This window comes from Streptomyces sp. NPDC048383, assembly GCF_040651775.1.
GTDB lineage: Bacteria > Actinomycetota > Actinomycetes > Streptomycetales > Streptomycetaceae > Streptomyces.
This window is the reverse complement of record NZ_JBEZKS010000046.1, coordinates 1-57,671: the sequence shown is the minus strand read 5'-3', so window position 1 is coordinate 57,671 and position 57,671 is coordinate 1. Positions and strand designations below refer to the sequence as shown.

Here is a 57,671-nt window from a genome sequence, read left to right as displayed (position 1 = left end):
GCCGGCTATCCGGTCGTGGACGGTGATGACCCCCGGGTGTTTCAGCCGGGCGGCCGCGCGCGCCTCGCGGTCCAGGCGGTCGATCCAGGCCTTGCGCTGGGAGGCGTCGAGGTCGTCGGGGAGCCGGAGCTCCTTGAGGGCGACCTCCCGGTCGAGTTGCTCGTCATGGGCCCGCCATACGGTCCCCATGCCACCCTGGCCGAGCAGTTCGGCCAACCGGTACCGGCCGGCCAGCAGTCGTCCGCGATCGTCAGTCACGCCCGGAAACCTAGCCCAACGCGCCTGATCGCGAGGACGCGCCCCCGGCCCGACTGCCGTGCCACCGCGCCGGTTTCAGCCTGCCCGCGACCCCGTTCCGTACGCCCGGGACGGTGGGGGACGACTGCGCCGCGGCCCTGTCACCGGTCTGTGGAACGACCCCGCCTCCGTACGGGACGACCGTACGGAGGCGGGGAGCGGGCGGTGGTGCGGGGTGATCAGGTGCCGAGCGGGGCGCCGCGCCACTGCTGGTTGGTGTGGGCCGGGGCACAGTCCCAGATGCCGAGGCGGGTGCCGTTGCCGGTGGCCCAGCCCAGCGCGTCCAGGCACTTGCCGGAGTGGACGCTGCGCAGCAGGCCGTCCGGCAGGAGTTCCCACTTCTGGTTCAGGCCCTGGTGGCAGGTGTTGAGCCCGATGTGGGAACCGTTCTCCGTTTTGGCGTACTGGACGTCCATGCAGCGGCCGAGGGCGCGCACGGTGCCGTCGCTCTCCAGCCGCCAGGCCTGGGCATCGGTGCCGTTGCACTGGTACAGCTGGATGGGGGCGCCGTCCTTGAGGTTGCCGCCCTTGACGTCGACGCACTTGCCGGAGTGCACGCCGGTGATCTGACCGGAGCCCGGGGGCGGCGGCACGCTGCAGTAGATCTCGACGAGCACCTGGTAGTAGCCGTTGCCGCCGATCGGGTTGGCGGCCGGACCGGCCGAGCGGGCGCAACGGGCGCTCTGGTAGCCCTCGTTCACGGCGGCGCCGTAAGCGCTGTTCCATGCGGCGTCGACGGCGATGTTGTACGGGCCGTAGCCGGTGCCGAGGAAGTACTTGGGGGCGGTGGGCGCCAGTGCGGCCGCGGTGGCGGCGGTGCGCGCCGCGGCGACGGCGGTCCCGCTCGCGGTGCTGCTCGCCGCGGCGGGCGCGGCGAGCAGGGTGGTCGCGGCGAGGAGGGCGGTGGCCGTGGTCGACAGCCATCGAACCAGCTTCACTCCGGGCTCCTTTTCGGTTACGTGGTGACGGTGCGGGAACATGCGCCGCCGGGGCCCCGCGCGGTCGTTTCGAACCCTAGCCGCGAGCCGCTCCCGCGCAGTCTCACGCAGGTATCAACTCCGGCCACAGTTCGGCTGGTTGACCGCTGACCCGGGAGAACACCGGATGGGTATCGTCCGGGAACCGTGAAGATCCCCCCGGGCCTCGACGCCCTGTCCGCCTCCCTCGCCGCGCATCCCGTGGTCAACCTCTGCGGCCCCCTCGGCAGCGGGAAGAGCGCACTGGCCCGCCGGCTGTCCGTGGCCGCCGCCGTCGATCTGTGCGGGCTGCCGGCCCCGGTCGCCGCGGAGCGGGTACGGGCACTGCTCGCCGGGGCCGCGCCGGAGGGCGGGGTGCTGCTGATCGACAGCGTGGACGGCCCGGGCCAGGCCGAGGCCGTGGCAGCGGTGCTGGGGAAGTCCCACCCGCCGGGGTCTCCGGGAGACTCGGGCGAGGGGCCGGGGCGGCCGTGCCGCCCGTCGGAACCGCCGACGGTCCTGGTGGTCAGCCGGCGGCCGTTGCGCGGGCTGCCCGGCTGGGCGGACCGGCGCGCGCCCTCCCTCGTACCGCTGCGGCCCTGGCCGGACGCGGACGTCGAGGACCTCGTCCGGGAGGCCGGCCTGGAGGACGAGGAGGCCGTGGCGCTCGCGGTGCGGCTCGCGGGCGGTCACCCCCTGCCGGCCGCCCTGGTCAGCGGGGAGCTCCTCGCCGGAACCCCCACCGACGCGCCCGGCGCCCTCGCCGACGCGGTGGTCGAGGAGGTGCTCGGACGCCTCGACCGCGAGCGACCCCGCGCCGGCGGCCGAGGCCGGCACGCGCTGCGTTTGCTGGCCACCGTGGGCGCCGGTGACGAACGGTTGCTCACGGCGGGGCCGGAGGTGTTCTCCGCGCTGGCGGCGCTGAGCCTGGTCCGGCGGGGGCCGCTCGGGCTGGCGGTGCGCGAACCGTACCGGTCGCTGTTCGAGCTGGCCTACGCCTGGCGCCGGCCGCAGGCCCACCGGGACGTCCGGACCCGGGCGGCCGGCTACCGACAGGCACTGCTCACCGAACGCCGGGACCCGCGCGAGCAGGCACAGATCGTCGAACAGGGCCTCTTCCTCTCCGGCGAACCCACCCTGCGGCAGTCGCTGTTCCCGCCGGTCGAGGACGGTGCGCGGATCCGGCCCGCCCGCTCCGGCGACGCCGATGACATCGGACGGCTGATGCACCGCTGGGCGGTCCGCAACGGCTTCGACCCGAGGCGTTCGGAGCGGGTCACGGAGGGCTGGCTGGCATCCGCCCCGACCGCGTTCCACCTGGCCCGGGACCGGGACGGGGAGCCCGTGGCGCTGGCCGCCCTGGTACCCGTCGGCCCGGACACCGTCGACCGCATCGAACCGCTGCTCCAGCAACACGCGCCGGACCTCCTCGTACCCCGGCCGGCGGCCGACGCGGAGCGCGACGGCCCTGGCCCCGGCGGCGGTTCGGGCGGCGCGGGCGGGCTGTTCCTGGGGGCGGCGTACGGGGCGGACGCGGGCGCGCACGCGCAGATGCTGCGCCACATCCTGGTGCGGGCGACCCTCGCCGGCCACCTCCTGGTCTCCACGGCGAGCCCGGAGTACCAGAGCCTGCTGCACGCGCTGAGTTTCCGCCGGCACGGCGGCATCCGGGACGACGTCTACCGGTGCGGGCGCCGCCCGGAGGTCTACAGCCAGGAGTTCACCGCCGCCGGCCTCGCCGGGTGGATCCGCCGCCTCGGCCCCGGTCCCGCCGCCGCCGCAGGGACCGTACCGCCACCCGGGGCGGGGCTCGCGGTCCTGCCGGGCCAGGACCTGCCGACCCTGATCGGACGGGCCCTGGCCCGGCTCCGGGTCCCGGGCGGCCTCGCCGGGAACCCCCTGCTGGCCCTGCCCGAGCTCTCCTCGCCGCCCCGGCTGCGGGCCTGGCTGACCGACCGCGTGGCCGCCCTCGCCGCGTCCTCGATCGACGCGGACGGGGAGGCGGGCGCCATCCTCGCCGCGTACTACCTGGGCCGGTCCCGCACCCACCACCAGATCGCCCGGGGGCTGCACCTCAGCCGCGCCACCTACTTCCGCCGGCTCCGCCGCGGCCTGACCCTGCTCGCCGCCCAACTCCCACCCGGTCCGAGCCCTCACGCGGCCGGGGCCGGCGGCTGAACCTCCTTGCATCCGTGCCGAGTTCGCCGGGACCCGAGCTCACAGCAACCGCCTGACCAGGCGCAGCCCGCGGCGGGTGAACGGTGGCTGTGCCAGGCGGAGGGTGTCCACCACGAGGGACTTGTGCACGACGGGTTTGAGGTGGGAGAAGGCCCGCCAGGAGTGCACGCCGTGTCCCCCGCCGAATCGAGCGGGACGATCACGCGCGCCGCCGGATGCTGACCCTGGCTCTCGACGGCCTCGCCGCGGCCCGGACCGCAGTCGCCACCGTGGTCCTCACCCCCGGTTGCCGTCGGCCCCCGGACCGGCCGACCCGCACGGCGGGAGCCGGCCCCGTATCCGCGCCCGTGCTCCGGCCGAACCGCGTACCCTCCGTCAGTGGAACCCGGCGGAGTCGCCCGTACGAAACGGGCGTTCGTACGCTCACCATGACGGTGGTCGTTGTGCGACCCCGCGGCTCCGAGCCCATAGTCTGGGGCGATCATGAGGGTGGAGACGGGCCCGGTTCTGGGAGGACAGCGGTGGACACGGCGCGAGAAGTGGAGACCGCGAGCGTCGCCGACCTGGTCAGGGCGCTGTCGGAGGGTCAGAGCGGCGCGCTGTGGCGACTGCGGGATCCGGCCCGGCAGATGGACGCGAACCTGGTCCGCCACCTCCCCGGCGCCGGGGGAGAGGCATCCACCGAGGACGAGGTCGACGTCATGCTCGTCGTCGTCGCGGGCGACGGCGTCCTCACCCTGAACGACGAGACGATCCAGTTGCTCCCGGGACGTCTCGCCCTCCTGCCCCGCGGCACGCCCCGCGCCCTGCTGGCCGGCCCCAAGGGGCTGGTCGTCCTCACCACCCACCGCAGACGCAGCGGGATGACCATCGGACAGCCCGTTCCCGCCGCGCCACCGCACCAGTGCGCGCTACACCTGGTCTGCGAGCGGTGCCACCGCCACGCCATAGAGGTGGACGCCCGTTACTGCAGCGGATGCGGCACACGACTGCCGCAGCGTCGGCCGGGGAACTGACCCGCGTCCCAGCGGGGAACCGGCCCGCGTCCCAGGCGTGGCCGACTCCCGAACCGGTCGGGGTGCCCGAGGGCGGGGCCCCTTTCGTGACTCGGCCCGTCGACGGGTGTCGAGAACGACCCACCGGCTCCGTCCTCGGTATACCGGTGGCTCGGTGTACCGGTGGCCTCGCAGGGCACTCGCAGCGCAGAGGGAGAACCGTCATGACGCTTCAGCGGATGGACAACATCGGCATCGTCGTCGAAGACCTGGACGCCGCCGTCGCCTTCTTCACCGAACTGGGCATGGAGGTTGAGGGCCGGGCGCGGATCGAGGGCCTCTTCGCGGATCAGGCCGTCGGGCTCGACGGAGTCCGCAGCGACATCGCGATGATGCGCACCCCCGACGGCCACGGCAAGCTGGAACTCGCGCAGTACCACACCCCTGCGGCGATCGACGACGGATCGCGCACCCGCCCGCCGAACACCCTGGGCGCGCACCGGGTCATGTTCGCCGTCGACGACCTCGACGACACCCTCGCCCGCCTGCGGGCGCACGGCGCCGAGCTGATCGGCGAGGTGGCACGGTACGAGGACGTCTACCGCCTCTGCTACCTCCGCGGCCCCTCGGGGATCGTCATCGCCCTGGCCGAACGGATCGGCTGACGGTTCGCCGGGGCCGATCCGGAAGCAGTCCGACCCTCTCGTTCGAGCGCCCCGCCACGCCGCCGGGAGACTCCCCGGATTCTTCTTTTCGTCCTCTTGACGATATGGCGGCGCCTCGTTATCGTCTCATTGACGAAATCGAGGGGGTCCACCATGGCCGACATCACCAGGCGCTTCGGCTGGCGCCATCTGCGCTCCGCGCCCACCGCGCACATCCGCCACCACAAGCGCGGCCGACTCGTCCACGACGGACGCGGGCTCAGCTTCTGGTACCGGTCGCTGTCGGCGGCGCTCTCCGAAGTGCCGGTCGACGACCGGGAGCTGGCCATGGCGTTCCATGCCCGTACGTCCGACTTCCAGGACGTCGCCGTGCAGGCCACCGTCACCTACCGGATCAGCGACCCGGCCGAGGCCGCGGAACGCATCGACTTCTCCGTCGATCCGGACACCGGAAGCTGGCGCGGGGCGCCGTTGGAACAGATCGCCACGCTCCTCACGGAGACCGCGCAACAGCACACCCTGGACGTACTGGCCCGGACCGCGCTGGCCGTCGCCCTCGTGGACGGCGTCGCCTCCGTGCGGGAGCGGGTGGCCGCCGGTCTCGCCGCCGAGCCCCGGCTCCCCGACACCGGCATCGACGTGGTGGCCGTACGCGTCGTGGCGATCCGCCCCGAGGCGGAGGTGGAGCGCGCCCTGCGCACCCCCGCCCGCGAGCAGATCCAGCAGGAGGCGGACCGGGCCACCTACGAACGGCGGGCCGTCGCCGTCGAACGCGAGCGCGCCATCGCCGAGAACGAGCTGGCCAGCCAGATCGAACTGGCCCGACGCGAGGAACAGCTGGTCGAGCAACGCGGCATCAACACCCGCCGCGCGGCCGAGGAGAACGCGGCCGCGGACGGCGTGAGGACGGAGGCCGAAGCGGCCCGCAAGGTACGCCTCGCCCGCGCGGAGGCCGAAGCGGCCCGCGAGACGGGCGCGGCGCGGGCCGAAGCCCAGACGGCCTGGCTCCGCGTGCACGACGAAGCCGCCCCGGCCACACTGCACGCCCTGGCGGCGACCCGACTGGCGGAGAACCTGCCGCGCATCGAGAGCCTCACGCTGTCCCCGGACGTCCTCACCGGGCTCCTCACCAGGCTCGGACGCCCGGAAGGCGGCACGGGAGCGTGAGCCTGGCCCCGCGGGCGGTGCTCGTGCACCGCAGGACCGAGTACGAGGAGCTGCTCGCCCGACACGGGACGCACGGGCAGGCCGCGTTCTTCCTCTCCAGCCGGGGCCGGACCATCGACGAGGTGGTCCGCCGCCACGACCGCACGCGGCAGGCGCTGCGGGAGGTGGCGGCGGCGGTGCCGCTCACCTGGCGCAACTCGCGGGTGGAGCGGGCCGACCTGGACCGCTTCCTGTTCGCCCCGGAGGACGTGGTGGTCGTGGTCGGCCAGGACGGCCTGGTCGCCAACACCGCGAAGTACCTGCGCGGGCAGCCGGTGGTGGGCATCGACAGCGATCCCGGGCGCAACCCAGGAGTCCTGGTCCGTCACCGCTGGACCGACGCGGGAGCCCTGCTGCGGGCGGCGACCACGGCCGGGAGCCGGACCGAGGAGCTGACCATGGTCGAAGCCGTCGCGGACGACACCCAGCGCCTCCTCGCGCTGAACGAGATCTACCTGGGCTCCTCCGGCCACCAGACGACGCGCTACCGTCTCGGCGCCGACGCCGAGGAGGGCCCGGGCGAGGCCCAGGCCTCCTCCGGGGTGCTGGTGGGGACCGGCACGGGCGCCACCGGCTGGTTGCGCTCCCTGTGGCTGGAGCGCGGCGCGCACGCGGGCCTCCCCGCACCCTGCGACCGGCGGCTCCTGTGGTTCGTACGCGAGGCCTGGCCCTCACCCACGACCGGAACGACGAAGGTCGCCGGCGAGTTGGAGCCGGGTCAGGGGCTGCGGTTGACCGTGGAGTCGGACCGGATCGTGGTCTTCGGCGACGGGATGGAGAGCGACGCCCTGCAGTTGACCTGGGGCCAGAGCATCCGCCTGGGCATCGCGGACACGTCACTGCACCTGGTGACGTGAGCTCCTTCGCCCGACGGCCTGTCGCGACTCGGGGGCCGAGGTGCTCCCGGCCGGCGCCGCCCCCGGATCGAGGCCGTGCCGCCTCGGCCTTCGGGCGAGGGACGGTGACGGCTCCGGGAGCGTCGGGACCCGCTGAAAGTGCCGTCCGTCGACAGCGCCGCTGCCGCGGAGATCACCCGATCAGCTCGTGCGGGTCAACGGTTGCCCGGCGAAGCTCACCCCGGCCAGCCCATGGGCGATGAGGTTGCGAATGTTGCTGTGATCGGTGCCGTTCGGCGTGGCCAGCACACCGCGGTAGTGCTCACCGAAGGCCAGCAGCGCCTCCTCGTCGGTCAGCCCTTCCAGCAGGGCCAGGCCCAGCGTCTTGCAGGATCCCTCGTTCTCACCCGCGGCGTTGTCCAGCCCACCGTTGCGGAACGCCTGCGGCTGATACGCGTAGTGCGCGGCGACGAAGGCCAAGGTGTCGGCGAACTCGTGCTCACCCGACGCAAGGCTCGCACGCAGCGAGTTCAGATCAGTCATGTCGGCTCCCCTGGCTTGAACGGACGATCCGATCGCCGTCCGTAACCGGACGACACTATCCCCCGTGGAAACTCCGCACGAAACCGACCTCCGAGGCACCGTCGTGCTCCGAGACCGCGCGCCCCTCCTCACCGGTGATCCCCGCGAACGTCCCGCCGAAGGCCCGGATCAGCTCGATCCGGTGGGGTTTCCGGAAGCGCCCGAGAACGGTGACCGCCACGGGCTCAGGCCCATCCGGCCCGTGGTCCCGAGGTCCACCGCGTGCTCCAGTTCCAGCGTCAACCGGGGTGCGCCCGGCTTCGGAACGACCTCCAGGAGCCAGCCCTCGGCGGCCGGCCCGCCGCCGGACGTCACCAGGTTGCGCCAGAGCAGCCCCGTGGAGGCCGCCTGTCCGGGCCGCAGCACCACCTTCGGCGGCGCCGGCTCGGGGTCGTCACCGCCCGTCGCCATGACCCCGTTGCTCCCCGGCGCCACCGACACCTCGACCGGTCGCCGCTCCCGGTCCAGTAGCCGCACCTCCGGATAGCCCTCCAGCTCGTAGACGCCCGAACCGCAGTTCAGGAGCTGTACGTCGGCCACGCGCACCCCCATGGCGGCGTTCCCCTCGCCTTCCATGAGGCGCACCCCGCCCTCGGGGCAGGGGACCGGTTCCGCGGACGGGTACGCCTCCCCGAGCGCCTCGAAGGTCGCACCGCACCCCGACACCAGCCCCGCCAGAGCCAACGCCCCCACCATCAAGCCGACTTGCCTCGCCCACCCCTGTTGCCCCATCCGGCGACCCTACGTCGCTCGGCGTTGATTCGCGCGCCCTGCCCCGACCACGGGCTGGGGATACCGCCAAGGCCGACCGCCTGCCCAACCCCGCGCCGCCGGCACGGTGCGAGGCCGCTCCGGGAGGCAGGGCGACGAGCCCGTAGTCGGCCCTGAGGAGAGCTGTCACTTGCGCCAGAACAGGTGGTGCGTCACCCCGCTGGAGCTGGGAACGACATCGAGGTGGAACCGGTCGAGCAGCTCATCGGGGGACTCCCAGAGCCGCACTCCGGACCCGAACTCCACCGGTGAGACCGCCACGTGCAAGGTGTCGACGAGGTCCGCGTCGAGAAACTGCCGGATGGTGGTGGCCCCGCCGCCGAGTCGGACGTCCTTGCCCCGCGCCGCCTGCCGCGCCATCTCGAGGACCGTGACCGGGTCGTCGTCGACGAAGTGGAACGTGGTGTCGGAGAGCGTGAACGAGGGGCGCTCGTGATGGGTCATGACGAACACCGGGGTGCGGAAAGGGGGCTCGTCACCCCACCAGCCCTGCCATTCATGGTCCTGCCAGGGCCCGCGCTGGGGCCCGAACTTGTTCCGGCCCATGATCTCGGCGCCGATGTTGCGCGCGTAGTCCCGCGTGAGGTAGTCGTCCAGGCCACGGCTCCCGCCGGGGGCGGTGCGCATGGGCCAGCTCGCCGTGGCACCGGCCCAGGCGAACAGCCTTCCCGGATCGACATGACCGAACGGCCTCTCGAAGGTCTGGTCGTCCCCGGCACCGATGCCGTCACGCGAGACGTTGAAGTTCTGGACTCTCACCAGCTGAGCCATGCGTTCCTCCTGTGAGGGGGCGACGACGCTCGGTGGAGCTGCCGGCCGGACGGCGGACGGTGCGGTGACGTCATCCCGTGGGAACATTCTGGCCCCCGTACCACCGCTCCGCGATGATCCCCGGTGCGCGCGCCACCGGCTCCCGCCCCCGTGCGACCGACGGAACCGCCCGCTACCCCCACCGCCCGCAGGGGCCGCGAACGCGCCGAGGAGACGACGGTTCGGCCCGGACCCGGCCGCTGTGCCTATGGTTCCCGCATGCGGGGCGCCCTTGTCTTCACCGCCCGGCGGTGCCGGTTCGCCGCCGCAGCCTGCCTCATCGGCGTCGGAGCCGGGGCGTGCGGCGCCCTGCTGCTCCTGATCCTGCGCACCGTGCAACACCTGGCGTTCGGGTACGCGCAGGGGCCGTTCCTGGAAGGCGTCGAGGCGGCGTCGGCATGGCGGCGCGTGGTCGTCACGGCGTCGGCCGGCGTGGTGGCGGGCGCGGGGTGGTGGCTGCTCCAGCGGTACGGACGTCCCCGCGTGGAGATCCGGCAGGCCCTGCGGATGGAGCGGCCGCGGATGCCCGCTCTGACCACGGCCGTCCACGCGCTGCTCCAAGTGGTCACGGTCGGTCTGGGCTCACCCCTCGGGAGGGAGGTCGCGCCCCGGGAGGCGGCCGCGCTCCTGGCGACCGGTGTCACCCGCCGAGCCGGGCTCAGCCCGTCGCAGAGCCGGGTCCTCGTGGCGTGCGCGGCGGGGGCGGGCCTCGCGGCGGTGTACGACGTCCCGCTGGGAGGCGCCCTCTTCACGCTGGAGGTGCTCCTGGGCAGCTGGGCGATCGGCGCCGTGGCGCCGGCCGTGCTCACAGCCGCGCTGGCGAGCCTGATCGTGCGCGTCGCGGTACCGGACGGGCAGGCCTACCAGCTGCCGGAACTGCCCTTCAGCGGCTCGCTGCTGCTGTGGGCGGTGCTGGCAGGACCGCTGGTGGGGGCGTGCGCGTACGGATTCTCCCGGCTGACGGCGGCGTCGAGCGCCCGGGCCCCGCGCGGCAGCGCCCTGCTGGTCACCGCCCCCGCCGCCTTCCTGTGCCTGGGGCTCCTCGCGGTGCCGTTCCCGCAACTGCTCGGGAACGGGAAGGGCCCCGCCGAGGTCGCCTTCACCGCCGAACCCTCCCTCGCCCTGGCGGCCGTACTCCTGGTCCTGCGTACGGTGGTCGTCGCGCTGTGCCTGCGCGGAGGTGCGTACGGTGGCCTGCTGACACCGTCGTTCGCCAACGGCGCGCTGCTCGGGATCGTGGCGGGCAGGCTGTGGGAGCTGCTCTGGCCGGGTACCGTCCTGGGTGCCTACGCCGTCGTCGCGGCGGGGGCCTTCCTGGCGGTGTCCCAGCGGATGCCCATCACGGCGATCGTGCTCGCGCTCGAATTCACCGGAGCACCCCGGGAAGCGGTCCTGCCCCTGCTGCTCGCGGTCGCGGGCGCCTCGGGGACGGCGGCGCTGCTGCGCCGCCACTGGGCCCGCCCTCGCCGCGCACGGGGTACGGGGCGGGGGTAGCCGGCGGGGTGGGCGGGTGCCCGCGCGGCCTACGCTTCGTCGCCCTTGTCGTTCCAGCGGGGGTCTTCCCGCCATTCCTTGTTGCGGTCGTCCACGGTCCGCAGGGCCGAGGAGGCCTGCTCGGGGGTGGCGTAGGGGCCGAGTCGATCCGGCCCGGGCCCGTTCACGACGCTGCGGGAGATCGTGTCGAAGTACCACTCGCCGGATTCGGGCTCACTGTTGCTGTTCATGCTGATCATGCTGCTCCGGATCGGCACGTCCAAACACAGGTCCGAACGCGGTCCGGACGCTGCGGCTCTCCGTCGTCCCGCTCAACGCCGTTCCGCCGGGTGGGACGGGCGGCGCATCTCACTGCGGCCCTGGTCGATGAGCCGTCGTCCCGCCGTGCGGAGTCGGGGGTCCATCAGTGCCTTGCCGTCGGCTTCCTGCTTCATGCCGCGCAGTACCTTGACTCCGCTGCTGAGCTTGCCCATCGAGTCCTCCTTCGGAACGGACGCGTGCACCGGCCCTTCCCGGCACGCGGTGTGCCGTGCGCAAACCAGCACGTAGGCGTTATTTCCTGCACAAACCAGACAAAACTCATATTGGATGAACGATGTGTGTTCGCGGTCGGCGGGTCGGCCACATCGTCGGCCACATCACCGACCCAGGGCGTGCGGGGCCCGCATTGCTGGGTAGGCCGTGTGCAGCACGTGGCGCGGCACCGGGCACCCGGACATCGCCCGGAAGATCATGAAGTCATGCGGAACCGTCGGGAGTCCGCCCAAGATCACAGGAGCTGACGGATGTCGAACGACCGAGCGGGACAGCCGGCGAGCGCGGCGGACCTCATCGACGTGTCCCGTGTGGTGACCGCCTACTACGCCCTGCACCCGGACCCCGCCGATCCGGCCCAGCGCGTCAGTTTCGGGACGTCCGGACACCGGGGTTCGTCCCTCGACACGGCGTTCAACGAGGACCACATCGCCGCGACGAGCCAGGCCATCTGCGAGTACCGGGACCGGCACGGCGTGGACGGACCGCTGTTCCTCGGCGCCGATACGCACGCGCTGTCCGAACCAGCCCGGGTCACCGCCATCGAGGTGTTCGCCGCCAACGACGTGAACGTCGTCATCGACACCTCCGACGGCTACACCCCCACCCCCGCCGTCTCCCACGCCATCCTCACCTACAACCGCGGTCGTACCGGCGCCCTGGCCGACGGCGTCGTCGTCACGCCTTCGCACAATCCGCCCGGCGACGGCGGGTTCAAGTACAACCCGCCCCACGGGGGGCCCGCCGGGTCCGAGGCGACCGGCTGGATCCAGGACCGGGCCAACGAGATCATCACCGGCGGCCTGAAGGACGTACGGAGAATCCCGTACGCACGAGCCCTCGCGGCCCCCACCACCGGGAGGTACGACTTCCTCGGCGCCTACGTCGCCGACCTGCCCTCCGTGCTCGACCTGGACGCCGTCCGGGCGGCGGGCGTGCGCATCGGCGCCGACCCGCTGGGAGGCGCCTCCGTTGCCTACTGGGGGCGCATCGCCGAGGAGCACCGCCTCGACCTGACCGTCATCAACCCGGAGACCGACCCCACCTGGCGGTTCATGACGCTGGACTGGGACGGGAAGATCCGGATGGACTGCTCCTCCCCGTACGCGATGGCCTCACTGATCGAGGCGAAGGACCGCTTCGACCTCACGACCGGCAACGACGCGGACGCCGACCGGCACGGCATCGTCACACCGGACGGCGGCCTGATGAACCCCAACCACTACCTCGCCACCGCGATCGACTACCTCTACCGCCACCGCGAGGGATGGCCGCGGGCCGCGGCCATCGGCAAGACGCTCGTGTCGTCACGGATGATCGACCGGGTGGCCGCCGACCTCGGCCGCGAACTGGTCGAAGTTCCGGTCGGGTTCAAATGGTTCGTGGACGGTCTGGCCGACGGCGCCCTCGGCTTCGGCGGCGAGGAGTCCGCGGGCGCGTCGTTCCTGCGCCGGGACGGCTCGGTGTGGACGACCGACAAGGACGGCATCCTCCTCGCCCTGCTCGCCTCGGAAATCCTCGCGGTGACGCAGCAGAGCCCCTCGGAGCGGTACGCGGCGCTCACCGCGAGGTTCGGCGCGCCCGCGTACGCGCGGATCGACGCACCGGCCACGCGGGAGGAGAAGGCGGTGCTCGCCCGGCTCTCCCCGGACCAGGTCACCGCGGACACCCTGGCCGGTGACCCGGTCACCGGAGTCCTGACGAACGCCCCGGGCAACGGAGCGCCCTTCGGCGGCCTCAAGGTGAGCACGGAACGGGCCTGGTTCGCCGCCCGGCCCTCGGGTACCGAGGACGTGTACAAGATCTACGCGGAATCCTTCGACGGTCCCGAGCACCTCGCCGAGGTCCAGCAGGCGGCCCGGTCCGTCGTGTCGGCGGCCCTCTCGTCCTGACCGTCGGCAACCGCCCGGGCGGCCGGGAGCACCGTGCCGGGCCGCCCGGTGGCGTTGTCAGTGCCGGGCCGCATGATGACCTTCATGACCGAAAACAGTGCCCTGCTCTCTCCTGCCGCCTACGTGGAGGCCGTGACCACCGCCCTGGCGGCCTCGGCCGCGTACTACGGCGACGGCACCACCCCGCTCGGCGACGACGAGTACGACGGGCTGCTGCGCGCCATCACGGCGTACGAGGAGGCCCACCCGGACCAGGCCCTGGCCGAGTCACCGACCGGGAAGGTCGCGGGCGGGGCGGTGCAAGGTGACGTACCGCATTCGGTGCCGATGCTCTCCCTCGACAACGTCTTCGACGCCGACGAGCTCGCCGAGTGGGCCGCAGGTCTGGAACGGCGCCTCGGGCACCCCGTGGCCGGATGGTGCGTGGAGCCGAAGCTCGACGGCCTCGCGGTGGCCGCCCGGTACCGGGGTGGTCGGCTCGTCCAGGTCCTCACCCGCGGTGACGGGCTGGCCGGCGAGGACATCACCCACGCCGCCGACGCCGTCCTGGGTCTGCCGCGGGTGCTGACCCAGCCGATCGACGTCGAGCTGCGCGGCGAGGTGCTGCTGACGACCGCGCAGTTCGAGGAGGCCAACCGGATCCGGCTCGCCCACGAGGCCACACCCTTCGCGCACCCGCGCAGCGGAGCGGCCGGCACCCTGCGGGCCAAGGACCGCGCCTACCGGATCGAATTGACCTTCTTCGCGTACGGCGCGATCGGTCTCGACGACCTCGGCCACGTCGCTCTTTTGGACACCCTGGCCGCGCTCGGCGCGAACACGGCCGCGGCCACGGCCGCCGCGCCGATCCGGTGCGAGACCGTGGAACAGGTGCAGGAACGCATCGACGTGATCGCCGGCCTGCGCGGGGACCTGCCGTTCGGGATCGACGGTGTCGTCGTCAAGGCCGACACGGCCGAGGACCAGCGGCAGGCCGGCAACGGCTCGCGCGCCCCCAGATGGGCCGTGGCCCGGAAACTGGCGGCCGAACACAAGGTGACGCGCCTGCTGGCGGTGGAGTGGAACGTGGGCCGGACCGGGATCATCGCCCCGCGCGCCGTCCTGGAACCCGTGGTCATCGACGGGGTGACGGTCACCTACGCCACGCTGCACAACCCGTCCGACATCACCCGTCGCGGCCTCATGATCGGCGACCAGGTGTTCGTGTACCGGGCCGGCGAGGTGATCCCCCGGGTCGAGGCACCGCTGGTCGACCAGCGCACCGGGGCCGAGAGCCCCATCGCCTTCCCCGAGTCGTGCCCACGCTGCGGCGACGCGATCGACAGCTCCGAGCAGCGGTGGCGCTGCGTGCGTGGGCGAAGCTGCCAGGCCGTGGCCTCGGTGATCTACGCGGCCGGCCGGGACCAGCTCGACATCGAAGGTCTCGGCGGCACGCGCGCGATCCAGCTGGTGGAGGCCGGCCTGGTCAAGGACATCGCCGACCTGTTCACGCTGACACGCGAGCAGCTCCTCGGTCTGGAGCGGATGGGGGAGACCAGCGCCACCAACCTCCTGGCGGCGATCGAGACCGCCCGCGGGGCCTCGCTGAACCGCGTGTTCTGCGCCCTCGGGGTCCGTGGCACCGGGCGTACGATGTCCCGCCGCATCGCCGCGCACTTCGGCTCGATGGTGGCGATCCGAGCCGCCGACGCGGACACCCTGGCCGGGGTCGCCGGCATCGGTACCGAGAAGGCCCGCGTCGTCGCGGCCGAACTCCTCGAACTCGCCCCGCTCCTCGACAGGCTCCAGGCCCAGCGGGTCGGCACGCAGGTCACCGAGCCGCAGATGGCCGCGCCCGACGCGGGCGACGGCGACGAGGACGCGGCCGGCGGCCCGCTGGCAGGGCAGGCCGTCGTGGTGACCGGCTCCATGACCGGGCCCCTCGCGCTGTTGTCCCGGAACGAAATGAACGAGCTGATCGAGCGGGCCGGCGGAAAGGCGTCGTCGTCGGTGTCCAAGCGCACCACCCTCCTGGTGGCGGGCGAGAAGGCCGGCTCCAAGCGCGCCAAGGCCGAAGAGCTGGGCATCCGCATCCTCGGCCCCGAGGAATTCGCCGACCTCGTCGCCGACCTCCTTCCCGCCGGCTAGTGCGCACTGGTCGGCGGCTCCCGGCAGTCCCGGGCGTCGGCGCGTCGCAAGGGTGAAGCGCGCGCGGTCGGGACCGGGGACGCCCGGGCTCGAAGACCCGACGAAACCGGTTGCCGTCGCGGCGATGAGTCCGCCGTCGCCCGCAGGTCTACCTTCCGTACGGGACGACCAACGCACCGGGAGCACGCCATGGGCCTCATCCACATCGAAATGTTCGCCACGCTCGACCTCGTCGGCCAAGCACCCGGCGGCCCCGACGAGGACCCGGACGGTTTCCCGTTCGGCGGTTGGCAGGCGCCCCTGCTCGACGAGGTCGCCGGAGCGCAGGTCGGGGCCGCGTACGAGGGCACGGACGCGCTCCTGCTCGGCCGTCGGACGTACGACATCTTCGCGGGCTTCTGGCCGCATCAGAAGGGCGGCGAGGACAGCGAGATCGCCACCCTCTTCAACAGCGTTCCGAAGTACGTGGCCTCCCGCGGCCGGCCCGACCTCTCCTGGGCGGGATCCTCGCAGCTCGGTCCGGACCTGTCCGCAGCGGTGCGCGAGATCCGGGACCGGCACGAGCACATCAAGGTCGTCGGCAGCCTCGACCTGGTCCAGACCCTCCTGCGCGAGCAGCTCTTCGACCGTCTCGACCTGTGGATCCACCCGATCGTGCTCGGCGTCGGGAAGAAGGTCTTCGACCAGGGCGCTGTGCCCACGAACCTCACCCTCCTGGAGCCGCCCGCGACCGGCCCCAAGGGCGTCGTGTACCTGCGCTACGGACTGACCGACGGCACGCCCGCCACGGGGGACATGAGCGCACCCGATCGAGGTCTCGGTCGCGACGCCTGAGCCCCCGGACGCTCCAGTGACCGGTAGACGGAGCCGGCGTCGGAGGAGGCCATGGCGCCGACGAACGCGACGGCGTAGGTCACGACGAGGAACCCGACGAGCCACCACCCACTGCCGGCCCGGCGTCGCGAGACGTCACCACGGGGTCCCGCCACTTCCGACCTCACCTTCTGCCGATCCGACCCGCTGCGGACGCCCGGTTCGCGCCCGAACGACGTTGTACTCCGAACCGGGGCGGCGGCCGGTCCCGACACGGCGCACGGCCCCCTCCTGGTTTCCCGGCGGGAGGTCGCCTCCTGATCGTCAGGAAGGGCGGGCGCGAAAGGAGTTGCCCGCCGACGCCCACCGCCTCGTTCCAAAGTCGATTGTCAGTGCCGGCTGAGAGGATTGGAGTACCAAGTCGGGAAGAGCGGGGGAGCACCTTCATGTCCGGAACCCAGAATTACATCAATCACGTCGCCCTTGTGTTGGACGCCAGTTCATCGATGTCGCACCTGAGCGGCAAGGTCGTGGAAGTCGCCGACCGACAGATTTCCTATCTGGCCCGACGCTCGCAGGAATTGGACCAGGAAACCCGTGTCACGGTGTACGTCTTCGCCAACGAGGTGAAGTGCGTCATCTACGACAAGGACGTGCTGCGCATGCCGTCCCTGAAGCAGCTCTACCGGGTCGGAGGGATGACGGCGCTGCTGGCGGCCACCCTCACCTCGCAACGGGAACTGGCACAGACCGCCCAGCTCTACGGCGACCACAGCTTCCTGACGTTCGTCCTGACGGATGGCCAGGAGAACGCGAGCCACCGCTGCCCGGGATCGTCCGGCAGGGACCCGCGTGCGCTGGTCCGGGCCGTGTCCACGATGGTGGAGACGCAGGCGGACAACTGGACGCTCGCCGTCCTGGTGCCGGATCAGATGGGCAAGCGCGAGGCCATGCAGTGCGGATTCCCGAAGGACAACATCGCCGTCTGGGACGCCACGAGCACGCAAGGGCTGGAAGAGGCGGGGCACGTGATCCAGGAGGCCACCGAAAAATTCATGGTGGGCCGTACGAAGGGGATACGAGGATCGCGTGCGGTCTTCTCCGCCGGGGGTGACGCCGTCAACAAGAAGGCCATAGAAGCCGCCGGACTGACCCCGGTGGACCCGTCGGAGTATCAGCTGATACCCGTCGCCCGGGAAACGGCGATCCGGGAATGGGTGACGGAAAGCGGACACTCCTACCGGACCGGTTGCGCGTTCTACCAGCTGAACAAGTCGGAGAAGATCCAGGCGCGCAAGCAGATCGCCGTGCTGGAAAAGAAGACGGACCGGGTGTACACGGGCCCGCAGGCCCGATCCATGCTCGGACTGCCGGACTCGGAGGTCCGCGTCAAGCCGGACCACAACGACGACTTCACCATCTTCGTGCAGAGCACCAGCGTGAACCGGAAGCTCGTGCCGCAGACGCGGCTGCTGGTCATGGTCTGACGTCACCTACACCGCGGCGCCACCGCCGACTCGCTCGACCGGGACCCACAGCTGGGACGCGGTCCGCGCCCCGGTCTCCACGGGCCGCGTCCGCATGAGCTCCGGGCGGGGTCGGCTCACGTACGGGTTCGAGGGGAACCCTTGGGTGAACACGTCCCGCCCGGCGGCGGCACCCTGGTCCGGTTCTCACTCGACCGCACGGAGCAACCTCCGGCCCACGGAGGGCGATCCGTGCGCGGTCGGGGCTCCGCTTCATGAATTCCTCACGGTCGCTCGCGCAGGATGCGAACACCTCATCGCATCCCGCACTGGAGAACGTGTGCCGAAGCACTCCGCAACCCCCTTCCTGCGCCGCAAGTCGACGATGGCCGCCGGCGCGGCCGGCGTCGTCCTGACCGTGGGAGCCGGCCTGACCCTTTCGCAGGCCTCCGCGGGACAGGCCGTCCCCCGGCTGCCGGCCGCCAACGCGGCCTTCGATTACCAGATCGGGGGCGCGTACACGCCCCCCAGGGGAGTGAAGGTCATTTCCCGCGACCGGTCCGCCCAGCCCGCGGCCGGCCTCTACAACATCTGCTACGTCAACGCCTTCCAGGCCCAGCCCGACGCCCTCGGCTGGTGGCAGAAGAACCACCCCGACCTGGTGCTGCGGGACTCCGCCAAGCGTCCGGTCCTCGACGAGGACTGGGGCGAGGCGCTCCTCGACACCTCCACGGCCGACAAGCGCACCCGACTCGCCAAGGTCGTCGGTGAGTGGATCAAGGGCTGTGCGCGCAGCGGCTTCCAGGCGGTGGAGCCCGACAACCTGGACTCCTTCTCCCGCTCCGGGAACCGCCTGACCCCGTCGCACAACGTCGCCTTCGCCGAGCTCCTCGCCGACCGCGCGCACGCCGAGGGCCTGGCCATCGGCCAGAAGAACACCGCCGAGGTGCTCTCCGACCGGACGAAGATCGGCTTCGACTTCGCGGTCGCCGAGCAATGCGGCCAGTACAACGAGTGCGGGGACTTCGCGAAGGCCTACGCCAACCGCGTCTTCGTCATCGAGTACGAGAACGCAGGCTACGACCGGGCCTGCTCCGCCTGGGGATCGAAGCTCGCGATCGTCCAGCGGGATCTCGACGTCTCCGCCGCCGGCTCGCGGGGCTACCGCTACCGCGCCTGCTGAACCGCGGGGCCCCCACCCCTCTCGGGGCCCCGCCCTCCGTCACCGGAACCCGGGAACCGACCGCCGGACGTACGGTCCGGCATCCCGGTTCCGGTGACGGTCCCGGCGCGGCCCACCGGCTGCGGACGACTACGAGGGGGAATGCGCGCCTCCGCTGAAGCAACCGCGTGGGCTCTCCCGGCATCCTCGGCCACGAGTCCACTCAGGAGGTTTCGAGCAGATGAGTGATCAGGTGGGTACAGAGGCCGACGTCGTCAGGCCGCTCCCGCAACCGCTGCGGGAGCCCGCCCGTGGGGTGTGCGGCGTCATGTCCGGCATGCGGCTTTCACCGCTGGACTTCCGCTCGATACGTGGCATCTCTTTGCTTGTCGGATCTTGCTCAACTTCACCTGGTCGGGATGAAATTGAGACAGGACCTACCAGGTGCAAACGTCCTAAGAAAGCGGCCCGACATGATCCACCGCACATACCCGGACGGTCAGCGGCCACGAACCGCGCGACGCGACCAGGCCGTCAGTACGGCGCCCGCACACAACGCTCCGGGCGACGCCCTGCTGTCCCTGCAGCGGGCGTTGCTGAACGTGCCCGCCGGCCACCACTTCTCGGACGCGCGGGTCCGCCGGCACGAGCGGCGCAACGCGCTGCACACGTTACGCGGGCTCATCCAGCTCGCCCGGCACGCGTCGGATCGGCCCGAGCTGGCATCCGAGTGGCCGGGCATCCCGCTCATCGGCATCTCCGAGCTCGTCGACCGGGTCGAAGACCCGCTGGTCCGGGCCCACTTGGTGGGCAAGATGCTCGCCACCACCGAGTGCGGGGTGCGGCTCGGGATCAGCGACCGCTCCCACCTGCCCACCCGACCGGACCTGGCCGGAGCGTTGGTCACCGTACTCGGCAACCTCGTCGACAACGCCACGGACGCCGTGTTGGACGGCCCCGGCACCGATCCGTGGATCGAGGTCTCCCTCCGTCAGGAACCGGCATCCGAAAACCGGTCCGGCACCGCGGGCGCCGTCGAACTGTGCGTGGCCGACAACGGGCCGGGCGTCGCCGGCGAGCTGCGGAACCGGATATTCACCCGCGGGTTCTCCACCAAGCCCGCTTCGCCGGAGCAGCGCCGGGGCCTGGGACTCGCACTCGTGAAGACCATCGCCGAGGAGCACGGAGGCTCGGTCGCGGTCGCCGACCGCCCGGGCGGGGGCTGCCTGTTCACCGTACGCATGCCGATGCCGATGCCGACCTCCGGACGTCCGTCCGTGTCCGGTCGGCGGGGCGGGGAGGCCCGGTGATCGACGTACTCGTCGTCGACGACGACTTCTACGTTGCCAAGATCAACGCGCATTACGTGGCCGAGGTCCCCGGCTTCCGGGTCGCGGGAATCGCGCACAGCGCGGCGCCGGCGCTCGCCGCCGTCGAGCGGGGAGGCGTCGATCTGATCCTGCTCGATCAGCACCTGCCGAACCAGACCGGGCTGGACCTCACCCGCAAACTCCGGGCGCTGGGACTCGACGTCGACGTCATCATGGTCACGGCCGACCGACGGTCCGCCTCCGTGCGCGCCGCGCTGCGAGCGGGAGTCCTGCACTACCTCGTCAAACCGTTCACGATCGAAAGCCTGCGCGGCAAGCTGGAGGCCTACGCCCAGCTGCGCGCGGCGATCGACGACGCCGACGAGCTGGACCAGGCGCGCATCGACCGGGCGCTCGGCGCCCTGCGCGCGCCCCCCGCGTCCCGCGCCCTGCCCAAGGGGTATTCGGAGCGCACCGCCGAGCTGATCACCCACATCGTGTCGGCCGAGGACCGGCAGGTGTCCGCGCAGGAGGTCTCCGAGCGGGCCCGGATCAGCCGCTCGACGGCTCAGCGCTACCTGAAGTTCCTGTCGGAGACCGGCTCGGTGCGGCTGACCCTCCGGTACGGCGACAGCGGGCGGCCCGAGCACATGTACTCCGGGGCCTGAACCGCATTCCGGCGCCCGAATCGGCCGAGCTCATCCGCGGCGGTCGTTGGATCAATGGGAATTATCCGCTTTCCGCAGTCAAAGTGGTTTGTCGTCACAATCGGAGTGCGCCCGCGGTCATGTCCTAGCCTCCAGGAACCATCAGATTCGGAACCCGGGCCGGAATTCCCGTTCGGACTTCGGCGCCATGACGCGACAGGAAGCCGATCGGTGCTGAACCGCCTCCTCCCCCCGCCCGGGCCGGCTCGGATGCTCGCCGTCATCACCATGGTGATGAGCCTGGGTCAAGGCCTGTGGATAGCCATCAGCGTGCTCTACGCCGTGACGATCGTCCGCCTCACTCCGGGTGAGCTCGGGATCAGTCTCGGCGTGGCGGCCGCGCTCGTGCTCCTGTCCAGCATTCCCCTCGGACACCTGGCCGACCGGGCCGGGCCGCGTACGGTCCAGATGTGGTCGTTCCTCGCGCTCGCCCCGCTGACCGCGGTGCTCCTGCTGGTCGAGGGCTTCTGGGCCTACCTCGTCGTCACGTCCGTGCAGGGACTCGCCTACCGGGCGGGGAACAACGCCCGCAAGGCGATGATCGCGGCCAACGTGCCGCGGATCGACCGGGTGCGCGTCACGGCGCAGATCCGTGCCGCCATCAACGCGTCGGTCGCGGTCGGCGCCTGCCTGGCCGGTCTCGTGATCGCCTGGGGCGCTCCCGTCGGATACGGGGGCGCGCTCCTCTTCACCGCGCTCTGCTTCCTGGTCACGGGCCTGCTCACCGCCAAGGAACCGCCGGTGCCGCCGGTTCCGGCCTCCGCCGGTGCCGCCTTCGCGGTGCTCCGTGACGTACCGTTCCTGCTCTTCACCGCGCTGGACGGACTGCTCCTCACCCATGCGCTGTTGATCGACATCGTGCTTCCGCTGTGGGTCATCCAGCACACCGACGCGCCGCGGTGGATGGGCGCGGTGATCCTCGTCATCAACACCGCCGTCGTCGTCGCGTTCCAGACGAAGGCGGTCCGGGGGACCGAGGATCCCAGGTCCGCCTCCTGGGCCGGTCTGCAGGGCGCGGGGTGCGTTGCCGCCGCCTGCGGGCTCTTCGCGCTGACCGGGGGAGCGGGGGCGGTGACCGCCTGCGTGCTGCTCGTCCTGGGCGCGCTGGTCCACGCCCTGGGCGAGATCCGGCAGGCGGCGGCGAGCTGGACCATCGTGTTCGGTCTGGCCCCCGATCACGCGCAGGGCCAGTACCAGGGGACCTACAAGATGGGCGGCGACCTGGGCAGGATCATGGCGCCGGCCGCCTTCACCTGGTTGATCATCGAACAAGGGGTCATCGGCTGGATCGTCCTGGCCGTGTCGTACGTCCTGCTGGGCGCGGCCATGCCGGTAGTCGTCGCCAGGGGGGTCCGCGAGCGCGGCGGCGACCGCCTGAATGCGTAATTCCGGAAAGATAAATGAGAAAAACGCTTCTTTCGTGCGTCAAGAGGGTCTAGAGGTTCATCGGCGCAAAGGCGCCGGCGCGGAATCGCGTTGCTAGCGTGGCCGAGTCCCGTCACCGACGCATTCGGATTTCCATGACCACAGCATTGAACACGCGTTTGGGCTCCGGTCTGCTTCGCCATGCGAGTGGGCATCCCGACCGCGTAGCCCTGACCATCGGCCGCCGCGACTACACCTACGAGGAGACCGCCCTCACCGCACGACGGTGGGCCGCCCTGCTCGTCGAAGCCGTCGGTGGCCGCCCCCGCAGGGTGGGCGTGTTCGCCCACCGCAGCGAAGCCTCCTACCTGGGCGTGGCCGCCGCACTGTTCGCGGGCGCCGCTTTCGTCCCGCTCAACCGCAAGTTCCCGGCCGACCGCACGCGTTCCATGCTCGAACGCGCCGACGTCGACGCCCTGATCGTTGACTCCGCGTCGTTGGAAGGCCTCGGCGGACTGCTGCGCGGCCTGCCGCGCAAGCCGGTCGTGCTGCTGCCCGACACCCTGCGCGGCAGGGCGGGGGACCTCGGCGACGACGTTCGGGTGCTGGACGCGGTCGACCTCGCCACGGCCGCTCCGCTGGAACCGGGCGGCCTGCCGCCGGTGTCGTCCGACGACATCGCCTACCTGCTCTTCACCTCCGGCAGCACCGGCGTGCCCAAGGGGGTTCCGGTCACCCACGGCAACGCGGGCGCCTTCCTGGAAGCCAACCAGGCGCGCTACCGACTGACGCCGGACGACCGGCTGACCCAGACCTTCGACCAGACCTTCGACCTGTCCGTCTTCGACCTCTTCATGGCCTGGGAGAACGGGGCACGGCTCTGCGCGATGGACCCCCTCGAAATCCTGGCGCCGTTCAAGTACCTGGAGCGCAACGGGATCACCGTCTGGTTCTCGGTGCCCTCCGTGGCCGCCGTGCTCCGCAAGCGCGGCGTGCTGGGACCGGGGACCATGCCCACCCTGCGGTGGAGCCTGTTCTGCGGGGAGGCGCTGCCGCGGGCCTCCGCCGAGGCCTGGCAGGCCGCGGCCCCGGGGTCGGTCGTGGAGAACCTGTACGGGCCGACGGAACTCACCATCGCCTGCACCGTGCACCGTTGGGATCCGACGACCGGTCCGGACGCCTGCGTCCACGACAACGTGCCCATCGGCCGTCCCTACCCCGGCCTGAGCACGCTGGTGGTGGACGAGCGGCTCATTCCGGTGCCGGACGGTACGAGCGGGGAACTCTGCGTGGCCGGCCCGCAGACCACTCCCGGCTACTGGCGGGACCCCGAACTCACCGCGCAACGGTACTTCGCCCACCAGGGCCGTACCTACTACCGCACCGGGGACCTCGTACGGCTCCAGGCCGGCGAGTACGTCTGCCTCGGCCGCAACGACCAGCAGATCAAGGTCGGCGGCCACCGCGTCGAACTGGGCGAGATCGAGGCCGTGCTGCGCCGAGCGGGCGCCGTGGAGGCCGCCGCGATGCTGTGGCCGGACCACGACACCCTCACCGCCGTGGTGACCGGTGAGGTCGACCCGGGCGCGCTGACCGAGGCGTGCGACGCCGCGCTGCCCGCCTACATGGTGCCGCGCTCGGTGCGCGTCGCCGAGGAACTGCCGGTCAACGGCAACGGGAAGGTCGACCGCGCCGCGTTGCGCCGGTGGCTCGACGAGACGGCGCCCGCACGTACCTGACATGACCGATGACCGCGCAGGAAGGGAAAGGCGAGCGACGTGAGCACCAGCGACGTGAGCAGCAACGACGTGAGCAGCAATGATGTGAGCGACGACGATGTGAGCAACGACGTGGGCCACGTCGAGCGACTCATCGCCCGGACCCTCGGCATCTCCGAGGACCGCGTCACGGAAGGACTCGAATACCAGTCGATCAGGGAGTGGGACTCCCTCGGACACGTGTCGCTGATGGTCGCCGTCGAGGGGGAGTACGGCGTCGAGGTCGACGACGAACTCATCCTGACGCTCCGCTCGGTGGCGGCCATCCGCGAGTTCGTCGCCGGTCACGCCCTCGCGGGCGACGACGCCGTCACACCGGCTCCCGAACGCCCGGGGCCGGTCACCGCACCTCTCCGGGACACCCCGCACCGAGGCCTGGAGGGGGTGGTGTTCGACGACACCGCCATCACCCACATCGACGGCGCCGAAGGAGTGCTGGAGTACCGCGGCTACAGCATCCACGACCTCGCCGGGCACGCCTCGTTCGAGGAGGTGGCTCACCTCCTCGTGTACGGCGAGCTGCCGGACGTCGCGTCCCTGGAGGTCTTCCGCAAACAGTTGGCCGCCGCCCGGGCCCTGCCGGCGCCCGTCCTCGACCTGATCCGCGCACTGGCGCACGCGCACCCCATGGAAGTGCTGCGCACCTGTGTCTCGGCCCTCGGGGCCTTCGGACCCCGTCGGACGCCCGGAACCGACGAGAGCTACGTCGAGGCGCGGGCCGCCGGAATCGAGCTGATCGCGCGGATCCCGATGATCGTCGCCGCCCACCACGCCCTCCGCAGCGGGCGGGAACCGTTGCAGCCGGCCGAGGACGCCTCGCACGCCGAGGCCTTCCTCACCGTACTGCTCGGGGAACGCCCCTCCCCGGCCGCGGTCCGCTTCATCGACAAGGGCTTCATCGTCCACGCCGACCACAGCTCCAACGCGTCGGCCTTCACCGCCCGCGTCGCCATCGGCTGCCGGGCCGGCATGACGGCCGCGCTCACCGCCGCCGTCGCCGCCTTCGCGGGATCCGTGCACGGCGGCGCCGCCGAGCGCGTCGTCGGCCTCATCGACGACGTGGGTTCCGCCGAGAACGCCGAGGCGCACGTGGCCGCGCTCCAGGGCCGCGGCGAACCGGTGATGGGGTTCGGTCACCGGGTCTACCGCACGGAGGACCCGCGCGTACGGCACCTGCGGGACACGGTCGTGGAGCTGAGCGAGGAGCGCGGCGACCGCCGCGGCCTCGACATCCTCGACGCGGTGGCCCGGGCCATGCGGCCCTACGGCCGGCACGGAGTCGCCGCCAACGTGGACCTCTACGCCGGGCTCGCCTACCGGCTGCTCGGCCTGCCCGACGACCTGGCGGTGCCGCTCTTCGTCGTGGGACGTACGCCGGGATGGGTGGCCCAAGCCCTGGAGCAGCAGGCGAACAACGTGCTGATCCGTCCGCTGCTGTCCTACACGGGGCCGCACGGTCGGACGTACCGGAACGTGGAGGAACGATGACGGACAGGGCCCCCGGAACGACCGGGCCCCGGGGACCGGCCGGCGGGAACGTACCGGTGGACCTGCCGGCCTTCGCGGCGGACCACGGCTTCGACCTCGGCGCCGTCCCCTACAGCGGACGCGTACTCCTCGAATCCCTGCTGCGTTCCGGCGATCCCGAACGGGCCGCGCTGCTGGGCAAGCGGCTGGCCCGCGGCGAGGAACCCGGCCTGGAGATGTCCTTCAGGCCCGCGCGGATCCTCGTACAGGACTACACCGGCATTCCGCTCCTCGTGGACCTGGCCGTCCTGCGGGACCGGGTGGCCGAGCCCGACCGGGTCAATCCCGCCCTGCCCATCGACGTCGTCGTCGACCACTCCGTCCAGACCGACTGGGCGGGCCGCCCGGACGCGCTCGCCCTGAACGAGGCACTGGAGATGGAGCGGAACCAGGAGCGCTACGCGTTCCTGAAATGGGCGGAACGTTCCTTCGAAGGGTTGCGCGTCACGCCTCCGGGGCGCGGCATCGTCCACCAGGTCAACCTGGAGCAGCTCGCCACCATCGTCGCGCAAGGCCCGGACGGCGTCCTCCTCCCGGACACCGTCATCGGTACCGACAGCCACACGACGATGGTCAACGGCCTCGGCGTGCTGGGCTGGGGCGTCGGCGGTCTGGAGGCCGAGGCGCAGATGTTGGGCCTGGCCCAGCCGCTGCGCGTACCGGAGATCGTGGGCGTCCGGCTCACGGGAGCGGTCAGTCCCGGCACCTCCTCCACCGACGTGGTGCTGACCCTGACGCGCAGGCTCCGCGAGGAGAACGTACGCGCCCTGATGCTGGAGTTCACCGGCCCGGGCGTCGCCGAGCTCACCGCGGCAGACCGCTGCACGATCGCCAACATGGCACCCGAGTACGGGGCGATGACCGCCTTCTTCCCGGTCGACGACGAAACCCTGGACTACTTGCGCCGCACCGGCCGATCCGAGACCGCGGTGGCCCGCGTACGGGACTACTGTCGCCGCCAGCGCCTCCTGCGCGACGGCGCGGAGCCGGTGTTCGGCCGGACCATCGACTTCGACCTCGCCGCGGTCGGCCCTAGCCTCGCCGGCCCCAGCAGGCCCGACCAGCGGATCTCCCTCGGGGAACTGCCCGCGTCCTTCGCCGCGGTGCACCCCGGCGAGGTCCGCACCGAGGACGGGGTGCGCGACGGCGACCTGGTGATCGCCTCCATCACCTCGTGCACCAGCACGTCCAACCCCAAGTCGATGCTGGCAGCCGGGCTGCTGGCCCGTCGCGCGGTGGAGCGCGGCCTCACCGTCCCCGCGCACGTCAAGACGAGCCTGTCGCCCGGCTCCCGCGCCGTCACCCGCTACCTCCGGGACTCCGGACTCCTCGCGGACCTGGAGACACTGGGCTTCCACGTCGCCGGATACGGCTGCATGACGTGCAACGGCGGCAGCGGCCCCCTCAACCCCGGTGTCGGGGAAGCCGTCGACCGGGCCGGGCTGACGGTGGCAGCCGTCCTCAGCGGCAACCGGAACTTCGAGGCCCGCGTACACCCCCAAGTACGCGCGGGCTACCTGGCCTCCCCGGCGCTCGTCGTCGCCCTGGCGCTCGCCGGCAGCGTGCACGCCGACTTGGAGAACGAACCGCTCGGCACCGACCCGGAGGGCAACCCCTTCCACCTGCGCGACCTGTGGCCCCACAGCAGCGAACTCCAGCAGTTGGAGGACGCGTTCGTCACCCCGGAGGTGTTCGCGCGGGACGAGGAACCCGGCTCCTCCTGGGACGCGGTCCCGGTACCGCGGGGCACGGTGTTCCCCTGGGACGAGAACTCCACCTACATCAAGCCCCCCACCTACGTGGACCCGGCCCCGGCGCTCGGCTCGCTCACCGGCGCCCGCGCCCTGCTCGCCCTCGGCGACGACGTCAGCACCGACCACATCTCCCCGGTCGGCGCCATTCCGGCCGATTCGCCCGCCGGCCGGCACCTCACGGAGCACGGGGTCCGCGACTTCAACTCCTACGGGTCCCGCCGCGGCAACCACGAGGTCATGGCCCGGGGCGCGTTCAGCAATCCGAGGCTGCGCAACCGACTCGTCGGCGAGGGCGAGGGCGGCGGCACGACGCTGCACCTGCCCGACGGGGAACGCCTGCCCGTGTTCGAGGCCGCCGAACGCTACGCCGCCACCCGAACCCCGCTGATCGTCCTCGCCGGCCGCAGCTACGGCATGGGATCCTCGCGCGACTGGGCCGCCAAGGGACCCTGGCTGCTGGGCGTACGAGCCGTGCTCGCCGAAAGCTTCGAACGCATCCACCGGGCCAACCTGTGCGCGATGGGCATCCTCCCGCTGCTGCTGCCCGACGGTCAGGGCTGGGCGGACCTCGGCCTCACCGGGCGCGAGGAGTATTCCCTGGACCTCGACCGGGTACGGGAGACCGGCGGGGTACGGGTCGGCGCCGACGCGACGTCCTTCACCGTACGCGCCGACGTGCAGTCGGCGGGGGAGTGGGAGGTCCTCCTCGCCGGCGGGACGCTCCCGTACCTGCTCGGGCGGATGCGCGCCGAGGAGGGCGCGCGGTGAGCGTGCACCTCCTCGACCGGCTCGGACTGCGCGGCGCGCTCGACACCGACGCGCTCACCGCCGGCACGAAGACCTTCGTGCCGGTCCACGTCGGGACCCGGGACGTACCCATCGGCACCGTCCTGGACGTCCTCGACCAGGAGCCGGGCCTGTTGCCCCCGCGCACCGGACACCTGGGCAACTGGCAGGACATCGTGGCGGGCCGGTCCGGTCCCATGGACTTCAACACGGCCGTCTGCGGCGGTGGTTACGGTTACCCGATGGTCTACGGATTCACCCGCACCGAGGCGGACACCCCGGGGGGCGACGAGGCCTACCAGCCCGGTTCGGTCATCGACCGGGGCCGCCGCCAGGTGCTGCCGCTGTTCACCTGGGACGGCACGGCCTTCGTCCGCCGTGACCGCTCCGAGCCGCTGTTCTGCCCGTTGGTGCAGACGGAGGTGGACGGGCAGCTCGTCCCGCTGGCCGAACTGCAATGGCGGCGGATGCTCGCCGTACCGGGCTACCGCTTCGTCCAGTGGGCCGCCGTCATCACCGACAACGGCCCCCTCGTCACGGACATGCTCACCCTGCTCATCGAGCAGGCGCGGACACGGGAACGCAACCAGGCACTCGTCGAACTGATCGGTCACGCGGTACGCCTCGACGGTCGCGTCGACCGCAGCGACCTGCGGGCCGACGGCGACGGATTCGTCCTGGACGGCTTCCGCTACCCCTCGGCCCGCGCCCTCGCCGAGGCGACGATGCTGACGGTGCGCGCCCTGGTGCGACCGCGTGAGTTCTTCGACCGGATGCCCGACCTGCCACCCGTGCTGCCCGTGATGTCGTTGCAGCTCACCAACGTGCTGTTCGGACTCCTGGACACCCACCACCCCGACACCGGGGTGGGAACTCCGGAGCACCCCTTCATCACCCACCTGCACTGGGGCGCCCGGGCCATGGCCGGCTGTCCGCCCCGCAGGAGCGGCTACCTGACCCGGCGCAGCATGGTCCGCTCGCTGCGGGCCATCACCGATCCACTGGTACGCCACTTCGACGTGGTGAACCCGACCGCGTTCGTCCTGCTCCCCGCGCAGGTGTTCATGCTGTGCCCGCCGAGTACGGCCGAGGCGGACGCCGAACGCCTCGCCGGGCTGTTCCGAGCCGTGTCGGGAGCCGCGCCCGAGGACGCCCACGCGACGACACTGACCTGGCTGGACGAGCACCGCGACGACCTGTCGGCGTACCTGCGGAGCCGGTTCCGCAGCTGGGCAGGGGTGCCCGCCGACGGGGACGTCCGCGAACCCTCCGTGCCGGTGGAGCCCGAGGGCTTCCGTTCCCTCACCTTCCGCCAGGCGTGCGCCGCGGTGGCGGCGTTCGAGGAGGTGCTGGGATGAAACTCGCCCACCACGAGGTCGTCATAGCCCTCAAGGAGCCCTTCCTCAGCAACACCGGCGCGACCACCCGGGTGCGCCAGAGCATCGTGACGCTGACCTGGGAGGGGATGGTCGGGCTCGGCACCGCCCGCGGCGCCGCTCCCGCGGACCTGGACGCCTGCGCACCCGTACTGGCCGGCGCCTCCCCGTTCGCCCTGCGCGCGGTGCTGGACCGGCTGGCACACGTGGGCCCCGCGGCCCTGTCCGCCGTGGACATGGCGCTCCACGACCTGCTGGGCAAGGCCTGCGGGCAGCCCCTGTACCGCGTCCTCGGCCTGGACGGGCTGCCGGCGGAACCCACCGCGAGGTCCATCGGAGCCTGTCCGGACGCCGAACTCGTCCGCAGGGCCGAAGAGCTCGCGCACTGGCCGATCCTCAAACTCAAACTCACCCCCGAGGACACCGGCCGTCGGGTGGGGGTGCTCCGCTCGGTCTACGACGGCCGCATCCGCGTGGACGGCAACGGTTCCTGGCCCCCCGACCGGGCCCTACGGGTCGCGGAGGAGATCCACCGGCACGGCGTCGAGATCTTCGAACAACCCGTCGCCCCCGGGTCCCCGGACGACCTGCGCCACGTCCACGAGCGCTCTCCCGTACCGGTCTTCGCGGACGAGGACTGCCAGGGCCCCGAGGACGTCCTGAGGCTGAGCGGACGGGTCGCGGGCATCAACATCAAACTCGGCCAGTGCGGTGGTCTCGCGCGCGCCCGCGACATGATCGCACTGGCCCGCGGCTGCGGGCTGCGGGTCATGCTCGGCTCCAAGGTGGAGAGCGTCCTCGGTACGACCGCCATGGCGCAGCTGGCCGGACTCGTCGATCACCTCGACCTGGACGGCCCCCTCCTGCTGCGCGACGACCCGTTCACCGGCGTACGCGTCGATCACGGCTGGCTCGCCCTGCCGACGACGCCCGGCATCGGCGTCGCACCCCGTGAAACCCCCTACCGAGAGGACCGACATGCGGCTGCGCTGCGCAGTGCTCGATGACTTCCAGGACGTCGCCACCACGGTGGCCGACTGGAGCCCCGTACTGGACCGGGTCGACGTCACGGGATTTTCGCGGCACTTCGGGACCGAGGACGAACTGGTCGCGGCCGTCGTCGACTTCGACATCATCGTGACGCTGCGCGAACGGGTGGCGTTCCCGGCCTCCCTGCTGGCGCGGTTGCCGAAGCTGCGGTTGCTGATCGCCTCCGGCATGCGCAACTCCGTGATCGACTACGCGGCGGCCGAGCGGCACGGCGTCACCGTGTGCGGCACGGGCAGCGCGTCCACCCCGCCGGTGGAGCTGACCTGGGCGCTGCTACTGGGCCTCGCCCGCGGCATCGTCACCGAGAACAACGCCCTGCGCGGGGGCGGTCCCTGGCAGTCCACCGTCGGCGCCGACCTGCACGGCCGCCGCCTGGGCCTGCTGGGGCTCGGCAAGATCGGCAGCAAGGTCGCGCAGGTCGGCCTGGCCTTCGGCATGGAGGTGACGGCCTGGAGCCAGAACCTCACCAAGGAACGCGCCGACGAGGTCGGCGTCCGGGCAGCGTCCTCCAAGGAGGAACTCCTCACCGACAGCGACTTCGTCTCCCTGCACCTGGTGCTCGGCGACCGCACCCGAGGCCTGCTCGGAGCCCCCGAGCTGGCCCTCCTGAAGCCGACGGCCTACCTCGTGAACACCTCGCGCGCCGGCCTCGTCGACCAGGACGCGCTGCTCGACGCACTGCACGCCGGGCGCATCGCCGGCGCCGGCGTCGACGTCTTCGACACCGAACCGCTGCCCGCCGACCACCCGATGCGCACCGCTCCGCGGCTGCTGGCCACACCGCACCTGGGCTACGTGTCCCGGTCCAACTACCGCACGTACTACGGCCACGCGGTCGAGAACATCGAGGCCCACCTCGCCGGCACGCCCGTCCGTCGCCTCGGCTGACGCCCTTCCCTCCTGACCAGCCCCGCCCGTCCCCTTGGAGAACCACCGGTGAGCAGCACACCCCGCCGCATGATGAAGCTCGGCGCCTTCCTGCCCGCGCCCGGCCACCACGTCGCGGCCTGGCGCCATCCGGAGGCCCGCCCCGACGGCGGCCTCGACTTCGACTACTACCGCTCGCTCGTGCGGACCGCCGAGCGCGGAAAGTTCGACATGGTCTTCCTGTCCGACGGCGCGGGCGTCCGCACCAAGTACAAGGACGCCGACGAACTCAGCCGTCAGGGCCGCATGGTCCACTTCGAACCGATGACGCTGCTCTCCGCGCTCGCCGTCCACACCACCCACATAGGTCTGACGGCCACGTCGTCGACCACCTACAACGAGCCGTTCACGGTCGCCAGGCAGTTCGCCTCCCTGGACCACCTCAGCGCGGGCCGCGCCGGCTGGAACGTCGTCACCTCCGCCACCGACGCCGAGGCCAAGAACTACAACCTGGACCGACAGCCCGAGCACGCAGCGCGCTACCACCGCGCGCGCGAGTTCATGGAGGTCGTCACCGGCCTGTGGGACAGCTGGGAGGACGACGCCTTCCTCTACGACAAGGAGTCCGGGCGCTTCTTCGACCCCGAGAAGCTGCACATCCTCGGCCACCGGGGAGAGCACTTCTCGGTCAAGGGTCCACTCAACCTGGCCCGCCCGCCCCAGGGCTACCCCGTCATCGTCCAGGCGGGTTCCTCCCCGGACGGCCAGGACTTCGCCGCCCGCTGGGCCGAGGTGGTCTTCACGGTGCAGCAGACCCTCGAATCGGCGCAGGCGTACTACCGCGGCCTGAAGGACCGGGTCGCGGACCACGGCCGCAACCCGGACGACGTGAAGGTGCTGCCCGGCGTGTTCATCGTCGTCGGCCGCACCCTCGCCGAGGCGGAGGACAAGTACGAGACCCTGCAGGCGCTGGTCGACCCGGTCGTGGGCCTGGGCATGCTCTCGTACCAGCTCGGCATGGTCGACCTCTCCGGCTACCCGTTGGACGGGCCGCTGCCGGAACTCCCCGCGATCGAGGGCAGCACCAGCAAGCAGCAGACGATCTACGAGCAGGCCAGGCGCCAGGGCCTCAGCATCCGCGAGCTGTACTTGGCGGTAGCGGCGGGACGCGGCCACCGCTTCCTGCTGGGCACGCCCGACACCATCGCCGACCAGCTGGAGGACTGGTTCGCGAACGGAGCGGCCGACGGGTTCAACATCATGCCGGACTACCACCCCGGCGGGCTCGACGCGATCGTCGACCTACTCGTGCCGGAACTCCGGCGCCGCGGGCTGGTGCGCACCGAGTACGAGGGCACCACGCTCCGGGAGAACCTCGGACTGCCCCGCCCGTCCCTCGGAGCGGCGGCGAGGACCGGCCGGTGACCGGCCCCAGCACCGGCAGGACCGGGACGAGCACCGGCAGTACCGGCACGAGCACCGGCAGGACCGCGCCACGCACCCGGACCGGCAGGGCCGCGACCCGTCACCCACTCATCCCAGTCATCCCAGCGAGGACCTGAACCATGCCGAAAGTGCTACTGCTCTCCCGCCAGCCGCTCGCCACGCGCCCGCTGCACGACTGGTTGGACCACACCGCGGACGACATCGTGCTGGTGACGATGCCCAAAGCGGTGACGGGCGCGCAGGACGTGCTGGCCGAGCACTTCCCCCAGCACCTGATCGTCGACGACTACCACTCCTGGTCCGCGGAACGGGCGGCCGAGCAAGCCGCGCGCAGCCACGGGGTGGACCTCGTCGCGAGCAGCAGCGAGAACGACGTGCTGCGGGCCGCCCGGCTGCGGGCACGCCTCGGACTGCCCGGCCAGGGCGTCGCGTCGGCGACCGCCTACCGGGACAAGGTCGTGATGAAGCAACTGGTGGCGGCGGCCGGCATCGCGGTTCCCGCGTTCGCCCCGCTCGACAGCCCCGCGGACCTGCTGGACTTCGTGGAGGCCGAGGGGTACCCGGTGGTGGTCAAGCCCCGCTTCGGTGCCGGCGCCGCCGGCGTGTCGGTGCTGCGCGGCCCGCAGGACGTCACGGACTTCCTGGCGGGGGAGCGGACCTCGGACGTGCCCTACCTGCCGGGGCAGTGGATGGCCGAGTCCTTCGTCAGCGGCGACTTCTTCCACATCGACGGCATCATGCGCGACGGGCGGGTCGTGCACGCCTGGCCCGCGCAGTACACCAGCGGCTGCGCCGAGCGCATCCACGACGAACTGCACCTCGGCAGCGTGATGCTGGCGGCCGACGACGAGCGCACCGCCGTACTGGTCCGCATGGCGGCCGAGGTCGTGGCGGCGCTGCCCGCGGCTCCCCACCCGCTCGCCTTCCACCTGGAGGCGTGGATCGACGGCGCCGACGCCCCGGTGCTGTGCGAGATCGCCAGCCGGGCGGGCGGCGCGCTGATCGCGCAAGCCTACGAGCGGGCCTTCGGGGTCCAGCTCGCCCGGGAGGGCCTGCGGGGGCAGTGCGGCGCCGAACTGATCCTGACGGAACAGCCCGCGACCCCGGCCGCCCTGGTCGGCTGGGCCATGCTCCCCCCGGGACACGGGGAGTTCGTACCCCCCGCCGGGACGTGCCCGGTCCCCGGGACCCGGTTCGAGCTGCTGATGGAGGCGGGCTCCGAGGGCAAGGGCGTGACCCATCTCCTGGACTCGGCCGCCTCCCTGTTCGTCGAGGGACCGACCGCGGACTCCGCGCGTCGGCGCCTGATGGCGGCGATCGACTGGTGGAACGAGAACACGGCCTGGAAGTAGCCGACCCGCCCCCCACCCGAGAGGAACAAGGACCACCCTCATGTCTTCGTCCGAACACGTACTGGTCGTCGGCGCGGGCCGCGACTTCCCCGCCCGCATCCGCGACGCCCGCCCGGGTGCCAGGACCACGGTCATCTGTCAGCTGGACTCGATCGCCAAGATCCGCCGACCGGGGGACAACGCACGGGTCCTGTGCCTGCGCGGTGACGCCCCCGATCAGGAATGGATCGACGTCGCCGCCGCCGCGCACGCCCACGACCCGTTCACCCGCATCGGTACCTTCGGGGAACGCGACCAGGACCGCTACGCGGCGATCTCCGACGCCCTCGGCCTGGGCGGCCACACCGCCCGGACGGTGGCAGTGGTGCACGACAAGCACGCGATGCGGGAGCGGCTGCGCGAGGCGGGCATCGACACCACCGCGTGCGCGCGGGTGGCCGATCCGGACGAACTGCGCTCCTTCGTGGAGGTGTACGGCACCCCGTGCGTGGTCAAACCGATCTCCAGCGCGGGCAGCGCGGGCGTCACGAAGGTGACGGACGGGACCGGGCTGGACGGGGCCTTCGAGCGCGCCCTCGGCAACCACCTCGGCCTGACCAACACGGGCGTCCTGGTCGAGGAGTTCCTGGAGGGACCGCAGTTCAGCGTCGAGGCGTTCTCCGAGGCGGGCGAACACGTCCTGGTGGCCGTCACGCGCAAGTACTCGGATCCGCGGACCTTCGTCGAACTCGGCCACGTCTGCCCGGCGTCGCTGCCCCGGGACGACGTCGCGGTCATCGAGGCGTACGTGTTCTCGGTGCTGGACGCACTCGACGTGGGGTTCGGGCCGACGCACACGGAGGTCGTCCTCACCCCCAAGGGACCGCGGCTGATCGAGACGCACGTCCGCATGGGCGGCGACATGATCCCGACGCTGACCCTGGAAGCGACCGGGGTGGACACGGACGACTGCACGGCACGCCAGACGCTCGGCGAAGCGGTGCTGCCGGGGATCCGCGCGCAGCTCGCGAAACCGGTGGAGGAGGTCCGTAGTTCCGCGATCTGGTTCGCCTCGGTGGAGTCCCGCGGCACGCTGGAGGAGATCCTCGGCCTGGAGCGGGCCCGAGCGCTCCCCCACGTGACGGAGGTGGACGCGATGGTCTCGCCCGGCGCACGGGTGGGGGAACTGGAGAGCTCGCTGTCGCGGGTGGCCTACGCCCGCGCCCTGGGGGCCACCGAGGAGGAAGCGGTCAGGGCGGCCCGGGAAGCGGTCGAGGGCCTGGAGTTCCGCATCCGGTCCGGGGCGCGGAACACCGACACGGTGTAGCGACGTACTGTGCCGCCGGTGCGCGGATGAACGTTCCGGTCATGGTTCCTGCTGGCCCCGCTGGACACCCGACGGGCCTCGGGGGCTCCGTGGGACGGTCTCCCGCGGACGGTGTGACGGTCAGGATGGCGCCCCACCGCTGAACGGCGAGCCGGCGTTCCCGTGGTCCGCGCAACGGGGTCGCGCCCTCGACTTCCGCCGCACCGGATCTCCAGCGGGATCGTTGATGCTTGTTCTGCGGCGCTGCCGTTCGCGGCCACGAGGCCGGCCACACCCCATTCTGCGACCGACCCCGGTCACGCACGACGAAGGGACACCACATCGATGCGCCTCCTCCTGATCGGTCCGCCCGGTGCCGGCAAGGGCACGCAAGCGGTGCGCCTCGCCGCCCACCTGTCGATCCCGCACATCTCCACCGGTGACCTGTTCCGCGAGCACATGGACCGGGGAACCGAACTCGGGCAGCTCGTCGGCACGCACATGCGCGCGGGCCTGCTGGTACCGGACGAGGTGACGATCGAGCTGCTCGACGAGCGTCTCGCCCGCCCGGACACCGAGCGCGGGTTCCTGCTGGACGGCTTTCCGCGCAATCGCGCCCAGGCGCACGAGTTGGACGGCATCCTGGCCGCCTCGGGGTCGCGCCTGGACGCCGTGCTCGACCTGGAGATTCCCGACGCGGAGGTGGTGGGCCGGATCGCCGGACGCCGGGTGTGCCGTCAGGACCGCGGACACGTCTTCCACGTCGAACACAGCCCACCCCAGGTGGCGGGAACCTGCACCGTCTGCGGGGGCGAGCTGTACCAGCGGGAGGACGACGGCGAGGCGACTGTGCGTAGGCGGCTGACGGTTCATCACCGCGAGACGACGCCGGTCCTCGACCACTACCGGGACCGGGGATTGGTGACCACCCTCTCCGCCCTCGGCCCGGTCGAGGAGGTCCTCGCCCGCGGGCTGGCCGCGATCGGCCGCAGCCGGGTCGACGTCGCAGGTGTCGCGAGCCACTGACCTGCCCTGGGAACGCGGGAGGGCCCGCCACCCACGGCGGACGTCGGTCGACCTCCGACGTCCGCCGTGCGGTGGAGGAAGCCGAGGAACCGGACGGCCGGGCATGATCAGGTCATGGACATGCCGAAGCAACTGACACAGGCCGCCGAGGACGGCGACGCGCAGGCGGTGGCACGGCTGCTGGACGCGGGTGCCGACGCGGACGATCCGCACACGGATCGGCGTACCGCGCTTGAACTGGCGGTACGGGCGGGGCACGTGGAGGTCGTGAACCTGCTCCCCGCCGCCGGGGCCGATCCGCACCGGTGGACGGGTGAGTGCAACGAGCTGACTCCGCTGCTCGACGCGGTACGTCGAGGTCACCTCGCCGTGGTGCAAGCGTTGCTCGACGCCGGCGCGCCGACCTGCGGTACCGGCGGAGAGCCTCAACGGGGAGCGGGCCCGCTCGTCATCATCGCCCAGGCGCCGCCCTGCACCGCGTACACGGTGAGCCCGCGGTTGACCGTGTCGCCGTTCCCGTCGAAGGCGACGCGGCCCGTGACACCGTCGAAGGACTGTCGGGCCACGGCTTGCGGCAGTTTCGCCCGGCTGTCGGAGGGGAGGGCGCCGCCGTTGGCCGCCGCGACGCCCTTCACCGCCTCGATCAGGCTCCACGTCGCGTCGTAGGCGTAGGGGCCGTACCAGCCGGCGGCCTCCGGGTAGCCCGCGTTCCGGTATCGGGCCAGGAAGTCCTGCCCCGCCGCCGATTCCTCGGCGGGTGCGCCGATGTTGGTCGCGAGGTCGCCCTCCGCCTTCGGGTTCGCCGTCAGGTACTGCTGGTCGAAGATGCCGTCGCCGCCCATCAGGGGCACGGTCACCCCCGCCTGCTTGAGCTGCTGGGAGAGCCGTCCCGCGGTGTCGTAGTAGCCGCCGAAGTAGACGGCGTCGGCCCCCGAGGACCGCGCCCGCGCGGCCAGCCCCGCGAAGGTGAGTTCCGCGGGATGCACCTGCTCGGTACCGACGACGGTCCCGCCGAGCTTCGTGAACTCGGTGGTGAAACCCTTGGTGAGGGTGGTGCCGTGGGCGCTCGTGTCGTCCACCAGGTAGACCTTGGTCTTCTTCGCCTTGCCGTGCAGGTACTGGGCGGCCATCGGCCCCTGGTCGACGTCCGTCGTGACGGTGCGGAAGTACGTGGAGTAGGGGCGGGACGTGGTACCCGCGGCCCAGTCGGGGCCCAGCGTCAGCACGGGGTTGGTGTTGGACGGGGAGACGACGGCCATGCCCGCCCGCGCCAACGGCGGCACCAGGGTCTGGGCGACGCCCGAGTTGAAGGGGCCGACGACGCCGAGCACCTTCTCGTCCGAGACGAACCGGGCCGCGTTCGCTTCGCCCCGGGCGGGGTCGGCCACATCGTCCAGGGCCTTGATCTCGAAGGTCACGCCGGGGACGTGCCGGGTTTCGTTCGCGGTCCTGACCGCGAGGTCGGCGGAGTTCTTGATGCCGACCCCCATCGCGGACATCCCGCCGCTGAGCGGTGCGTCCACGCCGATCACCACCGTGACGGAAGACCCCGCCTTGCCGTCGCCGGCCGCCCCGCCTCCGCCGGGCGCGTCCTCGTCCCCGGTGAGCGTCCAGGTCAGAACGGAACCGGCGGCGAGGGTGGCCAACGCCGCGCCCAACACCACCGAGCGCCGGGTGAGTGCGCCCCGGCGGGCGGACGTACGGCTGCCGGGGCCCAGCTTCGTGGCCGGCATTCCGAGCGTGACGGGATCGCCTGCCGGAGGTACGGGTACGCGAGGGTCGGACGGCCGGTCCGGCACGGGTACGGGAGGCTCGGACGGCCGGTCCGGCACGGGACGCCGCGGCGCGTCCGCGGCGGAACCGGAATCCAGGACCGTGGCGGTCCGGGGCGCGGGGGTTCCCGGCGGCGCCTCCTCCGGCGCGCTCGGAACGGAGTCGGACCCCGCCGAACCGTCCGGGACCGGAGCGGAACCGGTCCCCGCCGAACCGTCCGGGGCCGGAGGAGGAGTCACCGTCGGCCCGGAGGCCCGCAGCACCGATGCCAGCATCCGCGCCGCCTCCGCCGCGCCCACGCGTTCCGCCGGATCCTTGGTGAGGAGCGCGTCCAGCAGGGGCGCCAGCGGTCCCGCGTGGACCGGCGGCTGGTGGGGGCGGGTGAAGACGGCCACCGCGAGGGCGTGCAGCCCCTCCGCGGCGAACGGCGGGTGCCCCTCGACCGCGTGGTAGAGCGTGGCGCCGAGCGCCCACAGGTCGTTGGCCGGGGTCGGACGCTTGCCCTCCAACTGCTCCGGAGGCATGTACTGGGGCGTTCCGATGACGATCCCGCTGTGGCTCAGCTTGGTCGTGGCGTCGGCGAGGTGGGCGATGCCGAAATCGGTGAGGACGACGCGGTCCTTGGCCAGGAGCACGTTGTCCGGCTTGATGTCGCGGTGGATGATCCGTGCCGCGTGCGCCTCGGTCAGCGCGTCGAGCACGGCCGCGCCGATCTCGGCCACCCGCCGCACGGGCAGTCGGCCCCGGCCGCGCAGGGCGGCGGCGAGGGATTCCCCGCGGATCAACTCCATGACGATGACGGGGGATCCGTGATGCTCCACGACATCGTGGATGGTGATGATCCCGGGGTGGCTGAGAGTGACCGCTGCCCGCGCCTCGCCGGTGAACCGCCTCAACAACGCGGCGCGGTCGCCGTCGTCCATCCCCGGGGGGAAGAGGATTTCCTTGACGGCGACCTCACGGTCGAAGAGCTGCTGGTCAAGGCCACGCCACACCCGGCCCATACCGCCCTGGCCGATGCGTTCGACGAGCTGGTACCGGCCGGCGATGAGTTCGGAATTCTGCTCGGTCACGCGCACACTCTAGGTCCTGATGAGCCGGTCGGGTGACGAAAGAAGTGGCTTGATCAGGCACCCGACGACGTGGACGCCCAGTACGGGCCCAGCGCGCCGGATGGGGGCGACCCGCGGCGTCGCCCGACGTCAGCGGTGTTCGGCGGCCATGGCGTCGAAGGTCTCCCGCATCATCCGGTCGATGGCTCCGGGCCGGCCGATCAGGGAATCGAACAGGTCGGCGAGCGTCCACAGCACGAAGCCGTGCACCAGCGCCTCCTCCGGCGGAACCGGCCCGTACCCGTCGCGCCACGCCACGGTGTCCATGCCCATCGCGGCGGCCATGAGGACACCGGTGACCATCGGCACCTGAGCCGGGTCCGCCGTCTCGAAAGCGGGAAGTCTGCGGATCACGGCGGGGATCAGATCGCCGAGAGGATCCAACCGGTTCTCGCCACCGGCTTGTTCGGCGATCAGGTACCCGGTCAGCACGCCCACCAGGAAGACCGTGCCCCGGGACACCTCCTCGCGCCCGTACGCCTCCACAGCGGCCCCGATCCGCCGCCGCGCCTCCTGACGCTCCTCGGCTGGTGTCCGCTTCTCCAGGACACGGTACGAGTCCCACGCCGCACGGATCGCCTCGTCCACGACTACGCCTTCATTGGTCATGGAGCGACGGTATGCGAGACGAGGCACCGGCCGGGACCGCGCTCCGGCGTCCCGGACGTGGCGGTCACGCCACGAACCGCCCTTCCTGCGGTCGCCGGGCCGGTGATGTTGCCGTTCCGGCAACTTCCGTAGGCCCCCGGCACGGTCCGACGCATCATCGACGGCGCGCCCTCCCCTCCCGGGACGGGTCGGACGGACGTTTCGTGCTTCGGCACGACACGACGAGCAACAGGAGGATTCCGGTGACGGAAAACGACGGGCACGGCCGAGACGGCGGGCACGACGAGCAGGAGGCGGACACGATGTTCGAGCCGGCGGGCTGGGACGAGCGGTACGCGGGACAGGAACGGTTCTGGAGCGGTGAGCCCAACCCGCAGCTGGTCGCCGCCGCCGCCCGTCGGACGCCGGGGACCGCGCTCGACGTCGGATGCGGTGAGGGCGGTGACGTCGTCTGGCTGGCGGGCCAAGGCTGGCGCGTGACGGGGGCCGACTTCTCCGCCGAAGGCCTCGCCCGCGCCGCCCGCCACACCGAGCAGGCCGGCGTGGCCGACCGCGTCGACTGGTGGCAGGTGGATGCCCGGACCTTCGACGCCGGTGGCCGTTCCTACGACCTGGTGACCAGCCACTACCTGCACGCCCCCGACGGTGGCATGGTCGAGGTGACCCGCCGGCTCGCGACGGCCGTCGCCCCCGGTGGCCTGCTCCTGATCGTCGGCCACGCGCCGTCCCACGTGTTCTCGCACCTCTCCGCGAGCCACCGTACGGCGATGTTCCTGGCGGCGGACCTCCTCCCCGGCCTGCCCGACGGCTTCGAGCCCGTCGTCGTGGAACAGCTCGCCCGCACCCTCAAGCGGGACAGCGGCCCGATCGAAGCCGAGGACTCGGTCCTGCTCGCCCGCCGCACCGGCCACTGACGCCGGCCGGCTCCGGCAGCGTCATCCGGCTCCGGGTTCGACGGCCGTGACGGTGGTGATACCCGCCGACAACGCGGCCGGTCGTGGTCCTTCCGTACGGCGTGGCGTCCATCGCCTCACGCCCGGCCGACACGGGCCCCGCCACACCCGGTCGCCGGCTCCGGGCGGGCGGGGGACAATGGGAAGGACGGACTCCTTCTGGGGTGAATCGGTTGCGTTGGAAGCGTCCCGGCACACCGGCAGTTCGGTGGCACACGTCGTCCCCTGTCGCAATGCGGAGCGTCCGATTCCGTCGTGACCCGCACCTCAGCCCACCACAGGCGTGAGGAAGCTGGAAATGAACAAGCGCACTGCTGTCATTCTGAGCGCACCCGTAATGGCCTGTTCGCTGGCCCTTGGTCCGGCTGTGGCCGCCGCGTCGGCGGCCACACCGTCGGCGCTGCCGGCCGCACAGTGCTTCGTCGAAGCCAAGCCGGGCGACGCGACCAAGTCGATCGTGACCGGCGAAGGCTTCAACAAGGGGACCAAGGTCACCGTCGACCAGACGGACGGTACCGGTGGAGTGCTCGTGACCGTCGGCGAGGACGGGAAGTTCTCCGTCGCCGACCAACCGAACGGGAAGTACACGGCTGCCGGCGGCGGTTTGAACGCCACCTGCCTGGGCGGCCAAGCGGCCCAGGACGCCGTCAACAAGAACGCCGTCGACGCGGCACGCAAGGCCGGGGCCACGGAAGGCTTCACCATCGGCAAGGAGCTGGCCCAGGCCGGCAACTGCGACGCGAAGCCGAAGCCCAAGCCGCTCGCCCAGGGTCTCGTCCCCGACGCGGCCTCCCAGAAGGCGGCGAAGGAAGCGCACGACGCCGCCTTCGACTCCGCCTTCAACGCGGCGATCAAGCGCTACTGCACCGACTAGATCAACACGAAGCGCCCCTCGGACGGCCCGACCCTGCGGACGAGGTCCGGGCAGGTCCGCCCCGGTTCGCAGGGTCACGGTCGGCGGTACGCAGGATCACCGACGATCACCCGACACGCTCCCGGCTCGCACAGGCGAGCGCCTTGCGGATCTCGGTGACGGGGTCGCCCTCGTGGTACGACCGCTCGCTCGTCTCGATGTGGTCCAAGAACTCCTGGTACCGCACGGCGTGAGCGAGGTGGAACAGCGGTTCGACCAGCGTCAGCGACCGTTCCGGCGCCGACCCGGGCACCGACTCCCGCCATGCTCGCGCCCACACTTCGGCCACCTGCGCCCACCGCTCCTCGTCCAGGAACTGACGGACATCATCCGCCGACGGGCACCACAGGTCCTCCCCGGCCACGTGGTCGAGCAGGAGCCTGCCGTACGCCGGCTCGGAGTCGAGGACGGTCGGCACCAGCGTGGGGTCGACGGAGCCCAGCAACTCGATCACCTGGCCCTCACGGGCGTTGAAGGCGGGATTGATCACCTTCAACCAGGCTTCGCCGCCGTCGGAGGTCCGGAAGCGGAAGAGACCGGACAGGTTCCACGTCCGGACCTGCTCGGGCCTACCGACGGCCGGCCTCCCCGCTCCGGCCAGCGCGTCCTCGGCCCAGTCGAGTGCCTCCCGCAGCCCGACAGCGGTGGCCCACCCCGCCCGGCGCTCGGCCGGTCCGAGCAACGCGGCGACATCCGGGGCCACCTGACGCGGTACCGCCCGGGCCGGCCGCTCCAACGCTTCGACGTGGTAGACCACGTGCCCGCCATGCCCGTCGCTGCCGTCGTTCGGCGCGTACGCGAGGCGAAGCACCACCACGGGCACCCCCAGCTCTCCCGACACCCGCTCGACGACGGGCGCGGTGGACGACCACCAACCCTCGTCCACCGCGTACGGACCCAGCAGGCCGAAGTACTCGCCCCCGTGGGTGAGATGAACGCTGACCGTACGACCGCTCGTCTGTGGCATCCGGGCAATCTCGCGCCTTCGGCCCCGTCCACGCGACCCATTTTCCTCCACGCCGCCGACGGGACTCGAACGCGACCGCACCGACCGAACGCACCACCACGGCGGGGCGCCCGCGGCGGAGGCGACCGGAGTGCCCCGCCGCCTCTGCGAGGAACTGCCAGGGGCGCTGAGGAGCGAAGTTGATCATGTTTGCCCAAAGCGGCCAAAGTCTTTGACGCTCGCGCGAACGCAGTGCTCTACTCCCTGCCATGACGACTTCGACCATGCTTGCGCCGGCCCCGATCATCGACGAGACGGTCCGGCTCCTGACCGAGCACTACGTCTTCCCCGAAATAGCCCAGGAGCTCGCCGACCTGCTGCGACGACGCCTCGCCGAGGGCAGTTATGACGTGGACGACGCCGAGGAACTCGCCCGGTTGGTCACCACGGATCTGCAGTCCCTCAACGGCGACAAACACCTGAGGCTGAAGCACCACGTCGACCAGGTCCCCCCGAAGCGGGGGGCGGCGAGCCTGGACGCCATGCGCCGGGACTTCGACACCTCGCTGGGCGGTGTGCCCCGGGTGGAGCTGCTCGACGGCGGGGTGGCCGTGGTGGAGCTGGCACCGATGCTGTTCCCCCTGGAGTGGGCGGCCGAACCGCTGGGCGCCGTGCTCACCCTGGCCTCCCGCGCCGCGGCGCTCATCATCGACCTGCGCGCCAACCGGGGCGGCGACCCGGACACGGTCGCCTTCGTCTGCGGCTACCTCCTCGACGAACGCACCCACCTCAACACCATGCACTGGCAGGGGGACCGGCGCAGCGAACAGTCCTGGAGCCCGCCGCACGTGCCCGGCGCGCGCTTCGGTGGCAGCAAGCCGTTGTACGTGCTGTGCAGCGAGAGCACCTTCTCCGCCGCCGAAGAGCTGGCGTACGACCTCCAGCAGTTGGGCCGCGCCGTGGTCGTCGGCGAGCGCACCCGCGGCGGCGCCCATCCGTGCCAGGGCTGGACGGTGCACCCGCACCTGGAAGCCACCGTCCCCGTCGGCCGCGCCGTCAACCCCGTCTCCCACACCAACTGGGAGGGCACGGGCGTGCAGCCGGACGTCCCTTGCGCCGCCGCTGACTCCCTCACCGAGGCCCACGCGCTGGCCCTCGCCCGCCTGGCCGGCTGACCACCGGCGCCGGGTGGCTTGAGCAGGGCCTTCGCACCTCCCTGGGCCCCCGGCGGGTCGGGCCGGCAAGGCGGTGGCGACGGGAGCGTCGCCGGTCAGGTCACCGTCAGGTCGCGGTCAGGACGAGGACGGCCTGGTCGTCGTCGATCTCCTGGCCGCCGGTGAAGGCGCGGAGGGCTCCGATGACGGTCTCGATGGTGTGCTGTGCGCTGGGGTCGCTTCGCATGTCGCCGAGTGCCCCGGCCAGGCGATCGTCCCCGAACAGCTCACCGGCGCCGTTGCGGGCCTCGGTGATGCCGTCGGTGTAGAGCAGCAGGCTTTCGCGGGGGAGCAGGCGCAGACGGTGCGCCGTCACTTCGGGATCGGCGGAGATGCCCAGGAGGGAACCCGGCGCTTCGACGGAGTGCGCCGCGCGGTCGGTGTCGAGATGTATCGGGTGGGTGTGGCCGGCGCGTACCAGTTCGATGTCGAGGCCTTCCCCGGTGGGGGTGAGCTGCCCGTAGACGAGGGTGACGAAGCCCGTGCCGTGGCTGTCGGGCCGCTTGACGAGAGCGCGGTTGATGGCGTGGACGACCGCGCCCGGGCCCGGCAGGAGGGGGGCGACGGCGCGGGCGGTGTGGCGCACCAGGGCGGTGGTGGTGGCGGCGGTGGCGCCGCGCCCGCAGACATCGCCGAGCATGAAGGCCCAGCGCCCGTCGTCGAGCGGGAAGACGTCGTAGAAGTCCCCGCCGATGTCCAGGCCCTCGCCGGCCGGGTGGTAGTAGGTGGCGACGTCGGCGCCGGGTACGGCCGGTACGTCGGGCAGGAGCAGTCCGGCCTGCAGATCCCGGGCCAGGGTGACGCGGTGGGTGTAGTCACGGGCATTGCGTGCGGCCAGGGCCGCACGCCGGGCCAGTTCCTCGGCGAGGGCGACGGTATGCCCGTGGAACGCCTGGTCCCCGCTCGACAGCAGGGTCACGGCGCCGAAGGCCGCGCCCCGGTCCATGAGCGGGACGCACAGGTAGCCGGTGACACCGAGCTCGCGCCACGGACCCGGGCCGGCGGGGGGACGGCGTACGACCTCGCTGGTGCCGGAGGCCAGGACGCGGGCCACGACGTCATCGACGGCCTCACGGGCAGGGACGAAGGCGGACAACAGCTCCTGTTGCCGCTGGGTGGGCGCGGCGCAGGCCAGCCGGCGGACCCGTCCGCCCTCCACGACGTCGACCGCGCACAAGGGAGCCAGCTGCGGTGCGCAGGAGTCGGCCAGGCGCTGCAAGGTCTGGACGGCGTCCAGGTCGGTCGTCAAAACGTTGCTGGCCCGCAGCAGGAAGGCGAGGTCGTCGCGTGCCGCCTTCTCCCGGGCTTCGGCGGCCCGGCGGGCCCGTTCGGCATGATGGCGCTCGATGGCCAGCGCCGCGGTACCGGCGAAGACCCGGGCCAGTGCCAGGTCGGCTTCCTGCGGAGCGCGGGGTTCACGGTGGTACATCGCGAACGTGCCCAGCAGTGATCCGTCGCGGGCCAGGATCGGCGTGGACCAGCAGGCGGCCACACCCGCCTTCTCGGCGAGGGCGCGGAAGTCGTCCCAGAAGGGGTCGGTGGCGATGTCGGAGACGATCACGCTCTGCCTGCGGTGGGCCGCGGTGCCGCAGGAGCCGACGCCCTCGCCGGTGGCGATCCCGTCGATGGCCCGGTTGTAGAAGTCGGGCAGGCTGGGAGCGGCGCCGTGGCGAAGGTGCCGCCCGTCGGCATCGGCCAGGAGTACGGAAACCAGCACTTCCTCCGGCGTCAGCTCCTCGATGGCGCAGGCCATGCCTTCGAGTACGTCGGGCAGCGGGGCCTGCCGGGCGATCTGTTCCAGCAGGACGCGGTGTTCGGCGGTCAGCCGTTGGGCCTGCTTGACCTGGGTGATCTCCACGCCGATGATCCGCACGCCCATCGTGTTGCCGCCGGGATCCAGTCGCGGCTCGTAGGTGAAGTCGAAGAACGCCTCCCGCGCCTCGACCCCTTCACCCAGCATCACCCGGGCATCGCGGCCGGTGTGGGCCTGCCCGGTGCGGTACACGCGGTCCAGGAGGGCGATGAAGCCCTGGCCGACCAGCTCGGGCATCAACTGCCCCAACGGCACCCCGGTACGGGTGCGGCCGATGCCGCCGATCGCCTCGAAGAACGCGGCGTTCGCCGCCTCCAGCATGTGCGCGGGGCCGGCGAGGGAGGCGAACACGGCCAGTGACTCTCCGAAGAGCGCCCGCAGATCGCTGTCCGATCCGTGCCGACCGCTCGCCTCCGCCGGCGTCCCGGAGCCCTCGGGGAAGTACTGGCTCGCTGCGCCTGTCATGTGTTCGGTCCTCTGCTCGGCAGTGCCCGGACGTGGACGCCGGTCCTGGTGTCCCGCCTGCCCGGGCCTGCGGACAGGGCCTGGGTCACGTCGTCGTACGGAGGGAAGAGCTGGTCCAGGCCGGTCAGTGCGAAGAGCCGGACGACCCGGTCGGGGACGCGGGCGAGCCGAAACGCCCGCCCGTGCGAGGCCAGTTGCTGGTGCAGCCGTACCAATTCACCGATGCCGGAGGAGTCACAGAACGCCAGGGCCGAACAGTCAGCCACCAGCGGACCGGCCTCCGGCCCCCCGGCCAGCTCCTCGTCGCCCGCCTCGCGCAGCTGCACCACGCTGTCGAAGTCGAGGTCGCCTCGCAGCGTGAACACCACCCCCCGGGCGTGCCGCCCGACCTCCACCGTGAACACGCTCAGCTCCCTCGTCCGCAGTCCCGCCACGGATGCTCTCACGGCGCCGGCGCCGCGCCGCTCGCCACCCCAGCCGCCGGCCCGGGCACGGCCGGGCCCCGACGCACGCGCGGTGGTCGGGGCCCCACGGTATGGCGGCAAGTGAAACCCGCCCGGCCGGCTAGCGACGGAAGACGTCCTTGACGTCTTCCGTCGCCTGACGGGCGTTGCCCTTGGCCTGCTCGGCGTGCGCCTTGCTCTTCTCCGTGCCCGACATCGCGGACCTCCTCGTGTCGTATCGGTTTGGTCGTGACGCTCTCCTGCTCCTGATCAGCGCCCGCAAACCCATCCACGGCGAGTGCCCGGCCCAGCGATCGGAACCCGGCGGCGACCGGGTGTCCGCCGCGTCCACGCCCGGAGCCGGGGAGGCGAGCGGGGCGTATCCGCTGAACGGGGTGGTCGTTGACGGAGGGGAGTGGGGTCCGGTCACGTGTTCCGGGCTCCGCGCAGACGGCGCTCGCGGAGTCGAACGCTTGCCGTGACCCCTTATCGGCGGTTATGCCAACTGGACGCGGGCACGAGAGGCGTGCCGGGGGTATCGTGCCACCGGCTGACGGACGGAGGGGCTCGGTGGGTCAAGAGGTAGAGGTGGCACCGGACGCCGATGGCGTGCGGCTCATCGTGTGCACAGGCGTGTTCGAGTACGAAACACTCGGCCTCCTCCGCGACGCGGGCGCCGCTGCCGCGGCGGATCCCACCGTCCGACAGATCGCCCTGGACCTCACCGGCGTCACGCACGCCGACTCCTCGATGCTCAGTGAACTGCTCTTCATGCAGCGCACCGGCCGCCTGTACTTGGTGGGCCACGTCCCGCAGGCGCTCGATCGACTGTTCGATCTCACTGGTGTCAGGGAACTGTTCCCCCTCATCCGTCAGGGCGTCGTCGCCCGCGCGGTGTAGTCGGCGCGCACGCCCGGGGCCGTTCCGCCCGGGGCGGGTCCCCTGCGGAACGGCCCTTGGACCGGATCGATCACTGCACGTCGTCCCTCTGTGTCGGGGATCAGGACCAGCCCAGCTCGGTGTAGACGCGGCCGGCCCGGATGCCTTCGATGGCGGCAGCGGTGTAGGGGACCACCGGCTCAGGAAGTCGTTCCGGGTCGAACCAGCCCCAGGACGTGCAGCGGTCCGGCTCGCGGACCTCGGGCGTTCCCACCCATCGCCGGGCGCGAAGGACCAGCCCCATCCGTGGTGTGGCTCCGGGCGCGTCGACCATGTGCACCACGTGGACCAGCTCCACGTCGCCCGGGTCGATCAGCAGCCCGGCTTCCTCCTCCGCCTCCCTTACCAGGCAGCTCACCGCCGACTCCTGCTCGCAGTGACCCGCGAGGAAGTGATGGGTGGAGGCGGCGAACACGGAGTCGGGGTGGCGGAGCCCGAGGAGGACCCTGCCGTCCTCGCGCCGCAGGTAGAGGTGCACGCCGACGATGTGCGGAACCCTGCCGCTGCCTGCCCGCGACCGGGACCGTTGCGCCGCCCCCGCCCCCGCCGCTGGATCGAGGTGGGTACCGCAGCTCGCTACGGCCGCATGCCGGCGTACGAGTTCGCGCGTGGACGGGGGCATTCTGAGGCGGGGCATCGTCTCGGGTCGGAACCACGCGACCATGACCCCTTCACGGAGGTCGAGGCCGGCCGGGTCACCGGTCCACCGACCGGAGAAGACCTGGACCGGCACGGTCATGCCGTTGGTCCCGGTGGCGTGTTCCACGGCGACGGGCTCCAGTACCGACAGGGCGAGTCCGACCTCCTCCCACAGCTCACGGCGGGCCGTTGCCTCCAGCGAGACGTCGCCGGGCTCGCGGCCACCGCCCAGCAGCGCCCAGGAGCCCGGCTCCCAGATTCCGGGAACGTCGTCGCGCAGGTGCAGGAGGTAGCGGCCCCGGCCGTCGTGGACCATCGTGACGGCGTTCACCGCCTCGATCCTGCCGTCGAGACCGGAGGCGACGAGCTTGCCGCGCAGGGCCGGCGCGGTCACGGCGCCGAAGGGGCGCCAGTGCGCCCCGGAGACTTCCTCGCGCAGCGGCAGGAGGTCGGCGGCGCCGCTGACCAGGCCGAACACGAACCGGAAGTCGTAGTGCCGACGAGCCGGCTCTCCCAGGGCCGGATCGGCGTCGCTGTCGTGGATGCCGGGGGTGTCGTGGATGTGGATGTCGATGGGCTCGTGCCCGTACTCGACCGTGGCGCACAGTGCGGCGGGCGGGATCCCGGCTTCCTCGTACACCCGGCGCAACGCCGTGTCGAGGAGGGTCACGTCGTCCTGTTCGACATGTCCACCGGGTACGGGGGCTTGGCCGCCGGCCCGGTGACCGATGTGCAGGGCACGCCTGTCGCGGTCGATGACGACCGCGCTGCAAGTGACGTGGACCGCCGGTGCGGTCCGGCCAACGGCCGGACCGTCAACTTCCAGCGCCCTTGTCAGCACGGCCAGTTGATCCGCTTCTGCGGGGTGTCACACCAGGTAGGCGCTGACCAGGTCACGGATGTGGGAAGTGGAGGGCGGCAAAGTGATCTCCCGGGGAGGCGGGTGTACGGGTTGTCAGCGGGTGGCGCCATCGCGCCCGCATCCGCGGCACGACGTCCCCTCCGCATCGGCGGGCGCCGATTCAGCGCGCGGACCCGGGAGTGTGTCGGCGAACGCTGCGGCCTGGATCCGGTAGGCGTCCCGGAACTCGCCCGTGCCGGTGTTCTCGTCCATGAGCTCGGAGAACGTCCCGGACTCGGCGAGCCGACCGTCCTTCATGACGTGGATGACGTCCGCGTGACGCACGGAGTGCAGGCGGTGGGTGATCAGCACGACGGTCTGGCCGGCTGCGGCAAGTGCCCGGATCTGGTCGAAGACCCGCTGCTCAGCCGCCGCGTCGAGGGCGCTCGTCGGCTCGTCGACCACCAGGATCCCGGCGCGTTTGTACCAGGCGCGGGCGATCCCGATCAGCTGCCATTCACCGCCCGATGCCTCCTGTCCGCCCTTGTAGCCGCGCCCGAGCAGCGTTCCGAGGTCCCGGCGCAGGCCGGCGATGAAGCGGTCGGCGCCGGAGAAGACCGCGGCCTCGCGTACGGTCCGGTCGTCGATGGGGACCGTGGGACGTCCGATGCCGATGTTGACCCGCACCGTGAACGGCCAGCGGAAGAAGGCCTGTGACATCAGGCCGACTCGCGCGAAGATCTGCCGGCGGTCGGCCTTGGCGGCATCGACACCGTCCCACCAGATCGTGCCGCCGCCGACGTCGGGCAGATGGAGGCCGGCCAAGAGCTTGACCAGCGTGGACTTGCCCGAGCCGTTCGCGCCGACCAGGGCGATGACCTTGCCCATCGGGAACGACAGGGACACCTCCCTGAGCGTCGGCTCCGGAACCTCGTCCGCGCTGCCCGGGTAGGTGAACGTGACCTTCTCGAAACGGACTTCGGTCACCCGCTCCGGAAGGTCCTCGCCGGTCTCCGGGATCGCCCGGGCCTTGGCCTCCCCGCACAGGCGCTCGAAGTCGGCGACGAAGAGCGACTCCTGATGCAGGTCGGCCATCTGCACTACGAGACTGTCCAGGCTGGAGGATCCGGTACGAATGGCGAGGACAGCGGTGCCTGCCACCGCGAGGTCCATGCGCCCGCTCCACAGGAACAGGCCCAGCACGCCGTACGTGAGGAGGGTCGCGACGCCGGATGCCCCGTCGGCGACCAGCCCGATCTTGGCGGCGCTGCGCGCCAGGCGGGTCTGTTCGCGTTCGCTGGTCTCGGCCATCTGGTGGAAGTGACCGAGGAGGAACGGGCCGACCTCGTGCACCCGGACCTCCGCGGCGGCCTCCCGCTGGGTCAGCAACTGTCCCAGCAGATGTCCGGCCCGGGCGTGCTGGACGTAGGTGTGGAAGGAGATGTAGCGCTGTTTGGAGATCGTCAGCGACCTCCAGGCACTCGGCAGGGTCATCAGGACGAGCAGGGGGAACAGCCCGGCGTGGAGCACGGTCAGGACACCTGCCGCCGCGACCAGGGAGATGGCCGAGTTCATCGTGTTCGTGCAGTAACGGATCATCCGCCGGGCGGAGTCGGCTCCGTATCGGGCGGCGTCCAGCAGCCGGTGGAACTCGTCGTCCTCGATGGCCGCGAGCTCCACCCGGTGCACCAGCCCCAGATATTGCTCGGTCGCGACCCTTTGCACCTTCGGTTCCAGCTCGCCGATCGCGGCCGTGGACGCGGAGCCGAGCAGCGACCCCAGCAGGGCCACGACCGCGACGACCGCGAGCGCCGGAAGCGCGCTGGTCAGACGCGCCTTCGTGACCCCGTCGGCCAGGATGTGGCTCAAGGCACTGTTGACCGCGACCAGCCCGGCCGCCTGCGTGATCCCCCGTCCGAGCTCGGCGGTGAGAACCACCCGAAGCGCCCGGGCGTCGGCGAGGCGAGCGAGCCTCAGCCCGGTGGCGACCATCCTGGGTAAGCCCTTGGCCATGGTCCACAGGCTGAGCTTGAGCCAGGCGCCCTCGTGCCGGTCCCATCCGATGTCGTACGCCAGTTCCCCACCGAACAGCAACCGTTCCGAATCCGACACCGTCGAGGCGCCCTCGTCGAGGCCCTCCCGCCGGCTCATGCCCCGCACTCCGGCTCCACCATGGATGAGTCGCGGCGGACCCCAAGGAGGCCGGCGCGACCTCCGAAGAACGGGTTCCGGCCGCAGCTGGCGGTACTCGAATGTTCGAATCCGGACGGTCGCTTTCCGACTGTGCCCTTGGCGTCCACGGCATCCTCCAACTGGGTGGCGAGTTGGCACTGGTGCTCTAGAAACGCTTCAGGACCGAGGCCGTAACGGCCACGAATGAGTGGATGTATCGAATCGATGTGCGAACAAGGTGTGTCGGGCGGTCACAGCAGGGCCGGAGCCTTTTGAACTCACACGTTCGAGTGGGACGGGAGGGACGGAACCCGATCGGGGACTTGCGCGGGCGCCTCCTGAAGCGGCCCGTGAATCCGGCGTGAGGACCGCGCCGGCATGACCGAAGTGACGACCGCGACCGAAGTGACGACCGCGATCAGCCCCCCGTCACCGCCGAACGGTTCTACGCGCCTACGACGCTGTCGGTCACCGCGACCTGGGTGCCGCGCAACCGGCGGCGCTTGACGAGCAGCACAGCGGTGCGGGTCAGGATCATGGCCAGGGCCATGAACACGAAGGTGTTCGAGTAGACGTCCTGTCCGCTCAGCTCGTTCTCGATGCTGAACCGGATGATGCCCTGGGGGAACCAGTGCTCAGAACCGTAGGCGAACACCACGCGGGACGCGGACATCAAGGTCCAGACGATCGCATAGGCGATACCACCCCTGGTGTAGACGTCGCCGTCGGAGCCTCGGTGGGCAGGCAGCAGCATCGCGGCGATCAGGCCGCAGACGACTCCCGCACCGATACCGGCCAGCTGGAGCCAGGGGTCGTTTCCGTTCAGGGGGAGCGTGCGGACGAAGAGCGCGATCACGATCGCGATCGCGATGATCGAGCGCAGCAGCCTCATGTTGGTGATCCGGCGCGTACCCAGGTCGGTGGACAGGATGATGATCAGGATCACCCCGCTGGCGATCAATGCGGTCAGGAACGGGCTCATGGGACAACCCCTCGTTTCGATGAGTACGGGGGCGCTTGGCGGCTCGCCCGGATCTTCCCCTCCCACGCTAGGCAGCGGGAGAGCTGGACCTGGACAACCAACCGATGGACCGACTGTCCATCAACAGGTGGACACGAGCGATCGCCGGGTCCGGCGTCGGGGAACCGCAGAGTGCCGCCGAGCGCGCTCGGGCACCCGTGTCACCCGACATCGCCGGTCCGCCGGCGGAAGACCTCCACCCGCTGCGGTCACTCGTTCGGGCCCGGGCGCCTGCGGCCGCCCGTACCAGCGGCCAGGCTGGAGCGGTCAGCGTTCCCGGTAGGGCACCCGTGTCCGTCTCGACCGGGGGTGGCGAGCGGATGAGAGGACTGTGGCATGGCGAAGGCGCATCTGGTGGGCAGCGGCATCGCATCGCTGTCGGCGGCGGCGTTCCTGATCCGTGAGGGGAACTTCACCGGGCCCGACATCCTGATCCTGGAGGAGCAGGGTCGCGACGGCGGCAGCCTGGACGCGGCCGGATCGCCGGAGACCGGGTACACGATGCGCGGCGGGCGCATGTTCGAGATCCATTTCGAGTGCACGTACGACCTGCTCACCTCGATTCCCTCGCTGGACGACCCGTCGAAGTCGGTCACCTCGGACACCTTCGCCTTCCACGAGGACTTCGCCTGGGACGACCACGCCCGGCTCGTCGACGCCACCGGCAAGGTCGTTGCCGCGCACTCCATGGGCTTCACCGAGCGGGATCGGTTGGAACTGATCAAGTGCTCGGCGACCCCGGAGAGCCGTCTGGACGGCAAACGGATCACCGACTGCTTCAGCGAGGGGTTCTTCACCACGAACTTCTGGTGGATGTGGTGCACCACCTTCGCGTTCGAGCCCTGGCACAGCGCGATCGAATTCCGCCGCTACCTGAACCGGTTCATCCACCTGTTCAAGACCTTCGACTCGATGTCGGGGATCTACCGCACCCGCTTCAACCAGTACGACTCGATCGTGCGGCCCCTGGTGAAATGGCTCACCGACCAGGGCGTCACCATCCAGCTCGACACCCGCGTCACCGACCTCGCCCTGGCCGACGGCGACGGGTTGACCGTCACCGCCCTCACCTGGGTCCGGAACGGCAAGGCCGAGACGCTTCCGGTGAGCGGGAACGACCTGGTGATGGTCACCAACGGTTCCATGACCGCCGGTTCCACACTCGGCTCCACCGAGAGCGCCGCACCTCTGGACACCTCCGACTCCAGCGGTGCCTGGCAACTGTGGCAGTCCCTCGCCGACAAGCGCCCCGGCCTGGGAAATCCCCGCGTCTTCAACTCCTCCATCGCCGAATCGACTTGGGCGTCGTTCACGGTCACGACGAAGGACCCGACGTTCTTCGAGCTCATGGAGAAGTTCTCCGGCAGCGAGGCCGGCAAGGGCGGGCTGATCACGTTCAAGGACTCCAGTTGGCTGCTCACCATCGTCCTCAACCACCAGCCCCACTTCCGCGACCAGCCCGAGGACACGTACGTGTGGTGGGGCTACGCCCTCTTCCCCGACAACAGCGGCGACCACGTGACCAAGCCGATGCGTGAGTGCACCGGTAGGGAGATCCTCGACGAGGTTCTGCACCACCTGCCCTTCGACGCCGACGCCACCTCCGTGATGTTGGACCGTTCCACCGTCATTCCGGCCCTGATGCCGTACATCACCAGCCAGTTCCTGGTCCGCAAGGCCGGCGACCGGCCGCAGGTGGTTCCCGAGGGGTCCACCAACCTCGCCTTCATCGGCCAGTACGCGGAGGTCCCCGACGACGTCGTCTTCACCGTCGAGTACTCCGTACGCACCGCCTGGACCGCGGTCGCCCGGCTCCTGGACCTCGACAAGCAGCCCCCGCCCGTCTACCAGGGCCGGCACGACCCGAAGGTGCTCGTCGAAGCCCTCGCCACCATGCACCGCCACTGACCCCGCCCCCACCCGGTGACCTTCACGGCGCCGGCCAACACCGGCCGGAGGGGCCACGCCACGCCCGTCCCGGACCTCGCCCCGCCGTGCTGCCCGGCCCTGGTGGTGCTTGTCACCCGTGCGGACCGGCGCCGAGGACGCTGACGGGTTCGGGCGTGTCATCCCCACCGGGCGAGGTGCGGGGCGTTGGATCAGGCAAGACCCACGCCAAGCCCCAGTTCGCCCGGAGGCTCCATGTCGAAAAGCGGTGCGCCCCGCACCGACGCTCCGCGTGACGTCCCGGCGCGGGCGTCGCTCGTTCTGGCGTCCCTGATCACCGTTGCGTCGGTGGCCAACCTGAACCTGTCCGTGGCCAACGTGGCGCTGCCCGCGATCGGGAAGGCCTTCGACTCCTCGCAGACCGCGCTGAACCTGATCGCCGTGGGGTACTCCCTCGGCCTGGCCGCATCGGTGCTCTACCTGGGTGCCGTCGGCGACCGGCACGGGCGCAAGCTGTTGCTGCTCCTCGGCACGGCCCTGTCCATCCCCGCCTGCCTGCTCGCCGCGTTCGCACCGAACGACACCGTTCTCGCCGCGGCCCGGATCCTCGGCGGGCTCTCGGCCGGCATGGCCTACCCGACCACGCTGGCGCTGATCACCGCACTCTGGACGGGACCGGCGCGAACGAAGGCGATCGCCCTGTGGTCGGCCCTGGGCGGCGGCATCTCCATGCTCGGGCCGGTGATCGCGGGCGCGCTGCTCGAACGCTTCCACTGGGGGTCGGTCTTCCTGGTCACCCTGCCACTCGCCGTGGTCGCGCTGGTCATGGCCCTGCTGTTCGTCCCCGCACACGCCAACGAGTCGGCCGAACCGGTGGACAACCTCGGTGGCATCCTGTCCGTCCTCCTGGTCGCGGGACTGGTGCTGGCGATCAATTTCGCCGCCGTCCCCCGCCAAGGGGCGTCGGTCGTGGGCCTCGTCGTGATCGCCCTGACCGCCGGAGCGGCGTTCTTCCGGCGTCAGCGCCGGGCTCCCAACCCGTTGTACGACCTCCACATCGCCGGCCGGCGCACGTTCTGGGTCGCCGCGTGCGCGGGAATCATCGTGTACGGCTCGATGATGGGATCGGCGTTCATCAGCCAGCAGTACCTGCAGAACGTGCTCGGGTACAGCCCCGTCGAGGCCGGCGCCGCCATCCTGCCCCTCGTCGTGATGATCGTGCTCGTGGCGCCGCGGTCCGCGAAGCTGATCGAGACGCGCGGCGCCCGCACTACCCTGCTGATCGGCTACGGGTCCCTCTTCCTGGCCTTCGCCTGGATGTTGCTGTTCTGGGGCGAGCACAGCAGCTACTGGCACATCGGCCTCGCCTACGTGCTCATCGGCACCGGCTCCGGCTTCGCCGGGACGCCCGCATCCCACTCGCTCACCGGATCGGTGCCCGTACGACGGGCCGGCATGGCCTCGGGGACCGCCGACCTGCAACGGGATCTCGGGGGGGCCATCATGCAGTCCATCATGGGCGTGCTCCTCACCGCCGGCTACGCCTCGGCCTTCAGCGCCGCGGTCGCCGCCTCCCCGGAGAGCAAGCAGGTGTCGGACCAGGTCCGGAGCGAGCTGACGAAGTCGTTCGCCTCCGCCGGTGAGGTCGCCCGACAGCACCCCCAGTACGCCGACCAGATCGTCGCGGCAGCGCGCCGGTCGTTCCTCCACGGCGACGACTGGGCGTACGCCGTCGGCCTGGCGGCGATCGCGATGGGCGCGCTACTGGTCTTCCTCATGTTCCCGCACCGGGAAGCCGAGCGGGAACTCCTGCGGCGCTACGAGACCGAGGACTCCACCGCCGCCCGTGCCGAGCCGAGAGCCTGAAAGGTCGGCCGGCCGCCGGGTGTCCCCTCACAGGGGGCGCGGGCCGGGACGGAGCGGCCGCACCCCAGAGGCACGTCGGCCCTCCGGATGGTTGCGACAGCGGGGGACCGCGGGGAGTGACGGCCCGTTCAGCCAGCCACTTCGTGTCCTCAGTGAAGGCCCCCGGGCTCGCCTGCCCGGCGCCCCCGCTCGCCGGAGGGCGCGGGGGCGTCTCCGTAGGTGTAGGCGGAGCGGACGTGGCCGTCCTGGGCGTGGACGATGACCTGCGCGGGGGCGTGTGCGAGCGCGTGGCGCCGTGCCGAGTCGATCGCGTCCTTCTGCGTCCGGTGCGGCTCGTGCAGAAGACGACGTCCTTCCCGGCCTTCGACCTGCCACTTCACGCCGGCTGCCGCCGCCCGCTCCCCGGACGGTGAGACGTGGTAGACGGTCTGTCTCGCTGCCATGGTCCCTCTCCTCGCCTCGCCGGTCCGGCGGGCGTCGCGACCGCCTTTCGGCGCACCAAGGCCGTTCGCGGTCACCCCCGTGGCCGGGGCCGGCAGCGGTCGTCCGGAGCCGTACCACCGCCGTACGCCCATTGTCCCACCGCGCCCGGTGGGACGGCCCACGTCATGGAGACGGGCGGAACAACACTCCCGAAGCGGGTGACCATGGCCAGGGCGGGCAGGCGCAAGATGCTCGGGATCCACGAACAAGGGACACCTCATGTCCAGGACACCGAAACCGTCCCAGCCGGCGCACGGCGAGGGGCCCAGCCGCCACCCGGGTACCGAACAACACGGTTGGTCACCGGATGTCGACAGCACGCACACGCAGGAGAACCCGAGCGCGCACCGCTCCTTCCACCCGGAGAAGTACGCCCCGAAGCCCGGCCCGGGCAGGACCGTCTCGAAGGAGGAGACGAAGGGCACCGGTGCGAAGACCGGCGAGAGCAGCGGCCGCCGTGGCGAGGACCTCGCCAAGAAGGGTGACGACGGCATGCACGACCTCGGGCCCAAGGGCCGCTCCGGCCGCCCCAGCGGCACCCGGGACGCCTCCGCCGTCACGGGCGTGGACCCGCAGGACGCGTCCGACGAATCCGGCTCGCACTGAACGGCCCTGTGAAGGTGCTGCACACGCGACCGGCGGACGGCCACCCGCTGGTCGGTCGTAGACCTCAGTTGACGCCCTGTCCGGACCAGTAGGCGTGCCGGCATGCTGTGGGTCATGGACACGCATGAAGGGCACAATGCCGTGGCGGTCATCACGGCCTGGGGCGAGTACGACGCGGACACGGTGGGACCGCTCGAATCCCGGTTGGCCGCGGCCGCCGCGACCCACCGCACCGTGGTCCTCGACACCGGTGCCATGACCTTCGGCGATTCCTCGTTCCTCAATCTCCTCCTCAAGATGCACCGCATCACCCAACTACGCATCGCGGCCCCCCAACCGCAGCTCCAGCGGCTCCTGCGGTTGACGGGCGCGGACCAGGTCCTCGACGTGCGGTCCACTCTGGAAGACGCGTCCAGGCCCTGAGCGTGCGCGAGCGTCCCGCCCGGCGCCGCCCTCGCGCGGCCTGTCAGGTACCGGGCAGGATGTCGTCCGGGTACGGCAAAACGGCCGGGGGGGGGGGCCCGGGGGGGGGGGCCCCCGCCCGCCCGCCCCCGGGGGGGCGG

Annotated in this window: 49 protein-coding genes and 2 pseudogenes (1 of these 51 running past the window's edge); 33 read left to right on the top strand and 18 right to left on the bottom strand. The window is 71.6% G+C overall.

The features are described from left to right. Both AB0D46_RS27555 and AB0D46_RS27550 read right to left on the bottom strand, forming a co-directional pair. Positions 1-258 carry the 5' portion of a serine/threonine-protein kinase gene (locus tag AB0D46_RS27555; protein ID WP_362881317.1) on the bottom strand. 1,293 nt of this gene lie to the left of the window's left edge, so only the first 258 of its 1,551 coding nucleotides appear in the window; it begins with the start codon at positions 256-258; the stop codon falls past the left edge of the window. A gap of 218 nt (positions 259-476) precedes the next feature. Continuing rightward, the gene (locus AB0D46_RS27550) at positions 477-1,235 is read right to left on the bottom strand and encodes an RICIN domain-containing protein (RefSeq protein ID WP_362881315.1); all 759 of its coding nucleotides are present in this window, start codon (positions 1,233-1,235) and stop codon (positions 477-479) included. 186 nt (positions 1,236-1,421) lie between these two features. Between AB0D46_RS27550 and AB0D46_RS27545 the strand changes: the two genes are divergently transcribed. Continuing rightward, complete coding sequence (locus AB0D46_RS27545; RefSeq protein ID WP_362881314.1) at positions 1,422-3,431, top strand: hypothetical protein; 2,010 nt, start codon at positions 1,422-1,424, stop codon at positions 3,429-3,431. Between the two features lie 39 nt (positions 3,432-3,470). Here the strand turns inward: AB0D46_RS27545 and AB0D46_RS27540 are convergent, their stop codons facing one another. Beyond that, positions 3,471-3,599 (bottom strand): hypothetical protein, encoded by a 129-nt coding sequence (locus AB0D46_RS27540; RefSeq protein ID WP_362881313.1) that lies wholly within the window; start codon positions 3,597-3,599, stop codon positions 3,471-3,473. Positions 3,600-3,952: 353 nt separating this feature from the next. On the opposite strand from AB0D46_RS27540, the gene AB0D46_RS27535 reads away from it, so the two are divergent. The 4 genes from AB0D46_RS27535 to AB0D46_RS27520 all read left to right on the top strand — a co-directional run bounded on the left by AB0D46_RS27535 (position 3,953) and on the right by AB0D46_RS27520 (position 7,154). After that, positions 3,953-4,447: a hypothetical protein gene (locus AB0D46_RS27535; RefSeq protein ID WP_362881311.1), complete on the top strand. Its 495-nt coding sequence runs from the start codon at positions 3,953-3,955 to the stop codon at positions 4,445-4,447. Between the two features lie 203 nt (positions 4,448-4,650). Continuing rightward, complete coding sequence (locus AB0D46_RS27530; protein ID WP_362881309.1) at positions 4,651-5,091, top strand: VOC family protein; 441 nt, start codon at positions 4,651-4,653, stop codon at positions 5,089-5,091. Positions 5,092-5,244: 153 nt separating this feature from the next. After that, positions 5,245-6,258, top strand: a complete 1,014-nt coding sequence (locus AB0D46_RS27525) for an SPFH domain-containing protein (RefSeq protein WP_362881308.1) — start codon at positions 5,245-5,247, stop codon at positions 6,256-6,258. Further along, positions 6,255-7,154 carry a hypothetical protein gene (locus AB0D46_RS27520; RefSeq protein ID WP_362881306.1) on the top strand — a complete coding sequence of 300 codons (900 nt, stop codon included), beginning with the start codon at positions 6,255-6,257 and terminating at the stop codon, positions 7,152-7,154. The genes AB0D46_RS27525 and AB0D46_RS27520 overlap by 4 nt, the downstream gene beginning before the upstream one ends. 180 nt (positions 7,155-7,334) lie before the next feature. Here AB0D46_RS27520 and AB0D46_RS27515 read toward each other — a convergent pair whose 3' ends face one another. From AB0D46_RS27515 to AB0D46_RS27505, 3 genes are all read right to left on the bottom strand, one after another. Next, positions 7,335-7,676 (bottom strand): HopJ type III effector protein, encoded by a 342-nt coding sequence (locus AB0D46_RS27515; protein ID WP_362881305.1) that lies wholly within the window; start codon positions 7,674-7,676, stop codon positions 7,335-7,337. A 168-nt stretch (positions 7,677-7,844) separates the two neighbouring features. Continuing rightward, a complete protein-coding gene (locus tag AB0D46_RS27510; protein ID WP_362881303.1) occupies positions 7,845-8,399 on the bottom strand; it encodes a DUF4232 domain-containing protein in 555 nt (184 codons plus the stop codon). A gap of 213 nt (positions 8,400-8,612) precedes the next feature. Continuing rightward, the gene (locus AB0D46_RS27505) at positions 8,613-9,257 is read right to left on the bottom strand and encodes a dihydrofolate reductase family protein (protein ID WP_362881301.1); all 645 of its coding nucleotides are present in this window, start codon (positions 9,255-9,257) and stop codon (positions 8,613-8,615) included. A 258-nt stretch (positions 9,258-9,515) separates the two neighbouring features. On the opposite strand from AB0D46_RS27505, the gene AB0D46_RS27500 reads away from it, so the two are divergent. After that, the gene (locus tag AB0D46_RS27500; protein WP_362881300.1) at positions 9,516-10,790 is read left to right on the top strand and encodes a chloride channel protein; all 1,275 of its coding nucleotides are present in this window, start codon (positions 9,516-9,518) and stop codon (positions 10,788-10,790) included. A gap of 29 nt (positions 10,791-10,819) precedes the next feature. Here AB0D46_RS27500 and AB0D46_RS27495 read toward each other — a convergent pair whose 3' ends face one another. After that, positions 10,820-11,020 (bottom strand): hypothetical protein, encoded by a 201-nt coding sequence (locus tag AB0D46_RS27495; RefSeq protein ID WP_362881298.1) that lies wholly within the window; start codon positions 11,018-11,020, stop codon positions 10,820-10,822. 81 nt (positions 11,021-11,101) lie between these two features. Beyond that, positions 11,102-11,263: a hypothetical protein gene (locus AB0D46_RS27490; protein WP_362881296.1), complete on the bottom strand. Its 162-nt coding sequence runs from the start codon at positions 11,261-11,263 to the stop codon at positions 11,102-11,104. A gap of 312 nt (positions 11,264-11,575) precedes the next feature. On the opposite strand from AB0D46_RS27490, the gene pgm reads away from it, so the two are divergent. The 4 genes from pgm to AB0D46_RS27470 all read left to right on the top strand — a co-directional run bounded on the left by pgm (position 11,576) and on the right by AB0D46_RS27470 (position 17,643). Beyond that, the gene (pgm, locus tag AB0D46_RS27485; protein ID WP_362881294.1) at positions 11,576-13,216 is read left to right on the top strand and encodes a phosphoglucomutase (alpha-D-glucose-1,6-bisphosphate-dependent); all 1,641 of its coding nucleotides are present in this window, start codon (positions 11,576-11,578) and stop codon (positions 13,214-13,216) included. Positions 13,217-13,291: 75 nt separating this feature from the next. Beyond that, positions 13,292-15,343, top strand: coding sequence for an NAD-dependent DNA ligase LigA (gene ligA, locus AB0D46_RS27480; RefSeq protein WP_362881333.1), 2,052 nt, complete (start codon positions 13,292-13,294; stop codon positions 15,341-15,343). Positions 15,344-15,532: 189 nt separating this feature from the next. After that, complete coding sequence (locus AB0D46_RS27475) at positions 15,533-16,177, top strand: dihydrofolate reductase family protein (RefSeq protein ID WP_362881292.1); 645 nt, start codon at positions 15,533-15,535, stop codon at positions 16,175-16,177. A 425-nt stretch (positions 16,178-16,602) separates the two neighbouring features. After that, positions 16,603-17,643 carry a vWA domain-containing protein gene (locus AB0D46_RS27470; protein WP_362881291.1) on the top strand — a complete coding sequence of 347 codons (1,041 nt, stop codon included), beginning with the start codon at positions 16,603-16,605 and terminating at the stop codon, positions 17,641-17,643. Positions 17,644-17,649: 6 nt separating this feature from the next. Here the strand turns inward: AB0D46_RS27470 and AB0D46_RS27465 are convergent. Then, a pseudogene (locus AB0D46_RS27465) lies at positions 17,650-17,802 on the bottom strand (AraC family transcriptional regulator); the annotation flags it as partial. A 160-nt stretch (positions 17,803-17,962) separates the two neighbouring features. Between AB0D46_RS27465 and AB0D46_RS27460 the strand changes: the two are divergent. From AB0D46_RS27460 to AB0D46_RS27390, 15 genes and pseudogenes are all read left to right on the top strand, one after another. Further along, on the top strand, positions 17,963-18,805 hold the full coding sequence (locus AB0D46_RS27460; protein WP_362881289.1) for an endo alpha-1,4 polygalactosaminidase: 843 nt from the start codon (positions 17,963-17,965) through the stop codon (positions 18,803-18,805). 452 nt (positions 18,806-19,257) lie between these two features. Next, positions 19,258-20,094: an ATP-binding protein gene (locus tag AB0D46_RS27455; protein WP_362881287.1), complete on the top strand. Its 837-nt coding sequence runs from the start codon at positions 19,258-19,260 to the stop codon at positions 20,092-20,094. After that, a complete protein-coding gene (locus tag AB0D46_RS27450; protein ID WP_362881286.1) occupies positions 20,091-20,762 on the top strand; it encodes a response regulator in 672 nt (223 codons plus the stop codon). Before AB0D46_RS27455 ends, AB0D46_RS27450 begins: the two co-directional genes overlap by 4 nt. A 210-nt stretch (positions 20,763-20,972) precedes the next feature. Continuing rightward, positions 20,973-22,187: an MFS transporter gene (locus AB0D46_RS27445; protein WP_362881284.1), complete on the top strand. Its 1,215-nt coding sequence runs from the start codon at positions 20,973-20,975 to the stop codon at positions 22,185-22,187. Between the two features lie 134 nt (positions 22,188-22,321). Further along, on the top strand, positions 22,322-23,905 hold the full coding sequence (locus tag AB0D46_RS27440; protein ID WP_362881282.1) for an amino acid adenylation domain-containing protein: 1,584 nt from the start codon (positions 22,322-22,324) through the stop codon (positions 23,903-23,905). A gap of 39 nt (positions 23,906-23,944) precedes the next feature. Next, complete coding sequence (locus AB0D46_RS27435) at positions 23,945-25,432, top strand: citrate/2-methylcitrate synthase (protein WP_362881280.1); 1,488 nt, start codon at positions 23,945-23,947, stop codon at positions 25,430-25,432. Further along, positions 25,429-27,993 (top strand): aconitate hydratase AcnA, encoded by a 2,565-nt coding sequence (gene acnA, locus AB0D46_RS27430; RefSeq protein ID WP_362881278.1) that lies wholly within the window; start codon positions 25,429-25,431, stop codon positions 27,991-27,993. Before AB0D46_RS27435 ends, acnA begins: the two co-directional genes overlap by 4 nt. Then, on the top strand, positions 27,990-29,369 hold the full coding sequence (locus AB0D46_RS27425) for a DUF6025 family protein (protein ID WP_362881276.1): 1,380 nt from the start codon (positions 27,990-27,992) through the stop codon (positions 29,367-29,369). Before acnA ends, AB0D46_RS27425 begins: the two co-directional genes overlap by 4 nt. Continuing rightward, positions 29,366-30,394 carry an enolase C-terminal domain-like protein gene (locus AB0D46_RS27420; RefSeq protein WP_362881274.1) on the top strand — a complete coding sequence of 343 codons (1,029 nt, stop codon included), beginning with the start codon at positions 29,366-29,368 and terminating at the stop codon, positions 30,392-30,394. Before AB0D46_RS27425 ends, AB0D46_RS27420 begins: the two co-directional genes overlap by 4 nt. Then, positions 30,366-31,325, top strand: coding sequence for a D-2-hydroxyacid dehydrogenase family protein (locus tag AB0D46_RS27415; protein ID WP_362881272.1), 960 nt, complete (start codon positions 30,366-30,368; stop codon positions 31,323-31,325). Before AB0D46_RS27420 ends, AB0D46_RS27415 begins: the two co-directional genes overlap by 29 nt. A gap of 48 nt (positions 31,326-31,373) precedes the next feature. Beyond that, positions 31,374-32,729 carry an LLM class flavin-dependent oxidoreductase gene (locus tag AB0D46_RS27410; protein WP_362881271.1) on the top strand — a complete coding sequence of 452 codons (1,356 nt, stop codon included), beginning with the start codon at positions 31,374-31,376 and terminating at the stop codon, positions 32,727-32,729. 140 nt (positions 32,730-32,869) lie between these two features. Then, the gene (locus tag AB0D46_RS27405) at positions 32,870-34,102 is read left to right on the top strand and encodes a hypothetical protein (RefSeq protein ID WP_362881269.1); all 1,233 of its coding nucleotides are present in this window, start codon (positions 32,870-32,872) and stop codon (positions 34,100-34,102) included. 40 nt (positions 34,103-34,142) lie between these two features. Further along, the gene (locus AB0D46_RS27400; RefSeq protein WP_362881267.1) at positions 34,143-35,408 is read left to right on the top strand and encodes an ATP-grasp domain-containing protein; all 1,266 of its coding nucleotides are present in this window, start codon (positions 34,143-34,145) and stop codon (positions 35,406-35,408) included. 324 nt (positions 35,409-35,732) lie between these two features. Beyond that, the gene (locus AB0D46_RS27395; protein ID WP_362881266.1) at positions 35,733-36,413 is read left to right on the top strand and encodes an adenylate kinase; all 681 of its coding nucleotides are present in this window, start codon (positions 35,733-35,735) and stop codon (positions 36,411-36,413) included. 114 nt (positions 36,414-36,527) lie between these two features. Next, a pseudogene (locus AB0D46_RS27390) lies at positions 36,528-36,803 on the top strand (ankyrin repeat domain-containing protein); the annotation flags it as partial. A gap of 35 nt (positions 36,804-36,838) precedes the next feature. On the opposite strand, the gene AB0D46_RS27385 reads toward AB0D46_RS27390, so the two are convergent. After that, positions 36,839-39,259 carry an ABC transporter substrate-binding protein gene (locus tag AB0D46_RS27385; protein ID WP_362881264.1) on the bottom strand — a complete coding sequence of 807 codons (2,421 nt, stop codon included), beginning with the start codon at positions 39,257-39,259 and terminating at the stop codon, positions 36,839-36,841. 129 nt (positions 39,260-39,388) lie between these two features. Continuing rightward, positions 39,389-39,907, bottom strand: a complete 519-nt coding sequence (locus AB0D46_RS27380) for a hypothetical protein (RefSeq protein ID WP_362881262.1) — start codon at positions 39,905-39,907, stop codon at positions 39,389-39,391. A gap of 242 nt (positions 39,908-40,149) precedes the next feature. On the opposite strand from AB0D46_RS27380, the gene AB0D46_RS27375 reads away from it, so the two are divergent. Together AB0D46_RS27375 and AB0D46_RS27370 are read left to right on the top strand one after the other, a co-directional pair. Further along, complete coding sequence (locus AB0D46_RS27375) at positions 40,150-40,821, top strand: methyltransferase domain-containing protein (protein ID WP_362881260.1); 672 nt, start codon at positions 40,150-40,152, stop codon at positions 40,819-40,821. Between the two features lie 337 nt (positions 40,822-41,158). Further along, on the top strand, positions 41,159-41,734 hold the full coding sequence (locus AB0D46_RS27370) for a hypothetical protein (protein WP_362881259.1): 576 nt from the start codon (positions 41,159-41,161) through the stop codon (positions 41,732-41,734). A 106-nt stretch (positions 41,735-41,840) separates the two neighbouring features. On the opposite strand, the gene AB0D46_RS27365 is transcribed toward AB0D46_RS27370, so the two are convergent. Further along, positions 41,841-42,740, bottom strand: coding sequence for a hypothetical protein (locus AB0D46_RS27365; protein WP_362881257.1), 900 nt, complete (start codon positions 42,738-42,740; stop codon positions 41,841-41,843). A 248-nt stretch (positions 42,741-42,988) separates the two neighbouring features. Between AB0D46_RS27365 and AB0D46_RS27360 the strand changes: the two genes are divergently transcribed. Further along, positions 42,989-43,894, top strand: a complete 906-nt coding sequence (locus tag AB0D46_RS27360) for a S41 family peptidase (protein ID WP_362881256.1) — start codon at positions 42,989-42,991, stop codon at positions 43,892-43,894. 106 nt (positions 43,895-44,000) lie between these two features. Here the strand turns inward: AB0D46_RS27360 and AB0D46_RS27355 are convergent, their stop codons facing one another. Then, on the bottom strand, positions 44,001-46,211 hold the full coding sequence (locus AB0D46_RS27355; RefSeq protein WP_362881254.1) for a GAF domain-containing SpoIIE family protein phosphatase: 2,211 nt from the start codon (positions 46,209-46,211) through the stop codon (positions 44,001-44,003). Beyond that, a complete protein-coding gene (locus AB0D46_RS27350) occupies positions 46,208-46,615 on the bottom strand; it encodes an STAS domain-containing protein (RefSeq protein ID WP_362881253.1) in 408 nt (135 codons plus the stop codon). The genes AB0D46_RS27355 and AB0D46_RS27350 overlap by 4 nt, the downstream gene beginning before the upstream one ends. A gap of 609 nt (positions 46,616-47,224) precedes the next feature. Between AB0D46_RS27350 and AB0D46_RS27345 the strand changes: the two genes are divergently transcribed. Then, positions 47,225-47,554: an STAS domain-containing protein gene (locus AB0D46_RS27345; protein ID WP_362881251.1), complete on the top strand. Its 330-nt coding sequence runs from the start codon at positions 47,225-47,227 to the stop codon at positions 47,552-47,554. Between the two features lie 100 nt (positions 47,555-47,654). On the opposite strand, the gene AB0D46_RS27340 is transcribed toward AB0D46_RS27345, so the two are convergent. The 3 genes from AB0D46_RS27340 to AB0D46_RS27330 all read right to left on the bottom strand — a co-directional run bounded on the left by AB0D46_RS27340 (position 47,655) and on the right by AB0D46_RS27330 (position 52,227). After that, complete coding sequence (locus AB0D46_RS27340; RefSeq protein ID WP_362881250.1) at positions 47,655-49,073, bottom strand: NUDIX domain-containing protein; 1,419 nt, start codon at positions 49,071-49,073, stop codon at positions 47,655-47,657. 114 nt (positions 49,074-49,187) lie between these two features. Next, positions 49,188-51,224, bottom strand: coding sequence for an ABC transporter ATP-binding protein (locus tag AB0D46_RS27335; RefSeq protein WP_362881248.1), 2,037 nt, complete (start codon positions 51,222-51,224; stop codon positions 49,188-49,190). Between the two features lie 466 nt (positions 51,225-51,690). Beyond that, positions 51,691-52,227 carry a hypothetical protein gene (locus AB0D46_RS27330; protein ID WP_362881247.1) on the bottom strand — a complete coding sequence of 179 codons (537 nt, stop codon included), beginning with the start codon at positions 52,225-52,227 and terminating at the stop codon, positions 51,691-51,693. Positions 52,228-52,602: 375 nt separating this feature from the next. Between AB0D46_RS27330 and AB0D46_RS27325 the strand changes: the two genes are divergently transcribed. Together AB0D46_RS27325 and AB0D46_RS27320 are read left to right on the top strand one after the other, a co-directional pair. Continuing rightward, positions 52,603-54,174, top strand: coding sequence for an oleate hydratase (locus tag AB0D46_RS27325; RefSeq protein WP_362881244.1), 1,572 nt, complete (start codon positions 52,603-52,605; stop codon positions 54,172-54,174). Positions 54,175-54,501: 327 nt separating this feature from the next. Beyond that, positions 54,502-56,019 carry an MFS transporter gene (locus AB0D46_RS27320; protein ID WP_362881242.1) on the top strand — a complete coding sequence of 506 codons (1,518 nt, stop codon included), beginning with the start codon at positions 54,502-54,504 and terminating at the stop codon, positions 56,017-56,019. A 149-nt stretch (positions 56,020-56,168) separates the two neighbouring features. On the opposite strand, the gene AB0D46_RS27315 is transcribed toward AB0D46_RS27320, so the two are convergent. After that, on the bottom strand, positions 56,169-56,462 hold the full coding sequence (locus AB0D46_RS27315) for a DUF2188 domain-containing protein (protein WP_362881240.1): 294 nt from the start codon (positions 56,460-56,462) through the stop codon (positions 56,169-56,171). A gap of 259 nt (positions 56,463-56,721) precedes the next feature. Between AB0D46_RS27315 and AB0D46_RS27310 the strand changes: the two genes are divergently transcribed. Both AB0D46_RS27310 and AB0D46_RS27305 read left to right on the top strand, forming a co-directional pair. After that, positions 56,722-57,108 (top strand): hypothetical protein, encoded by a 387-nt coding sequence (locus AB0D46_RS27310; protein WP_362881238.1) that lies wholly within the window; start codon positions 56,722-56,724, stop codon positions 57,106-57,108. A gap of 114 nt (positions 57,109-57,222) precedes the next feature. After that, complete coding sequence (locus AB0D46_RS27305; protein WP_362881237.1) at positions 57,223-57,531, top strand: STAS domain-containing protein; 309 nt, start codon at positions 57,223-57,225, stop codon at positions 57,529-57,531. The last annotated feature ends 140 nt before the right edge of the window (positions 57,532-57,671 follow it).

Excerpts from the sequence above, each read along its gene's own strand:
- AB0D46_RS27470 (WP_362881291.1), top strand. The coding sequence starts at position 16,603 with ATGTCCGGAACCCAGAATTACATCAATCACGTCGCCCTTGTGTTGGAC.
- AB0D46_RS27400 (WP_362881267.1), top strand. The coding sequence starts at position 34,143 with ATGTCTTCGTCCGAACACGTACTGGTCGTCGGCGCGGGCCGCGACTTC.
- acnA (WP_362881278.1), top strand. The coding sequence starts at position 25,429 with ATGACGGACAGGGCCCCCGGAACGACCGGGCCCCGGGGACCGGCCGGC.
- AB0D46_RS27310 (WP_362881238.1), top strand. The coding sequence starts at position 56,722 with ATGTCCAGGACACCGAAACCGTCCCAGCCGGCGCACGGCGAGGGGCCC.
- AB0D46_RS27355 (WP_362881254.1), bottom strand. The coding sequence starts at position 46,211 with ATGACAGGCGCAGCGAGCCAGTACTTCCCCGAGGGCTCCGGGACGCCG.
- AB0D46_RS27415 (WP_362881272.1), top strand. The coding sequence starts at position 30,366 with ATGCGGCTGCGCTGCGCAGTGCTCGATGACTTCCAGGACGTCGCCACC.
- AB0D46_RS27525 (WP_362881308.1), top strand. The coding sequence starts at position 5,245 with ATGGCCGACATCACCAGGCGCTTCGGCTGGCGCCATCTGCGCTCCGCG.
- AB0D46_RS27360 (WP_362881256.1), top strand. The coding sequence starts at position 42,989 with ATGACGACTTCGACCATGCTTGCGCCGGCCCCGATCATCGACGAGACG.
- pgm (WP_362881294.1), top strand. The coding sequence starts at position 11,576 with ATGTCGAACGACCGAGCGGGACAGCCGGCGAGCGCGGCGGACCTCATC.
- AB0D46_RS27365 (WP_362881257.1), bottom strand. The coding sequence starts at position 42,740 with ATGCCACAGACGAGCGGTCGTACGGTCAGCGTTCATCTCACCCACGGG.
- AB0D46_RS27370 (WP_362881259.1), top strand. The coding sequence starts at position 41,159 with ATGAACAAGCGCACTGCTGTCATTCTGAGCGCACCCGTAATGGCCTGT.
- AB0D46_RS27420 (WP_362881274.1), top strand. The coding sequence starts at position 29,366 with ATGAAACTCGCCCACCACGAGGTCGTCATAGCCCTCAAGGAGCCCTTC.
- AB0D46_RS27455 (WP_362881287.1), top strand. The coding sequence starts at position 19,258 with ATGATCCACCGCACATACCCGGACGGTCAGCGGCCACGAACCGCGCGA.
- AB0D46_RS27490 (WP_362881296.1), bottom strand. The coding sequence starts at position 11,263 with ATGGGCAAGCTCAGCAGCGGAGTCAAGGTACTGCGCGGCATGAAGCAG.
- AB0D46_RS27335 (WP_362881248.1), bottom strand. The coding sequence starts at position 51,224 with ATGAGCCGGCGGGAGGGCCTCGACGAGGGCGCCTCGACGGTGTCGGAT.
- AB0D46_RS27405 (WP_362881269.1), top strand. The coding sequence starts at position 32,870 with ATGCCGAAAGTGCTACTGCTCTCCCGCCAGCCGCTCGCCACGCGCCCG.
- AB0D46_RS27330 (WP_362881247.1), bottom strand. The coding sequence starts at position 52,227 with ATGAGCCCGTTCCTGACCGCATTGATCGCCAGCGGGGTGATCCTGATC.
- AB0D46_RS27395 (WP_362881266.1), top strand. The coding sequence starts at position 35,733 with ATGCGCCTCCTCCTGATCGGTCCGCCCGGTGCCGGCAAGGGCACGCAA.
- AB0D46_RS27495 (WP_362881298.1), bottom strand. The coding sequence starts at position 11,020 with ATGAACAGCAACAGTGAGCCCGAATCCGGCGAGTGGTACTTCGACACG.
- ligA (WP_362881333.1), top strand. The coding sequence starts at position 13,292 with ATGACCTTCATGACCGAAAACAGTGCCCTGCTCTCTCCTGCCGCCTAC.
- AB0D46_RS27505 (WP_362881301.1), bottom strand. The coding sequence starts at position 9,257 with ATGGCTCAGCTGGTGAGAGTCCAGAACTTCAACGTCTCGCGTGACGGC.
- AB0D46_RS27380 (WP_362881262.1), bottom strand. The coding sequence starts at position 39,907 with ATGACCAATGAAGGCGTAGTCGTGGACGAGGCGATCCGTGCGGCGTGG.
- AB0D46_RS27500 (WP_362881300.1), top strand. The coding sequence starts at position 9,516 with ATGCGGGGCGCCCTTGTCTTCACCGCCCGGCGGTGCCGGTTCGCCGCC.
- AB0D46_RS27325 (WP_362881244.1), top strand. The coding sequence starts at position 52,603 with ATGGCGAAGGCGCATCTGGTGGGCAGCGGCATCGCATCGCTGTCGGCG.
- AB0D46_RS27305 (WP_362881237.1), top strand. The coding sequence starts at position 57,223 with ATGGACACGCATGAAGGGCACAATGCCGTGGCGGTCATCACGGCCTGG.
- AB0D46_RS27515 (WP_362881305.1), bottom strand. The coding sequence starts at position 7,676 with ATGACTGATCTGAACTCGCTGCGTGCGAGCCTTGCGTCGGGTGAGCAC.
- AB0D46_RS27315 (WP_362881240.1), bottom strand. The coding sequence starts at position 56,462 with ATGGCAGCGAGACAGACCGTCTACCACGTCTCACCGTCCGGGGAGCGG.
- AB0D46_RS27475 (WP_362881292.1), top strand. The coding sequence starts at position 15,533 with ATGGGCCTCATCCACATCGAAATGTTCGCCACGCTCGACCTCGTCGGC.
- AB0D46_RS27440 (WP_362881282.1), top strand. The coding sequence starts at position 22,322 with ATGACCACAGCATTGAACACGCGTTTGGGCTCCGGTCTGCTTCGCCAT.
- AB0D46_RS27530 (WP_362881309.1), top strand. The coding sequence starts at position 4,651 with ATGACGCTTCAGCGGATGGACAACATCGGCATCGTCGTCGAAGACCTG.